Origin of the sequence: Shinella agrisoli (assembly GCF_046557955.1) — a bacterium.
Taxonomy (GTDB): Bacteria; Pseudomonadota; Alphaproteobacteria; order Rhizobiales; family Rhizobiaceae; genus Shinella.
This window is the reverse complement of record NZ_JBJIEP010000006.1, coordinates 278,570-322,470: the sequence shown is the minus strand read 5'-3', so window position 1 is coordinate 322,470 and position 43,901 is coordinate 278,570. Positions and strand designations below refer to the sequence as shown.

At 66.8% G+C, this 43,901-nt stretch carries 41 protein-coding genes and 2 pseudogenes (1 of these 43 cut by a window edge); 22 read left to right on the top strand and 21 right to left on the bottom strand.

Translation table 11 applies throughout. From position 1 onward, the window contains the following. Together ACIIOY_RS08855 and ACIIOY_RS08850 are read left to right on the top strand one after the other, a co-directional pair. Window positions 1–174: pseudogene (locus ACIIOY_RS08855) on the top strand (GntR family transcriptional regulator); the annotation flags it as partial. A gap of 180 nt (window positions 175–354) precedes the next feature. Further along, entirely contained in the window at window positions 355–1,635 is a 1,281-nt protein-coding gene (locus ACIIOY_RS08850; RefSeq protein WP_411034276.1) for an endonuclease/exonuclease/phosphatase family protein, read from the top strand. A gap of 355 nt (window positions 1,636–1,990) precedes the next feature. Here the strand turns inward: ACIIOY_RS08850 and scpB are convergent, their stop codons facing one another. Beyond that, window positions 1,991–2,683 carry an SMC-Scp complex subunit ScpB gene (scpB, locus tag ACIIOY_RS08845; protein ID WP_411034275.1) on the bottom strand — a complete coding sequence of 231 codons (693 nt, stop codon included), beginning with the start codon at window positions 2,681–2,683 and terminating at the stop codon, window positions 1,991–1,993. After that, the gene (locus ACIIOY_RS08840; protein WP_411034274.1) at window positions 2,680–3,633 is read right to left on the bottom strand and encodes a DUF1403 family protein; all 954 of its coding nucleotides are present in this window, start codon (window positions 3,631–3,633) and stop codon (window positions 2,680–2,682) included. The genes scpB and ACIIOY_RS08840 overlap by 4 nt, the downstream gene beginning before the upstream one ends. A 585-nt stretch (window positions 3,634–4,218) precedes the next feature. Here ACIIOY_RS08840 and ACIIOY_RS08835 point away from each other — a divergent pair. Then, window positions 4,219–5,241: an LLM class flavin-dependent oxidoreductase gene (locus ACIIOY_RS08835; RefSeq protein ID WP_411034273.1), complete on the top strand. Its 1,023-nt coding sequence runs from the start codon at window positions 4,219–4,221 to the stop codon at window positions 5,239–5,241. A 108-nt stretch (window positions 5,242–5,349) separates the two neighbouring features. On the opposite strand, the gene repC is transcribed toward ACIIOY_RS08835, so the two are convergent. From repC to repA, 3 genes are all read right to left on the bottom strand, one after another. Continuing rightward, window positions 5,350–6,564 carry a plasmid replication protein RepC gene (repC, locus tag ACIIOY_RS08830; RefSeq protein ID WP_411034272.1) on the bottom strand — a complete coding sequence of 405 codons (1,215 nt, stop codon included), beginning with the start codon at window positions 6,562–6,564 and terminating at the stop codon, window positions 5,350–5,352. A 288-nt stretch (window positions 6,565–6,852) separates the two neighbouring features. Then, a complete protein-coding gene (gene repB, locus ACIIOY_RS08825; RefSeq protein ID WP_411034289.1) occupies window positions 6,853–7,935 on the bottom strand; it encodes a plasmid partitioning protein RepB in 1,083 nt (360 codons plus the stop codon). Then, window positions 7,935–9,188 (bottom strand): plasmid partitioning protein RepA, encoded by a 1,254-nt coding sequence (gene repA / locus ACIIOY_RS08820; protein WP_411034271.1) that lies wholly within the window; start codon window positions 9,186–9,188, stop codon window positions 7,935–7,937. Before repA ends, repB begins: the two co-directional genes overlap by 1 nt. A gap of 375 nt (window positions 9,189–9,563) precedes the next feature. Between repA and ACIIOY_RS08815 the strand changes: the two genes are divergently transcribed. Next, complete coding sequence (locus ACIIOY_RS08815) at window positions 9,564–9,845, top strand: WGR domain-containing protein (protein WP_411034270.1); 282 nt, start codon at window positions 9,564–9,566, stop codon at window positions 9,843–9,845. A gap of 113 nt (window positions 9,846–9,958) precedes the next feature. Here the strand turns inward: ACIIOY_RS08815 and ACIIOY_RS08810 are convergent, their stop codons facing one another. The 3 genes from ACIIOY_RS08810 to ACIIOY_RS08800 form a co-directional block, all read right to left on the bottom strand. Continuing rightward, the gene (locus ACIIOY_RS08810) at window positions 9,959–10,264 is read right to left on the bottom strand and encodes an I78 family peptidase inhibitor (RefSeq protein ID WP_411034269.1); all 306 of its coding nucleotides are present in this window, start codon (window positions 10,262–10,264) and stop codon (window positions 9,959–9,961) included. Window positions 10,265–10,455: 191 nt separating this feature from the next. Further along, window positions 10,456–11,769: a type I glutamate--ammonia ligase gene (locus tag ACIIOY_RS08805; protein WP_411034268.1), complete on the bottom strand. Its 1,314-nt coding sequence runs from the start codon at window positions 11,767–11,769 to the stop codon at window positions 10,456–10,458. Then, on the bottom strand, window positions 11,759–12,655 hold the full coding sequence (locus ACIIOY_RS08800) for a MurR/RpiR family transcriptional regulator (protein WP_411034267.1): 897 nt from the start codon (window positions 12,653–12,655) through the stop codon (window positions 11,759–11,761). Before ACIIOY_RS08800 ends, ACIIOY_RS08805 begins: the two co-directional genes overlap by 11 nt. Window positions 12,656–12,803: 148 nt before the next feature. Here ACIIOY_RS08800 and ACIIOY_RS08795 point away from each other — a divergent pair. From ACIIOY_RS08795 to ACIIOY_RS08745, 11 genes and pseudogenes are all read left to right on the top strand, one after another. Continuing rightward, window positions 12,804–13,617 (top strand): annotated as a pseudogene (locus ACIIOY_RS08795) (N-formylglutamate amidohydrolase); the annotation flags it as partial. Beyond that, window positions 13,610–14,260, top strand: coding sequence for a cysteine hydrolase family protein (locus tag ACIIOY_RS08790; protein WP_411034266.1), 651 nt, complete (start codon window positions 13,610–13,612; stop codon window positions 14,258–14,260). The pseudogene ACIIOY_RS08795 and the gene ACIIOY_RS08790, both read left to right, overlap by 8 nt. A 120-nt stretch (window positions 14,261–14,380) precedes the next feature. Beyond that, a complete protein-coding gene (locus ACIIOY_RS08785; protein WP_411034265.1) occupies window positions 14,381–15,553 on the top strand; it encodes an ABC transporter substrate-binding protein in 1,173 nt (390 codons plus the stop codon). A gap of 51 nt (window positions 15,554–15,604) precedes the next feature. Next, window positions 15,605–16,339 (top strand): ABC transporter ATP-binding protein, encoded by a 735-nt coding sequence (locus ACIIOY_RS08780; protein WP_411034264.1) that lies wholly within the window; start codon window positions 15,605–15,607, stop codon window positions 16,337–16,339. Further along, window positions 16,332–17,039 carry an ABC transporter ATP-binding protein gene (locus ACIIOY_RS08775; RefSeq protein WP_411034263.1) on the top strand — a complete coding sequence of 236 codons (708 nt, stop codon included), beginning with the start codon at window positions 16,332–16,334 and terminating at the stop codon, window positions 17,037–17,039. Before ACIIOY_RS08780 ends, ACIIOY_RS08775 begins: the two co-directional genes overlap by 8 nt. 3 nt (window positions 17,040–17,042) lie before the next feature. Next, entirely contained in the window at window positions 17,043–17,933 is an 891-nt protein-coding gene (locus ACIIOY_RS08770; protein ID WP_411034262.1) for a branched-chain amino acid ABC transporter permease, read from the top strand. An 11-nt stretch (window positions 17,934–17,944) separates the two neighbouring features. Then, window positions 17,945–18,973: a branched-chain amino acid ABC transporter permease gene (locus ACIIOY_RS08765; protein WP_411034261.1), complete on the top strand. Its 1,029-nt coding sequence runs from the start codon at window positions 17,945–17,947 to the stop codon at window positions 18,971–18,973. Beyond that, entirely contained in the window at window positions 18,970–19,638 is a 669-nt protein-coding gene (locus ACIIOY_RS08760) for a cysteine hydrolase family protein (protein ID WP_411034260.1), read from the top strand. Before ACIIOY_RS08765 ends, ACIIOY_RS08760 begins: the two co-directional genes overlap by 4 nt. Window positions 19,639–19,651: 13 nt before the next feature. Further along, window positions 19,652–20,965: an aspartate aminotransferase family protein gene (locus tag ACIIOY_RS08755; RefSeq protein ID WP_411034259.1), complete on the top strand. Its 1,314-nt coding sequence runs from the start codon at window positions 19,652–19,654 to the stop codon at window positions 20,963–20,965. 132 nt (window positions 20,966–21,097) lie between these two features. Further along, window positions 21,098–21,322: a hypothetical protein gene (locus tag ACIIOY_RS08750; RefSeq protein WP_411034258.1), complete on the top strand. Its 225-nt coding sequence runs from the start codon at window positions 21,098–21,100 to the stop codon at window positions 21,320–21,322. 35 nt (window positions 21,323–21,357) lie between these two features. After that, window positions 21,358–21,564: a hypothetical protein gene (locus ACIIOY_RS08745; protein WP_411034257.1), complete on the top strand. Its 207-nt coding sequence runs from the start codon at window positions 21,358–21,360 to the stop codon at window positions 21,562–21,564. A gap of 232 nt (window positions 21,565–21,796) precedes the next feature. Here the strand turns inward: ACIIOY_RS08745 and ACIIOY_RS08740 are convergent, their stop codons facing one another. Together ACIIOY_RS08740 and ACIIOY_RS08735 are read right to left on the bottom strand one after the other, a co-directional pair. After that, window positions 21,797–23,188 carry a nucleobase:cation symporter-2 family protein gene (locus ACIIOY_RS08740; protein ID WP_411034256.1) on the bottom strand — a complete coding sequence of 464 codons (1,392 nt, stop codon included), beginning with the start codon at window positions 23,186–23,188 and terminating at the stop codon, window positions 21,797–21,799. Between the two features lie 45 nt (window positions 23,189–23,233). Then, window positions 23,234–23,734: a nucleoside deaminase gene (locus ACIIOY_RS08735; RefSeq protein ID WP_411034255.1), complete on the bottom strand. Its 501-nt coding sequence runs from the start codon at window positions 23,732–23,734 to the stop codon at window positions 23,234–23,236. Window positions 23,735–23,852: 118 nt separating this feature from the next. Between ACIIOY_RS08735 and ACIIOY_RS08730 the strand changes: the two genes are divergently transcribed. From ACIIOY_RS08730 to ACIIOY_RS08700, 7 genes are all read left to right on the top strand, one after another. Beyond that, window positions 23,853–24,782 (top strand): LysR family transcriptional regulator, encoded by a 930-nt coding sequence (locus ACIIOY_RS08730; protein WP_411034254.1) that lies wholly within the window; start codon window positions 23,853–23,855, stop codon window positions 24,780–24,782. Between the two features lie 216 nt (window positions 24,783–24,998). Next, a complete protein-coding gene (locus ACIIOY_RS08725; protein ID WP_411034253.1) occupies window positions 24,999–25,928 on the top strand; it encodes an ArsR/SmtB family transcription factor in 930 nt (309 codons plus the stop codon). Between the two features lie 139 nt (window positions 25,929–26,067). Then, window positions 26,068–27,579: an arabinosylfuranosidase ArfA gene (arfA, locus tag ACIIOY_RS08720; RefSeq protein WP_411034252.1), complete on the top strand. Its 1,512-nt coding sequence runs from the start codon at window positions 26,068–26,070 to the stop codon at window positions 27,577–27,579. A gap of 9 nt (window positions 27,580–27,588) precedes the next feature. After that, complete coding sequence (locus tag ACIIOY_RS08715; protein ID WP_411034251.1) at window positions 27,589–28,659, top strand: ABC transporter ATP-binding protein; 1,071 nt, start codon at window positions 27,589–27,591, stop codon at window positions 28,657–28,659. Window positions 28,660–28,730: 71 nt separating this feature from the next. Then, window positions 28,731–29,999 (top strand): extracellular solute-binding protein, encoded by a 1,269-nt coding sequence (locus ACIIOY_RS08710; protein WP_411034250.1) that lies wholly within the window; start codon window positions 28,731–28,733, stop codon window positions 29,997–29,999. Window positions 30,000–30,067: 68 nt separating this feature from the next. Continuing rightward, window positions 30,068–30,946 carry a carbohydrate ABC transporter permease gene (locus ACIIOY_RS08705; RefSeq protein ID WP_411034288.1) on the top strand — a complete coding sequence of 293 codons (879 nt, stop codon included), beginning with the start codon at window positions 30,068–30,070 and terminating at the stop codon, window positions 30,944–30,946. Then, window positions 30,943–31,773, top strand: coding sequence for a carbohydrate ABC transporter permease (locus tag ACIIOY_RS08700; protein ID WP_411034249.1), 831 nt, complete (start codon window positions 30,943–30,945; stop codon window positions 31,771–31,773). The genes ACIIOY_RS08705 and ACIIOY_RS08700 overlap by 4 nt, the downstream gene beginning before the upstream one ends. A 5-nt stretch (window positions 31,774–31,778) precedes the next feature. On the opposite strand, the gene ACIIOY_RS08695 is transcribed toward ACIIOY_RS08700, so the two are convergent. The 11 genes from ACIIOY_RS08695 to urtC form a co-directional block, all read right to left on the bottom strand. Further along, window positions 31,779–32,285, bottom strand: coding sequence for an RES family NAD+ phosphorylase (locus ACIIOY_RS08695; protein ID WP_411034248.1), 507 nt, complete (start codon window positions 32,283–32,285; stop codon window positions 31,779–31,781). Beyond that, complete coding sequence (gene parS / locus ACIIOY_RS08690) at window positions 32,282–32,767, bottom strand: type II RES/Xre toxin-antitoxin system antitoxin (RefSeq protein WP_411034247.1); 486 nt, start codon at window positions 32,765–32,767, stop codon at window positions 32,282–32,284. The genes ACIIOY_RS08695 and parS overlap by 4 nt, the downstream gene beginning before the upstream one ends. 298 nt (window positions 32,768–33,065) lie before the next feature. Further along, window positions 33,066–35,723 carry a nitrate reductase gene (locus tag ACIIOY_RS08685; protein WP_411034246.1) on the bottom strand — a complete coding sequence of 886 codons (2,658 nt, stop codon included), beginning with the start codon at window positions 35,721–35,723 and terminating at the stop codon, window positions 33,066–33,068. A gap of 1 nt (window position 35,724) precedes the next feature. Then, entirely contained in the window at window positions 35,725–36,060 is a 336-nt protein-coding gene (gene nirD / locus ACIIOY_RS08680) for a nitrite reductase small subunit NirD (RefSeq protein ID WP_411034245.1), read from the bottom strand. Window positions 36,061–36,064: 4 nt separating this feature from the next. Continuing rightward, a complete protein-coding gene (gene nirB, locus ACIIOY_RS08675) occupies window positions 36,065–38,515 on the bottom strand; it encodes a nitrite reductase large subunit NirB (protein ID WP_411034244.1) in 2,451 nt (816 codons plus the stop codon). A gap of 14 nt (window positions 38,516–38,529) precedes the next feature. Continuing rightward, window positions 38,530–39,762, bottom strand: coding sequence for an MFS transporter (locus ACIIOY_RS08670; RefSeq protein WP_411034243.1), 1,233 nt, complete (start codon window positions 39,760–39,762; stop codon window positions 38,530–38,532). 355 nt (window positions 39,763–40,117) lie between these two features. Further along, window positions 40,118–41,329, bottom strand: coding sequence for a CmpA/NrtA family ABC transporter substrate-binding protein (locus ACIIOY_RS08665; RefSeq protein ID WP_411034242.1), 1,212 nt, complete (start codon window positions 41,327–41,329; stop codon window positions 40,118–40,120). Continuing rightward, complete coding sequence (locus tag ACIIOY_RS08660; RefSeq protein WP_411034241.1) at window positions 41,326–41,928, bottom strand: ANTAR domain-containing response regulator; 603 nt, start codon at window positions 41,926–41,928, stop codon at window positions 41,326–41,328. Before ACIIOY_RS08660 ends, ACIIOY_RS08665 begins: the two co-directional genes overlap by 4 nt. Before the next feature lie 142 nt (window positions 41,929–42,070). Continuing rightward, window positions 42,071–42,766 (bottom strand): urea ABC transporter ATP-binding subunit UrtE, encoded by a 696-nt coding sequence (gene urtE / locus ACIIOY_RS08655; protein WP_411034240.1) that lies wholly within the window; start codon window positions 42,764–42,766, stop codon window positions 42,071–42,073. 226 nt (window positions 42,767–42,992) lie between these two features. Continuing rightward, window positions 42,993–43,757 (bottom strand): urea ABC transporter ATP-binding protein UrtD, encoded by a 765-nt coding sequence (gene urtD, locus ACIIOY_RS08650; protein WP_411034239.1) that lies wholly within the window; start codon window positions 43,755–43,757, stop codon window positions 42,993–42,995. Between the two features lie 5 nt (window positions 43,758–43,762). Next, window positions 43,763–43,901 carry the end of an urea ABC transporter permease subunit UrtC gene (gene urtC / locus ACIIOY_RS08645; protein ID WP_411034238.1) on the bottom strand. It continues 1,022 nt past the right edge of the window, so 139 of the gene's 1,161 nt are visible here — the last part of the coding sequence; its start codon lies beyond the right edge, outside the window — the gene reads right to left on this strand; its stop codon occupies window positions 43,763–43,765.

Genomic DNA, 43,901 nt, shown 5'->3' with positions numbered 1-43,901 from the left:
CTCCTGACCGACGAGCACGAACTGATGCTGGAGGCGATCCGGGCGAAGGACGTCGAGCTCGCCGACGAGCTGGCCCACGCCCACACACGGCAGTTCCAGGACAATTTCATCGCCTTCCTGCGCGAGAACTATACGACCGAGGTGTCCTTCGGTCGTCTCGCCGCAGCCCAATAGCTAGGTCTCTCCCCACCCCAACAGGCACTGGAGCCGCCGATGGATTCGAAGTAACGTGATCTACTCTGGGTGGAGGGCAGCACGATGGATTTCACGCCTCTTCGACACTGGCCATTCTTCAAGGAGAACCCGGCGGTCGCGCTCCGGACCGTTGACCGCCTTCAGGCAATTGACCGTTGGTTGCGCACCCCGAAGGATGAAGGCGGGGCGGGCGTTCCCTCGAAGGATTCCGACACCACGCTGCTGCTGGCGACGTGGAATCTTCGCGACTTCGGCAGAAAGGGCGCGCGGGGCCATGGAGAGCGAACGCTGGAGGCGCTCTACTATATCGCCGCCTTCATCTCCGCCTTCGACCTCGTCGCCGTGCAGGAGGTCAACGACGACCTCGATCTTTTCAACACGTTGAAACGGATCCTCGGACGGGACTGGGATTTCATTGCGACCGACACGTCGCCGGGCAAGCCGGGAAACGACGAGCGCATGGTCTTCCTCTTCGACACGCGGAAGGTGCGGTTCCGTTCCATCGCCGGGGAGATCACACTTCTCGAGGACGAACTCATCCGGCTGAATGAGCAGAGGGCGGAGATACCCCCTGGCGGCAAGCTCATCCTTGCCGACGGAACCGAGAGCGACATCCCGCCCGGCGCCGTGCTCAAGCTGCCCGACGGCTCGAAGATCCTGAGTGGACAGCAATTCGTGCGCACGCCGTTCCTCGTCTCCTTCCAGGCGGGATGGTTCAAGTTCAACCTCTGCACCGTGCACATGCTCTACGGTGAGGGACGGGCGGGACTGGAGCAGCGCACCAGGGAGATCGCGCAGATCGCCCGCGTCTTCCAGAGCCGGGCGGCGGCCGAGCGCCGGCGGAACAAGGAGAAGAAGCGCGACGAGGATGCCAACGAAGCCTATATCGTGCTCGGCGACTTCAACATCGAGAAGGTCGGTCATGCAACGATGAACGCCCTGCTCGATAACGGTTTCGCTATGGCGGAGGAACTGCAGAACGCTCCCACCAACATGTTTCAGACGAAGCACTATGACCAGATCGCGGTGCTCAAGGGGCATGGCGTGGTGCGCCAGAGGAAGGGCCTGGCAGGTGTGCTGGATGTCTTCCAGGTCGTGTTCCGCGCATCATCCGACGACGTTGCGGTGCTGAAGCCCAGGGACCGCGCCAAGCTGCCGCTCGCCGGCGCCTCCGACTTCGACGCGTATTTCGATCAGATGGGCGAGAGCGCGATGCGCGACAGGCACGACAAGCGGCGCAGCTTCGACAACGGCGTATCGGTGAATGCCGGCGATCCGCGCACCCGCGAACAGGCCCGCGAGTGGTATGCGAGCGCATGGCGCACCTATCAGATGTCCGATCATCTGCCCATGTGGACAGCGCTGGAGATCGATTTCAGGACGGAATATCTGAAGAAGACCGAGCAGGAAGCGCTGGCCCGCCTCGGACCGCAAGCATAAGCCCCAAATACCGGAACCGCAGGAGCGGAGGCGAGCATTCAGCTTCGCTTGTTGCGGCCAGCGACGAGTTCGACATGCGGGAACGCCTTCTCCAGCAGCCGGCGCAGGCCGAGGTTGACCTGGTCGAACTCGATGCCGATGCGCGAGACCTTCTGGGCGCCGCCTATGCGATGCTCTCCGCCAGAACATCCACGAAGGTCCGGACGATGGAACCGTCCCTGTCGAGCCTGGGATTGAAGATCGTCACATCGATGCCGACCGCCCTGCCACTGCCGATGCCCGTACGCAGCGTTGTCGCCAGTTCGTCCCAACTCAGCCCGACCAGGACGATACCGAAGCCCCCTCTGCGGGGACCCTACGCCTCGCCTCCATCGGCTTCGTCCGCCGAGGCGTCCTCCTGCACGCCCTTTCGGCTGAGGAGGCCCGCGTCCTCCAGCGCCTCGATGTCCGGCAGGTCGCGCAGGGTCTTCAGGCCGAAGGCGGTGAGGAACAGCTTTGTCGTGACATAGGTATAGGGCGCGCCGGGGGTCGGGCTGCGGGGGCCGGAGGCGAGGAAGCCGGCGGCCCGCAGCGCGGCGATGGTGTCGCGGCCGACCTCCCTGCCGAAAATCTTCGACAGCTCCCCGCGGGTGACCGGCTGGAAGTAGGCGACGGCCGCCAGCACCATGGCCTCGAAGTCGGACAGCGCCGCCCCCGGGCCGCGCACCGGGGCTTGCGACGCGCGGATGGCGGACGCATAGGCCGGGCGGCTTCTATGCTGCCAGCCGCCGGCAACGGCGACGATCCCGTAGGGTCTATCACGTAGTTCCTCGATGAGGTCGTCGATCAGCAGATCGATGCTGCAGTCCTTGCCGACCACCCGCGCCAGTACCTCGCGGCCGACCGGCTCGGCCGCGGCGAAGATGACCGCCTCGACGCGCAGCATCCATTCGCGCCAGCGCAAGGCCGGCGGCAGGTCCGCCAACTCCCGATCCAACAAGCGTTCGCTTGCGTCCTTTGTCCGAGACGTTCGTGTTCTGCCGCCTGCGTCCGGTTCAGCCATTGTCATAGTCCATAGATCCGGAACGAACTGCGCCCTGACAGTTCGCGCACGGCGCCAAAGCTCTCCAGCCGTTCGAACAGGCGGGTCGCCGCCCAGCGCGACAGGTTGCTGCCCGGAGCGGAGGCCGGCACGGCGTCCGCGGCGAGCAGTTTTTCGATGACGGCCCCTGCCCCCTTGGTGCGCACCTTCGGCGCGGCGGCAAGCAGCGTGTCGGCGCGCCGGGCGATCGCGCCGGCGGCGCTGAGGGCCGTGCCCGTCCCCTCGGTGAGGGCAAGGCAGACGGCACGCGGGAAGGCGGGATCGCCGGGGCGCACGCGGCCGCGCCCGCCGGGCGTCTTGAAGGCCGGGCCGTAGCGCTCGGCCATCAGCAGCGGAACGGGACGATGCCATTTCAGCCTGGCCGCGATCAGCATATCGGCGAGCATCCAGGCGAGCGGTTCGCCGTCCGGCCGCTCGGCATGGATCGCCGTCACCAGCGCGGCGGCGGCAAACGGGACGGGGCGGGCGGACTGGAGCGCATCGTCGGCGTGATCGGCCGCCGCGGCGAGCCGGTCGTCCCATGCAAGGCCGAGACGATCGGCGAGCTCGGCCACGGCCTTCGCGGAGAAGGCGGGTTTTCGCGTAGAAACCCTTTCGAAGGCGGAAAACACCCGGCCGGCCGGTCCCGGATCGCCGCCAGCGGCAGTGAGCAAAAGCGCGTCGCGCAGCGCCGCCTCGTCCTCGCTGCGCCCCAGCAGCCGGACCGCCACGGCGGCGCATTTGAGGGCCTGGCGCGCGCGCCAGCAGCCGGCCCAGATCGGCGCGGCGCGAACGAGATCGTCGAGCGATTTCAAAGCGACGCCGGCGGCAAACGCCGCATCGGCCGCATCCGCCGCGCCGCCGCGCGGCACGGCCCAGCCGGGCAGGGCGGCCGTGAACGTCTGGGCGGAACCGGGCGAGGCGACAGGCGAATCCATGGTGGCCAGCCTATAGCAGATGTGCGGTTTTATCCACGCTTTTCCGCGCCAACCGCACCGCATGTCCACGGCATGAAACGACCGATAAGATTGCCTTATCGGATGTTCTGCTCTTTATGGAGAGAACGTCCGCTTTCGCCGCGCAGGAGCGCGAAAACCACGCCCGGCAAGGCGCTGCGCCGCCATACGGGCAAGCCCGGGGGATGGGCCGTTTGCCGGAAGCGCGATGCACGGGCGTCACGCGACCGGCCGGAATCCCGGTCCCCAACGCGCTATGCCGGCACAAAGCCAGTCTGCGGGGAAAAGCTTGATGTTTCCCTTACGGCTGCCGCCGGAAATACAAGGCTCATGCCCATCGCCGCCGCGGCATCAACGCCCCCTCCCCTTCCGGCACACCGGCAGGGTTCCCCCCCATGCCCCGTGCCTATGGCGAAGCGGCGGGGCACCCTGCGCTCTTTCTCCGCAATTTCAAGCGCAATCGGTGAACGCAGCGTTCTTGCAGGCGGCCTTTTCAAGTCCGGCGCGATTGCCCATGTTGCGGGCAACATTCCCTTGCAACGGACGCACGGCGTCAAGGCAGACATCATGAAGAAAATCGGTTTCCTTTCCTTCGGCCACTGGACCCCCTCCCCGCAATCCGGCACCCGCTCGGCGGGCGATGCGCTGCTCCAGTCGATCGACCTTGCCGTCGCGGCCGAAGAGCTCGGCGCGGACGGCGCCTATTTCCGCGTGCATCATTTCGCCCGGCAGCTCGCCTCGCCCTTTCCGCTCCTCGCCGCCGTCGGCGCCCGGACGAAGAGCATCGAGATCGGGACGGCGGTCATCGACATGCGCTACGAGAACCCGCTCTACATGGCCGAGGACGCCGGCGCGGCGGACCTCATCTCCGGCGGGCGCCTCCAGCTCGGCATCAGCCGCGGCTCGCCCGAGCAGGTCATCGACGGCTGGCGCTATTTCGGCTACCAGCCGCAGGAGGGCACCAGCGACGCCGACATGGGGCGCCGCCATGCGGAAGTCTTCCTCGACGTGCTGAAGGGCGAAGGTTTTGCCCGTCCGAACCCGCGGCCGATGTTCCCCAACCCGCCGGGCCTCCTGCGCCTCGAGCCCCATTCCGAGGGGCTCCGCGAGCGGGTCTGGTGGGGCGCGGGGTCGAACGCCACCGCCGTCTGGGCGGCAAAGCTCGGCATGAACCTGCAAAGCTCCACCCTGAAGGACGACGAGACGGGCGAGCCGTTCCACATCCAGCAGGCGGCGCAGATCCGCGCCTATCGGGAGGCCTGGAAGGAGGCCGGCCACGGCCGCACCCCGCGCGTCTCGGTCAGCCGCAGCATCTTCGCCCTCGTCGACGACCGCGACCGGGCCTATTTCGGCCGCGGCGGCAAGGAGGAGGATTCGATCGGTTTCATCGACGACAAGACACGCGCGATCTTCGGCCGCTCCTATGCCGACGAGCCGGACAGGCTCATCGAGCAGCTGGCGCGGGACGAGGCGGTCAGGGAAGCCGACACGCTGCTCCTCACCGTGCCGAACCAGCTCGGCGTCGAATACAACGCCCATGTCATCGAGGCCATCCTCAAGCATGTCGCCCCGGCCCTCGGCTGGCGCTGAGGCGAAGGCCCTCGCCTCCCGCCCGGGGCCAAGCTTTGCCGGGCAGCCGTCGGCCGCTTGCCCGGCGCGCCGCAGGCCATGGCAACGGCGGCCGCATGGGAGCAGGCCTCACGCCTGCGCCCGTTCCAGCGCCTGGAGCATCGGGTAGATGCTGAAGGCGGCGCGGCCGGCCTTCTCCGTGAGGTTCCGCAGGTAGCCGCCGGGCGAGCGGATGGCCTCGCCGCGCTCCAGCATGGCGGCGATCACCACCGCAGCGGCCTGGCTGCCCATCGCCGCCTTCGCCTTGCGCCAGGCATCGGGCGAGATGCCGAGCATGGAGCGCGCAAGCTCCGCCGCCGCCAGGAGATCGGCCCAGGAACGGATGCCGTCCTTCGCGTAATCGGCGATCTGCGGGCAGATCCGCACCAGCCGGCCGAGGCTGAGGGCCATCTTCTGCTCCGGCGCCCTCCCTTCGGCATCTGCCGCCTCGCCCTTATGACTTTCCCGGCCGTATGGTTCAAAGGGTTGGTCTGGTTTTGAATTCTGAATATGCTGCTCGTCTTGAAGGTCATTGGCGCTCATTTCCTGTTCCGAAAGGCTTGAGAGATAAGCGTTTTCCACATCGGCGCGCAGGCGCAGCAGCTCGTCCCGCCGTGCCGCGAGGATATTGGCGGCCGTGCGGCGGCCGAGGCCGAAGACGAGCGCGGCAAGCCGGTCGGAAAAGCCGAGCCAGTCCCCCGCCCTCTCCTCCTCCAGCGCGCAGGCGACGATCTTGGCGATATCGCGCTGGTGCAGCGTCACCTCGCTGCGCAGCGCGCGGATCGCCCTGTCCTCGGCCCGCGCGGCCTCCGCCGCCTCGAATATCTCGCCGGCACGCAGCGCCAGCGGCGCAAGATCGAAGCCGAAAGCCTCCTCCAGCACGCCGTTGTCGTCCCGCCGGCAATAGCGCTTGCCGTTGGCGCTGTCGCGGCGGAAGATCATGCCGGCCTCCACGAGCGCCGCCAGGTGCCGCCGGATCGTCGCCGGCGCCATGCCGCGGGCACGCACGGAAAGCTCGCGATTGGAGGGAAAGACGATGATCGGCGCCGTGCCGTCGAGCTCGCGCGCCGTGGTGAAGGAAACGAGGGCCTCCAGCACCGAGATCGTGCGGTCGCCGATGCCGTAGGCCTGGCGGGCCTCCGTCAGCGCGCGCATCAGCTGCCATTTGTCGGCGCGGCCGCTGTCGTTGCCACCGTCGCCGGCGCGCAGCTTCTCCTGCCGCTCGGCCGCCTCGCGCTGCCGCAGGAACAGGCGCGCACTCATCCGTCCGCCGCCGAAAGGCGTCGTTGCAATATGCTCCATCATGTCGGGTCCCCTTTCCGAGGCAAGGAGGTCCCGTCAACGCCCTCCATCCGGCCCGCCGCTTCTGCACGGCATGCCTTTTGGCAGACGAAGTTCTCCGTTTCGCGCGGCGCAGGCGCCGCCGACCCTTGACTTTGACTGTCGGAAGTGATTCTCTCGAATTGCTACATAGAAGAGGGCTTCCGAAATGGTGACGTTTTGGGGGCCTTTTTTCTTGTCTCCGCGCTTCCTTTCGCTGGTTTCTCTGGTGTTCGCCGGCCGCTCACGCGGCCGAATCGGGTCGATTTGCGGTCAGGTCTTCCCCGCTTCCGCCTCGCTTCGGGCCGCAAGGAAGGCCGCGTAATCGTCCTTCATGCGCGCCGTGAGCGCCTCGATGAAGGCCGGGTCGGCATCCGGCGTGAAGGCGATGCGCACCGCCCTGCCCTTGCGCTCCACCCGGGCGAAGACCGCGCCGTCCGGCCGCGCGATGTCCTCCACCCCGGGCGCGGCCTTCGGCGTGCGGCGCATCAGCCGGTCGAAGAGCAGCTGGAAGCGCTCGTCGCTCGGCGCCGTGCGGAAGCGCTCGGAGGCCACTTCGTCCTCCGCCTTCTCGATTTCCGCGCCGTTGCCGTTCTGGAAGAGCGCGCCGAGCGCCATCCAGCGCTCCCGGCCGGCCTTCGGCGCCGGGCCGATGTCGCGCACGAAGCGGAAGGGCACGGCCTCGGCCACCTGCAGGAGGCGCGACAGCTCGCTCTTCTGCACGGCCAGCGCATCGCAGACGAGCTTGCGCTCGAAGCCGCGGCCGACCAGCGTGTGCGCGAAGAGCGCGCGCTCGATGAAGCTCAGGTTGCGCCGCTCGGCATTCTCCTTGCCCTGCGCCAGCACCAGCTCGTCGTCGCTGAGCGGCTTGACGATCGCCTTGACCGGCTGGCCGAGGCGGCGGGCGGCCTTCAGGCGGCGGTGGCCGTAGGCGACCTGGTAGCGCTCGCCCTCGCCCGGCCCTTGGCCTGCAGCCGGGCGCACGAGGATCGGCACCTGCTGGCCGCTCTCGCGGATGCTTTCGACGAGCGCGAGGAAATCCGGATCGTCCCGTTCCTCGTCGCTGAGGCGGTCGCTGACGAAGGAGGCGTCGATCCTGTCGGTATCGAGCGCGACGACGCGCTCGCCCTCCTGGAGCGCCTGGCGCAGCACGCGCGCCTCCTCGGCCTCGCGGGTGATCGAGGACAGCGTCAGGCCCATGGCCTTGACGGCGCCGGAGGAGGCCCGGCCCGGCCCGGCCGGAGGATCGCCGGCGGACGGCATCGATTTCGTCTCCGGCGCGGCCTGCGGGCCGGCGGGCAGGATGTCGCCGCCGAAGAGCGCCTTGATCGAGTTCTTGCGGTCGCGGCTGGCCATCATGTGCGTCCCCATGCGGTATGGATGAGCTGTTCGATCTCGCTGTTGACGGCCTCCAGCGAATCCATCGCCCGGTCGTAGGTGCCGCGCGAGAAGTTCTCGCGGCCGACCTCGTAGAGCGTCTGCTTGGTGAGGCCCGCATCCGAGACGGCGGTGGATTTCAGCATGGGCGCGGTCAGCACGCGATTGCCGAAGAGCGAGCGGAGAAAGCCGACGATCTGCGCCTGCGGGCCGTCATGCGGCTCGTAGCGGGTGACGAGGTAGCGCAGGAAATCGAAGTTGAGCTGGCCGCCCGCCTCGCGCACGACGCCGAGCAGGTCGGAGGTCATGAACAGGAACTGGCTCATCGAGGCGACGTCGAGCATCTGCGGATGCACGGTGACGATGACCGAGGTGGAGGCGCAGAGCGCCGAGAGCGTCAGGTAGCCGAGCTGCGGCGGGCAATCGACGACGACGACGTCGTAATCGTCGGCGACGGAGGCGAGGGCGCTCTGGACGCGGGTGAAGAACAGGCCGTGCGGGTCGCCCGGCCGGCGCTCGGAGAGCGCGCGCGGCGTCGCATGCTCGAATTCCTGGAGCTCGAGATTGCCCGGCACGAGATCGAGATTGTGGAAATAGGTCTTGCGCACGATGGCGGAGAGCGGGCGGGCCTCGTCGTCGTAGCGGATCGCGCCGTAGATCGTGTCGTTGCCGACGAGGTCCAGTTCCGGCTGGTAGCCGAAGAGCGCCGAGAGCGAGGCCTGCGGATCGAGGTCGATCGCCAGCACCCGGTGGCCGGTCATGGCGAGGTGCTGGGCGAGGTGGACGGAGGAGGTGGTCTTGCCGGAGCCGCCCTTGAAGTTGGTGACGGAGATCACCTGCAGGTGCTCGCCGCGCGCCGGGTCGCGCCATTTCACATAGGAGCGGGCCTTGGCGTCGTTGCCCTTGGCGCGCGCCTGTTCGGCGAGGTGATGGCGCAGCGCATCGATGTCGGCGAGCGAGTACATGCGCCGCCCGCCGGGGCCGGTCGCCAGTTCGGGCCCCTCGCCCGCAAGCGAGATCTGCCGCAGGTAACCGTCCGAGACGCCGATCAGCCGCGCGGCCTCGCCCGAGGTGAAGCTGCGCAGCGTCTTCTGCGAGGTCGGCGGAAACAGCCGGTCGCGCATGGCCTTCAGCTGCACGGAAAGGGCCTGCGCATCCTCCGCGATGGTCTCGTCCGCCGGACGAAGGCTCGGCGCCTCTTCTACCATTGTTGTCTCCGACGGCAGGGCCATCCAAGGGTCTCCGTTCATTTCCGGCCCGCCTGCGCTTCATGCCCCGGCAGACCGTCTCGCCCATTATCGGCCGATTCTCCTTCCCGGGGATATGCGGGGACGAAAAAATCTACAGACGGTTCGGGCAGTAACGGCGATTTCTGCAATCTTCGCCTCATTCCGTAAGGACGGTGAGGCAAGCTCCGAGTCGCGTCAAGCCCTTTCTTGCCGGGAAAACGCCTGTGCACAGGCGGCCGGGAGCCGGGAAGCGGGGCTTTGCCGCTCCAACGGTAACCGCGCCGGGCGCGGCCGGCGCCGCCCTGTTGACAGCTGTCAACATCCCCGCGACCCATCAGCGGCGTGAATCGATGCGCGCCGTCCGATTCAGGAAAGTCGTTGGACAGGATTCGCCCGGCCAACGACACTCCTCCCATGGAACAGGACAGGTCAAGCCATTTCGTCCGCCGCGACCCGGCGCGCAACATGAACCGCTTCTACCGGCTGACGGTGACGCGCGACCTCTTCGGCACGGTCCTGCTCGTGCGCGAATGGGGCCGCATCGGCGTCTATTGCCGCACGCGCTGCGAGGAGAAGGGAAGCGGCGGCGAAGCCATGCGCGACGCGGCCCGTCTCGCCGCACGCAAACGGCGGCGCGGATACGTTCCGGCCGGCGGGTGAGGGAAGGGGGCGTTGACAGCTGTCAACCCGCGCTCCGAAGACGGGGGAAGGCGCAGCGTGCGGGAAGGGCAGGGGGCCTCGGCCGAGGCCGTCCTGCCGGATGCGGCCGCCGGTCAGCCGCACATGGCGCGGGTGATCCTGCCGGTGGCCGCGTCGGTCTCGATGGTCACGCGCTCCTGCCGGAAATCCATGGTCACCGGATCGCCGGGCTTGATCTGGCGGACGATCGTGGCGCCCGTCAACCGCATGGCGTCGGCGTCGGAAATCCGGTCCCTGCCGACGAGGGCGTCGGCGGCCTCGCGCTTGCAGGTGCCGGGCGCGGCGGCGGCTGCTTCCGGCTCGGCCTGCTTCTGGCAGCCGGCGGCGGGGAGGGCGAGAAGGCAGGCTGCGAGCGCAGCGGCGTGGCGAATACGAAGCAAGGCATGTCCTTTCCTGCAAAAGCGCCAGGAACCAGCCGATTGCGGCGGCAGCGGGGCAGGGGGCCGGGCGGATGGACGGAGCCCGGCGTCTGCGAACCCGAGAGGTGAGGCGAGGGGGCCGGCCATCTGGCGCGGGCAGCCGCGTGCGAACGATCCCTCCCGGGCAGGGGCGCGCCGGCTTTCCCGGGGCGCTAGTAGACGTTTTCGTAGGCCGCGCAGATTTCCGTCTGGGTCTTGCCGGCGAGGTGGGCGATTTCGCCCTCCTTGTGCTTGACGTAGACGTCCGCGAACCCATCGGGGAACCAGCCGCAGACCGTCGCATTCTCCCTGAAGCGCTGGAGGGCCGCCTCGAGCGTCTGCGGCAGGCGGACATAGCCGCGCGCGGCAAGCGCCGCTGCGCCCAGCAGCGACAGGTCTTCCTGCGTCGCCTCCGGCACCGCCAGCCCCTCCTCGATGCCCTGCACGCCGGCATGGACGATCGCGGCGAGCGCAAGGTGCGGGTTGGCGGCCCCGTCGGCGGCGCGGAACTCGAAGTTGAACTGGGCGGCGCGGGCGACGTCGCTGATGTCGGAGACCGGGCAGATGCGCACGGAGGCCTCCCGGTCGCGCAAACCGAGATTGTTGAAGGCGGCGCTCCAGCGATGCGGGGTGAGCCGCAGGTAGGACACGACGCTCGGCGCGGTGATGGCGATGATCGAGTCGAGATATTTCAGGATGCCGGCGACGAACTTTCCCGCGACGTCGGAAAGCTCATGCTTGCCGTCGGGATCGTGGGTGAGGGGGTTGCCCGCCGAATCCAGCATGCTCATGTGGATGTGCACGCCGTTGCCGACGCCGGCCGGGTCGCGGATCGGCGTGAAGGTCGGCTCGTAGCCGAGCTCCCGGGCGACGAGGCCGACGAGCTCGCGGGTGATCAGCGAATGGTCGGCGATGGTGACGCCCTTCTGCGGCCCCATCGTCACCTCGAACTGGCCTGCGCCGAATTCCTTCAGGATCGTGTCGGGCGTGACGCCCGCCGTGCGCATCGCCGCGACGACCGCCTCGCAGAAATGCCGCTCCTCCTGGAAGCCGCCGAGCGTGAAGGCCTTGCCGACCTCGGTGACGCGGTGCTTGATCTGGAACTCGTGCTCGAAAGCGCCGTAGAGCGTGACACCCGCCACCCTTTGCAGGCGTTCGAGCGCGGCTTCGAGGATCGACCGCGTGCAGAACTCCCACGGCCGTCCGTCGGTATAGCGGATATTGCCGATGACGAAATTCTCGTTCGGCGCGCCCTCCTCGCTTTCGATGCTGACGCTCGTCGCCGGATCGGGAAGGAGCACGAGGTCGCCGAGCGAGCCGAAGGGGCTCTCGGCGATGGCGTCGAAGCAGGTGATCTGCACGTTCGTCGGCGTCCAGCCGACGCCGCGCTTCAGACGCTTGTCCATCTGCGCCAGCGGAAAGGCCTTGCCGCGCACCTTGCCCGAAAGGTCGCCGCAGCACACGACCATCATTTCCTCACGTTTCATCGGCGTCCCCGTTCGTCTGATCGTAGCCCGGCATCGAGAAGCGGATGCCGTCCCAGTCGTTGATGCGTTTCTGCGTCGCCTCCCAGTCGGCCTCCGAGACGCGCACGATCAGCGCCTCGACGAGCGCCATGGCGGCGGCCACCGTGTCCCACGCCGTGCCGGCATCGATCGGCAGCGCGACGATGTGGTCGGCGCTGCGCGCGGCCGGCGACATCCACTTGTCGGTGACGACGACGATCGTCGCCCCGCGCTTTTCGGCGATCGTCTCGGCAAGGCGCGCGAGGCTGAGCTGGTAGCGCCGGAAATCGAACAGCAGCACGACATCCTTGCGGCGCATGCGCAGCACATGCTCCGGCCACATTTCCGGGTTGTCGGCCATGTGGTAGATGCCGCTGCGGATCTGGCGCAGGTGGATCGACAGGAACGCGGCGACATTGTCGCTGACGCGCCCGCCGAGCAGGAAGACGTTGCGCGCGGGATCGGCGAGCAGGTCGGCGAGGATGTCGAACTGCGCCTGCGAGACCGCCGCCGTCATCTCCTGCATGACGGCCGAGAGGCGCGCGACATATTCCGACAGGAACTCCGAATGGCCGACCGGCTTCTGGCTCGACTTCAGGTCGAGCGGCGAGCGCTGCCCCTCCTTCAGCTCGGCGATCAGCTGGCGCTGCAGCTCCTGGAAGCCGCCGCAGCCGATCTTGCTGACGAAGCGGGTGATGGAGGGCGCGCTGACGCCGGTCTTGGCCGCCAGCTCCTGGATGCTTTCAAGGCCCGTGAAGGGATAGTCCGCAAGGATGGCATTGGCGATCTTGCGCTCGCTGGCGGTCAGCTGCGCTGCGGCGTCGCGTATCCTCGTGCGGATCGTCGTCGACGATTTCCCGTCGTTCATCGGCGTCTGTTCCCCTCATCGGCACGGATATTCGCGCCATGAAAAAAATTAGTCAAACAGAAAAACATGATTGACTATGATCGAAAAATTTCTTTGACTGCCTGGCATGGAAACCCGTCCTTGCGGGCTCATGACGGATCCCCGCCCCATGCTCAGGTTCGCAGGCCGCGACACGACCAGATTGCTGCAGACGGGCGACCCGGAGCCGGTGGAATGGGTCAACGCCGCCGGCGCCTCGTCCATCTTCCTGACCTGCGAGCATGCCGGCCGCGCCGTGCCGGCCGCGCTCGGCGATCTCGGCATTCCCGCGGACGAGATGGACCGCCACATCGCCTATGACGTCGGCGCGGAGGGCGTCGCCCGCGGCCTTGCCGAACGCCTCGACGCCGCGCTCGTCCTGCAGCGCTACAGCCGCCTCGTCATCGATTGCAACCGTCCCTTCGAGGCGAAGGACTGCGTCGTCTCGCAGAGCGACGGCACGGTGGTGCCGGCGAATGCCGATGTCGGCGACCTCGATCGCCGCAGCCGCTATGTGGAGATCCACCAGCCCCTGCACGAGGCGATCGCCGCCGCGCTCGACCGGCGCCAGGCAGGCGGAAAGCCGCCTCTGCTCGTCTCGGTGCACAGCTTCACGCCGGTCATGCGCGCGACGGGCGCCGTCAGGGATTTCGAGCTCGGCCTGCTCTACAATCGCGACGCCCGCCTTGCCGAGCGGCTTGCGGAAACGTTCCGCGCCGCCAATCCCGGCGTCACCGTCAAGCTCAACGCGCCCTACCACGTCGACGATATCTCCGACTACACGATCCCGGTGCACGGCGAACGGCGCGGCATTCCGCATGTGCTTCTGGAAGTGCGCAACGACCTCATCAACGATGCCCGCGGGCAGGAGGAATGGGCCGGGCGGCTTGCCGGTCCCCTCCGCCTTGCGGCAGCCAGCCTCGAAGGAAACGCCTGATGGCCGCCGACCATCCGACCACCCGCGACGTGCCGCTCGACCCGGCCGCCTCCGCCATCCTCTTCATCGACGTGCAGAACTTTTCCGTGCGCCGCGAGGGCGGCGAGTTCAAGGACGTTCCGGATGCCGAGATCGCGGGGAAGTACGGCTATTATTTCAAGCGCATCCACGAGGTGGCGATCCCGAACATGCAGCGCCTGCTTGCCGGCTTCCGCAAGGCCGGCATCGAGGTGCTGCACACGACGATCGAAAGCCTCACCAGGGACGGCCGCGACCGCAGCCTCGACTACAAGATCACCGGCTTCAACGTGCCGAAGGGCTCCTGGGACGGCAAGGTGATCGACGAGCTGGAGCCGCTGGAGGACGAGATCGTCTTCCCGAAGAGCTCGTCGAGCGTCTTCGTCTCCACCCATATCGACTATGTCCTGCGCAATCTCGGCGTAAGACAACTCGTGCTGTGCGGCCTTCTGACCGACCAGTGCGTGGAATCGGCCGTCCGCGACGCCTGCGACCTCAACTACCTCGTGACGCTCGTGCCGGATGCCTGCGGCACCTATTCGCAGGAGCGCCACGACACGTCGCTGGGCGCGATCAAGGGCTATTGCCGGCAGGTCTCGACCGACGCGCTGCTGAAGGAAATCGGGCAGTAGGAAATACTGCCCACACGAAAGACGGGACGAGGAGCATCCGGAAAGCGGGCCGCAGAACAAGACAAAAGGCCGGACCGCGCGACACTTCACTGCCGAAAGGCATCAAAAAGGGGAACGACCATGATGAAGACTTCCAAACTGCTTCTGGCGGCTGCGGGCCTGGCGCTCGCCGCCTCCACGGCGCTTGCCGACGACGAGAAGATCGTGATCGGCGGCGCACTCTCGATGACGGGCATCCAGGCTCCGCTCGACACGCCCGGCTACAACGGCGCGCAGGTCGCCGTGAAGTATCTCAACGACAACGGCGGCGTGCTCGGCAAGCAGGTCGAGTTCATCAACATCGACGGCAAGTCCGATCCGGTGACGGTGGGCAACGTCGCCGTCGAGCTGATCGACAAGGGCGCCCAGGTCATCGTCGCGCCCTGCGACTTCGACTTCGGCTCGCCGGCGAGCCGCGAGGCGCAGTCGGCCGGCCTCGTCGGCATCTCGACCTGCGCCTCCGACCCGCTCTACTCCTCCTGGTCGCTCGGCGACAAGCAGTTCACGCTCTCCATGTGGAACACCACGATGGGCGCGACCGCGGCCGACTTCGCCGTCAAGGAGAAGGGCTGGAAGACGGCCTATGTCGTCACCGACCAGTTCATCGCCTACACCAAGTCGCTGTCGAAATATTTCGTCGAGCAGTTCAAGACGAACGGCGGCGAGATCCTGCTGGAGGACACCTACACGAACGGCGACAACAACTTCTCCGCCCAGCTTTCGCGCCTCCAGGCGCTCGGCAAGAAGCCGGACGTGATCTTCGTCTCCTCCTACGGCCAGGACATCGGCATGATCATCCGCGCGCTGCGCGAGGTCGGCTACGATGCGCCCGTCCTCGGCGGCGATGCCTATGACGATCCGGCGATGCACGAAACGCTCGGCGAGAAGTTCGGCAACAACGTCTATTTCGTCACGCATACCTGGATGGGCCCGGAAGCGCATCCGGATATGGCGAAGTTCATCGAGCTCTACACCGCCATGCACGGCAAGGCGCCGGACACCTCGTTCGTGTCGACCGGCTGGGACACGATCATGCTGATCGCCGAGGGCATCAAGGCGGCCGGCACGGCGGAAGGCGGCGCGCTCGCCAAGGCGCTCGAGGACGGCCAGTTCAAGCTTCTGACCGGCGACCTCGACTACGGCGCGGCGGAGGAAGGCCATGTGCCGAACAAGGCCGCCGCCGTGATCGAGCTCAAGGGCGGCAAGCCGGGCTTCGTCGGCTGGCGCAAGCCGGAATCCCTGCCCAAGCCCTGATCGGACATCCCGGGCCGGCTAGAAGGCCGGCCCTCTACCTTCGGAAAAGCCATGTCTGAAACGCGTCTTGCGGTAAATGACGTGTCGGTGGAATTCACCGGCCTCCGCGCCCTCGACCACGTGTCGCTCTCCGTCCTGACCGGCGAGATCGTCGGCCTCATCGGGCCGAACGGTTCCGGCAAGACGACGCTCATCAATGCCATAACCGGCCAGGTGAAGCTTGCGACCGGCACCATCACCGCCGGCGACACCACGCTGTCGGGCCTTGCCCCGCGCGCGATCGCGCTTGCGGGCGTCAGCCGCTCCTTCCAGATCGTGCGCCTCTTCAACACGATGACGGTGCTGGAAAACGTCGAGGCCGCGGCGCTCGCAAAGGGCGCGTCGCGCGCCGCCGCCACGGAGCGCGCCAACGGCCTGCTTGCCGAGCTCGGCCTTTCCGCGAAGGCGGACGAGCTCGGCGAAAGCCTCAGCTACGGCGACAAGCGGCGCGTCGAGATCGCCCGCGCGCTCGCCGCCGAGCCGCGCTTCCTGCTGCTCGACGAGCCGGCCGCCGGCATGAACGACGCGGAGACGGAAACCCTGCTCCATACCCTTTCCGAGCTGCCCGGCAAGCGCGGCCTCGGCCTTCTCATCATCGACCACGACATGGGCCTCATCATGCGCCTGTGCCAGCGGCTGCACGTGCTCGCCTCCGGCCGCACCATCGCGGAAGGGGACGCGGCCCATGTCCGCAGCCACCCGGCCGTCATCGAGGCCTATCTCGGCAAGGGGGCGGCCCATGCTTGACGTCCGCGACCTCTCCGTCAGCTACGGCACGATCCGCGCCGTGCGCGGCGTCAGCTTCACCGTCGGCAGGGGCGAGCTGGTGAGCCTGCTCGGCGCCAACGGTGCCGGCAAGTCCTCGACCATCAAATGCATCGCCGGCGCGCTGAAGGCGGCAGGTGGCTCGATCACGCTCGAAGGCAGGGACATCACGGCGGCCAGCCCCGAGCAGGTCATCCGCGCCGGCCTTGCCACCGTGCCGGAGACCCGCGACGTCTTCCCGGACCTGACCGTCGCCGAGAACCTCATGCTCGGCGCCTACATCCACCGCCGCGACCAGGCCGGCAACCGCGAGAACCTCGAAAGGCTGCACGCGCTCTTCCCGCGCCTTGCCGAACGCTCCGGCCAGCCGGCCGGCACGCTTTCGGGCGGCGAGCAGCAGATGCTCGTCATCGCCCGCGCGCTGATGGCGCGGCCGCGCGTCCTCCTCCTCGACGAGCCCTCGCTCGGCCTTGCGCCCGCCATCGTCGAGCGCATCTTCGAGATGATCGAAACGCTGAAGACATCGGGCCTCACCATCCTGCTCGTCGAGCAGAACGTGAATCAGGCGCTTGCCGTCGCCGACCGCGCCTATGTCATGCGCCTCGGCGCGATCGTCGCATCGGGAACGGCGGACGAGATCCGCTCGACCAGCGATCTCAGCGCGCATTATCTGGGAGGCTGATCCATGGCTTTTGCGATCCAGTTCGTCATCGACGTGCTCAGCCTCGGCGGAGCCTATGCCCTCATGGCGCTCGGCCTCGTCATCATCTACGGCATCCTGCGCCTCGTGAACTTCGCCTATGGCGAGCTCATCATGGTCGCCGGCTATACGATGTACCTCGCCAGCGGGTCGGGCCTGCCGTGGCTCGTCATGGCCGTCCTTGCCGTCGCCATGGCGATCGTCTTCGGCATCCTCACCGACTATGCCGCCTTCCGGCCGGTGCGCGCCAAGTCGGTGACGGCGGTGCTGATCACCTCCTTCGCCTTCTCGAACCTCCTTCAGAACGCGGCGCTGCTCTTCATCTCGCCGCGCCCGCGCAACGTGCCGCTGCCGGAGGTCTTCTCGCAGACCGTCTCGATCGGCGGGGCGATCACGCCGGTGCGCAACCTCATCACCATCGCCGCCTCCATCGTGCTGCTCGCCGCCGTCGCCTTCCTGATGCGCAGGACCACGCTCGGCATCGCCATGCGCGCGGCCGCCACGAACTTCACCATGGCGCGCATGCTGGGCGTGCCGGCGAACCTCATCATCTCCTCGGCCTTCGCGCTGTCCGGCTTCCTTGCCGGCGTCGTCGGCATCCTGTGGATCGGGCGCATCGGCACCGTCGTGCCGGGCGTCGGCCTCGAACCGCTGCTCGTCGCCTTCATCGCCACCGTCATCGGCGGCATGCGCAGCCTTCCCGGCGCGGTCGTCGGCGGCTTCCTCTTGGCGCTGATCGACACGACGCTCAACTACACCCTGTCGCAGGACCTCCTGAAGTTCCGCGACGCCTTCACCTTCAGCCTCGTCATCCTGATCCTGCTCTGGCGTCCGCAAGGCCTCGTCAAGGGCCCGGCGAGCGGGCAGCGGACTTGAGGAGCGGACCCATGAAGCATTCCTATCTCACCGCCCTCATCCTCATCGCCGTCGTCGCCGCCATCGCCGTCGGCAGCCAGCTCATCGGCATCCGCCTCTACGACCGCATCGCCACCAACCTGCTGATCTCGCTGGTGCTCGTCGTCGGCCTGCAGACCTTCATGGGCAATTCGGGCCTCCTGTCCTTCGCCCATATCGGCTTCATGGGGCTCGGGGCCTATACCTCCGCCGTGCTGACCATCCCGGCGCAGATGAAGGGCATGGCGCTGCCGGACCTCTACGAATTCATGAAGGTCATCGAAATCTCGCCGCTGCTTGCCATGCTGGCAGCCGGCGTGCTGGCGGCGGCGGTGGCGGCCGTCGTCGCCTATCCGCTCATGCGGCTTTCGGATGCGGCGGCCGTCATCACCTCCTTCGCGCTGCTCGTCGTGCTCTACACGGTCATGAACAACTGGAGCGCCTTCACCAACGGTCCGCGCACGCTCTTCGGCCTGCCGAAGACCACGGACATGCCGCTTGCCGCCGCCGTCGCCGCCATCGTGATCGTCGTGGCGCTGCTCTTCAAGGAATCGCGCACCGGCAAGCTGCTGCGCGCCTCGCGCGAGGACGAGGTCGCCGCCGCCGCGCTCGGCGCCGATATCCCGCGCCTGCGCTGGCGGGCCTTCATCCTCGCCGCCTTCATCGCCGGCGTCGGCGGGGCGCTCTGGGGCCACTTCATCACCTCCTTCGCGCCGAAGGCCTTCTATCTCAAGGAGACCTTCCTCATCATCACCATGCTGGTGATCGGCGGGGCCAACACGGTGACGGGCGCCGTCGCCGGCACCATCCTCGTCACCTTCGCCTACGAGGGCCTGCGCGGCACGGAAGGCGCGCTGAACGCCACCGCCATCGGCGCCGGCCAGGTCGTCGGCCTCACCGAGATCGTGCTGGCGCTCGCCATGATCGCCGTCATGGTCGTCAAGCCCGGCGGCCTCTTCCCGAACCGGGAGATCGGCCACATCCTCACCCGCGCCCGCCGCAAGAAGGAGACAGCGACATGAACTGGAAAACCGCCTACCGTTCCTTCTATTACGCCAACGCGCAAGAGCCGGACGACATCGCGCTCGACCCGGCAACGACGGCGCTGCTCGTCATCGACATCCAGAACACCTATCTCGACCCGAAGGACACGCCGGAAGAGACCGCCCGCTGGCAGCCCTTCTACGAGCGCATGCGGGGGACGGTGATCCCGAACACGGCGCGGCTGATCGAGGAATGCCGCAGGCGCAAGGTGGAGGTCATCTTCGCGCGCATCGCCTGCCTGAAGCCGGACGGGCGCGACCGCTCGCTGAGCCAGAAGAAGCCCGGCTTCAACTACCTGCTGCTGCCGAAGGACCTGCCCGAGGGCCAGGTCGTGGCGGAACTCGAGCCGCGTGCCGACGAGATCGTCATCACCAAGACGACCGACAGCGCGCTGACCGGCACGAACCTGCGCCTCATCCTGCACAATATGGGCATCCGGGACGTCATCTGCTGCGGCATCTTCACCGACCAGTGCGTCTCCTCGACGGTGCGCAGCCTCGCGGACGAAAGCTTCGGCGTGGTCGTGGTCGACGATTGTGGCGCGGCGGCGACGGACGAGCTGCACCGGCGGGAACTGGAGATCATCAACATGATCTACTGCCATGTCGTCTCGCTCGACGAGGTCCTGACCTTCTTCAAGTAACGAGGATGGAACCATGCCCGGCCTCTACACGCGCGAAAGCCGATCGGTCTCGAAAATGGCGCATCTGCGGTTCTTTCCGCAGGCGGTCGTCGGCGGAAGCGGGGCGTATCTCACCGGCGACGACGGGCGAAGGCTTCTCGATTTCGCCGCCTCCTGGGGCGCGGCGAGCCTCGGCCATTCGCATCCCGCCATCCGCGAGGCGGTGGACCGCGCGCTTTGCGACCAGGCGGGCGCGAGCTACCTCTCCACCGCCAACGAGCCCACGGTGCTGCTTGCCGAGAAGCTGCTTTCCCTCGTGCCGGAGCGCGCCCGCGGGCGCGTCTGGTTCGGCCATTCCGGCTCGGACGCCAACGAGACGGTCGCCCGCATGGTGGTCGCGGCCACCGGCCGGCCGCGCATCCTCGCCTTTTCCGGGGCCTATCACGGCGGCACCGTCGGCTCGATGGCCGTTTCCGGCCATCCGGCGCAGCAGGGCAGCCGGGCGGCCGGGCTGACGCTCGTCCCCTATCCGGACAGCCACGCCGCCGGCAGCCCCGAGGCCGCGAGGGACGCCGCCCTTGCCCATCTCGAAAGGCTCCTTGCGACCGAGGTCCCGCCGCAGGAGGTCGCCGCCTTCTTCATCGAGCCGATCCAGTCCGACGGCGGCATGCTGGTGCCTCCGGACGGGTATTTCAAGGCGGTGGAAGCGCTCTGCCGCAGGCACGGCATCCTCCTCGTCTGCGACGAGGTGAAGGTCGGCCTCGGGCGCACCGGCCGGTTCAACGCCTTCGAGCATTCCGGCATCGAGCCCGACATCGTCGTCTTCGGCAAGGGCCTTGGCGGCGGCCTGCCGATCTCCGCGGTGGCCGGCCCCGAGGCGATCATGAACCACGCCGTCGCCTTCTCGCTGCAAACCGTGCACGGCAACCCCGTCTGCGCCGCCGCCGCGCTCGCCGTCCTGCAGACGATCGAGCAGGACCGCCTCGTCGCCAATGCGGAAAGAAGCGGACAGGTGTTGCGCGATGCGCTCGGCCGCCTCGCGGCGCGCCATGCCCTCGTCGGCGACGTGCGCGGCCGGGGCCTTGCCCTCGGCGTCGAGCTGGTGGCGGATCGCTCCAGCCGCAGGCCGGCCGCGCGCCAGACGGCGTTGACGGTCTACCGCGCCTTCGAGCTCGGCCTCGTGCTCTATTACGTCGGCGTGAGTTCCAACGTGCTGGAGTTCACGCCTCCCCTGACACTGACCGAGGCGGAAGCCCAGGCAGGCGTCGCGATCGTCGACCAGGCACTGGCCGATGTCGCAGCGGGGCGGGTGGACGAAACCCTCCTTGCGGATTTCGCCGGCTGGTAGGCCGAGCCTGCCGAAAAGCACCGCATTCGCCGTCTTCCTGTGAAACCCGATGGCAACTGCGGCGTTCAGGCGTTGTGGCGATCCAAATTCGGACGGCTCACACGACGCTGGCAGAAGAAAGGTCCATTGACGATGAGAAATGAGCCCCCCTCCGGGATCGACGAGTTGCACGCCATCGTCGATCAGAAGCTGACCACCCTTGTCCGCGAACTGGAAGAGGCGGGATGGAACGCGGAGGACATCGCCTTTGCGATCGACGGCGTCCTGCGCCGGAAGTGGCTCGACCAGGCAGAGGCGCTGCGGCGGACGCGGGCGGCGGTTCCGGAAGATTTCGTTTCGGACGGGAACGAGGGTTAGCCCGGGTGCCGACACAGTATAGCAGGGAGAAGCCGATGCCAGCCACATTCCAGGTCATCGCCTTGAGTTCGCTCGATCCGGACGGAACCGATACCCGCAACGAGCCCGACCTGCTTTATCCCGAGGCGCTGAAGACCGCGCAAGAATTCAAGGCGCAGGGAAAGGCCTTTCGCGTCATCATGAAGGGCGGGCATTCGCCGCAGCAGCTCCAGGCCTTCCTCGATCTCGGCGCGCTCGTGTAGTCCCACGTCCCCTTCCGTCACATCTTGCCCATGAGGACCGGGCGACCGCAACCGGCACCTCGCCGCATAGCCAGGGGCGCCGCCTGCGGAAGACGACGATTTCGAGCATCGCGCAAAGAATGCCCATCGAGGCATCGCGGGTGGAACGGTCGTCCGGCCGTGGCCCGGAAGGCCGGGACCTTCCGGCCACGGCCTTCCGGCAGGCGTCACTTTGGCCCCGGGGGAGGGGGCCCTAGTGTGCCATGACAACTTGTCCCTGCGCGCGCAGCCCGTTGAGGGCGGCGTTCATGGCAATGGCGGTGACCGCGCCCATGATCACCGGGGAATGAAAGACCACCTGCGACCATTCCGGCATGAACTGGAAGAAGTCCGGCTTGACGATGGTGATCATCGCCATGGCCACGCTCAGACCCACCACCATGAAATTGTTGAAGGTCGTGTCGAAATCGATCTTCTGCAGGGTCTTCATGCCTACGACGACGAGCGTGCCGAACATCACGAACCCGGCGCCGCCGACCACGGGCTTGGGCAGCGAGGCGATAGCCGTTGCCAGGACCGGCGACAGGCCGAGCACGATGAGGAAGCCGCCCGCCAGCGCCACGGTCCAGCGGCTACGCACGCCCGTGATGTTCACCAGCGCCACATTCTCGGAAAAGGCCGTGTAGGGGAACGAGTTCAGCATGCCGCCGAGCATCGTCGACAGGCCGTCGGCCCGAAGCAGGTCGGCGATGGTGCGCTCCGTTGCGGGCCGGCCGACCATATCGCCGACGACGATCGTGTCGCCCACGGATTCCACCCAGGTAATGGCGACAACGAGGCACATGGTCAGGATCGGCACGAGATGGAAGGTCGGCATGCCGAAATGGAAGGGCGTGACCACCGCGAGCGGCGCCGCATCCCTGACCGCGCTGAAATCGAGCATGCCCAGGACGGCGGCGAAAGCGACGCCGACGATGAGGCCCAGGAAGACCGAGATGTTCTTCACGAAGCCGCGGCCGAACACGTTCAGCAGGACGATGACGGCAAGCACGAGGAAGGCAAGGCCGATATAGGCCGGCTTGCCCGCGTCGGGCACGAAGCCGCCCGCGGCATACTGGATCGCGACCGGTAGCAGGCTGAGCCCCATGACCGTCAGCACCGCACCGACGACGACGGGCGGGAAGGCCCTGACGATGTAGCGGCCGAGCGGGGCCATGAAGATGGCGAAGAGCCCCGCGGCGATGACCGCGCCGTAGACCGCCTGCAGGCCGGCATTCGGCCCGTCCGCCAGGATCGCCGGGTTGCTGCCGATGGCGATGACCGGCGAGATCGCAGCGAAGGTGATGCCCTGCATCAGGGGCATGCGCACGCCGAAGCGCCAGAAGCCGACGGTCTGGATCAGCGTCGCGAGGCCGCAGGTGATGAGGTCGGCCTGGATCAGGTAGGCGATCTGGGCCTGGGTGAGGTTGAGGGCGCTGCCGATGATGAAGGGAACGGCGATGGCGCCGGTATACATGACGAGCACGTGCTGGAGCGCGAGCACCGCCATGCGGGCGGGCGGCAGGATTTCATCGACGGGATGGACATGCCGTGCGGTCTGGTTGGCGCCGGCCGCAGCCGCGCCATGGTGCGCTTGTTGGGACATGGTCTGAACTCCGGAAAGGGGAAGGGAAAGGGCGACTTGCGGTTCTCACCAGAAGCCTTCATGCGCTTTCGCAATCTCCCCTTCGAGTGCGGGCACGGGGCCAACGACCTCCACCTTGCGCTGCCCGGCGTCGAAAATGTGCCCGCAGGGCATGTCCATGGTCAGGTTTTCCGGGTTGTCGCCGGTCAGTTCCGCAAGACGCTTCTCCGTCATACCGTAGACGAGGCGGCCGATGCCGGCCCAGTAGGTGCCGCCGGCGCACATGCAGCATGGCTCCACCGAGGTGACGAGCGTGCATTCGGCCAGGAATTCCGGCGCATAGGCCTTGGCGGCCGCACGCGCGACATTCATCTCCGCATGGCCGACGCCCTTGTCGTCCTTGAACGTGTTGCCCGAGGTGAGGAGCACGGCTCCATCCGGTCCCGCCAGCAGCGCGCCGAAAGGATGGTTGCCGGCCGCCCGGCTTTCTTCCGCGATCTTCATCGTCTCGCGCAGATTGCGCAGGTCTATGTCCGTCGCCTGTTCCTTGTTCTGTCTGTCGAGCATTCTTCACTCCTCCTGAAAGCCTGGAACTCCCGGGGTCAGAGTGCGCCAGAAGGGGGCTTGCGCCAATTAGAATGAATTGCGCATAGTGTGCGAAAAAACTGAACGGGGGAGGCGGGCCGTGTCGGCGTTCTCGCGGGAATTTTTCACTTTCGTCGAAGTGGCGCGCGAGCACTCCATCCGCCGCGCGGCGGAGAAGCTCAACCTCTCCGCTTCCGCCCTCAGCCGACAGATGCAGATCCTCGAACAGACGTTTGGCGCGCGTTTGTTCGTGCGCACGCCGCAGGGCGTGCAACTGACGGAGCAGGGGCAAGTGCTGCTGGCGCAGGCCGAGCGTTGGCTTGACGACGAAAGCGCGTTGCGCGCCGCCCTGCAGCAGGCGGGCGGCAACGTGGCCGGAACGCTGCGCCTCGGCGTCATGGAATGCCTGGTGCCCTATATCCTGCCCGGGCTGGAGGCGGGGACGGGGCCGTCCACGCTGAAGGTCTCGGTGGGGGACACCGGCACGCTGGTCGCCCAACTCTGCCGCAACGAGATCGACGCGCTCCTTGCCTTCAACGTGCCGCGCCTGCCGGAGCTTCGGGTCTATGACGAACGGAGCTACGACCTCGGCGTGGTCTATGCACCCGCACTTGCGCCGTCGGGCAAACCGCCGTTCCGCATCGAGAACTGCCTCGGCCGGCCGCTCTGCCTGCCCGATACCAGCCTTTCAGTCTGGCCGCGGCTGGATGCGGAGGTCTACCGCATTCATGCGGAACCGCACATCGCGCTCAGGAGCAACTCCATTGCCCTCATCATGGAATATGTAGCGGCGGGCAGGGGCATCAGCTTCCTGACCTGGCTGGATGCCGCGGCGGGCGTGGCCGAGGGGCGCTTTCTCTTCGCAAAACTGGAAAGCCGCCGCCTTTCGGAAAAACTCTATCTCTGCGCTGCCGCCAATGCCCCTTTGGGACCATTCCAGGCGGCGCATACGCGCGCGCTCTTCGCACGCGTTCCCGTTTCGCAGCAGCCTGGCCAGTTCAACAGCTTCGAGCCGCAGCCCGGCTCATGATGCCGCCGGCGGGACGGACCGCCTGGCGGGCGGGCCGGCGAATATGGATTGACGGCGGCGTGAACAGCGTGGTGCCCACCGCCATGGGCGATCGTTCACGGCCGCGGCCGCCCGCGTTCGATTTCTTCCAAGCCCGTCGAAAAGGCGCGGGATTGGGATGTATATTAATCAAGAAATCCGATACAAATGGGGCACCGTTTCGTTCCAGGCATGCCCATGACGCACAAATTCCTTGTAATCGATCCCGAAAAAGACCTCGCGGCGCTCAAGGGCGTATTGTCGCTTCCCCGCATCAAGCTATTGAAGGAATTATCCAAACGGCCCGGAATGAATGTCAACGACCTGGCGCAGGTGTCGGGCCTGCCGCAATCGTCCGTTTCATCCCATCTTCAGGTTCTCGAAAAGGCCGGGCTCATCCGCTCCGACGTGCAGAAGGCCCGCAAGGGCAACCAGAAGATCTGTTTCGCCGTCTACGACGAGCTCATCGTCACCTTCCACCCGAGCAGCCAGGCGCTGTCGCCCAACCTCATCGAAGTCTCGATGCCCCTTGGCCTTTACACCAACAGTGCGGTCACCGGCCCCTGCGGCATCTGCTCGACGGAGGGCATCATCGGCCTTCTCGACGTGCCGGAGACCTTCATGGATCCCGAACGGATGAAAGCAAGCCTGCTCTGGTTTACCAGCGGGTTTATCGAATACCAGTTCCCGAACAACGCCAAGCTGCGCGGCGACAATATCGAAACCATTGAAATCGTTATGGAAGTAAGCTCCGAGGTTCCCGGTACCCTCGCCAATTGGCCGTCCGATATCGTGCTTTCCGTCAACGGCAGGGAAATCGGCGTGTGGACGTCACCGGGCGATTTCGGCGACCGGCGGGGCACCTATACGCCCGACTGGTGGAAGCTGAAAGGGTCACAGTACGGCATGCTGAAGACCTGGTCGATAGGGCCGGGGGGAACCTTCGTCGATGGCCACAAGATTTCCGATATAAAAGCCGAAGACCTCGACCTGGACCTGCATCGATCCATTCGCCTGCGGGTCGAGGTCAAGGCGGAGGGCAAGCACCCGGGCGGCATCAACATCTTTGGGCGCGGTTTTGGCAACTATGATCAGGATATAATTCTTCGTTTGAAAACAAAGAGATAAATAGTATTATTTTTATGCCGCATCCACCCGTGCTTCGCAGCGCAGCACATTCACCCCCTTGACAGGACGGCGTTCTCCCAAAACTATATCGGGTAATACGATTTATATCGTAAGACTTGAATGCTTGGGAGGAGCCAATATGAAGGCACGCGTGGCCGTCCATCGGGATTTCAAGATCAGCGACATCGACGAGCGGCTCTATTCCGCCTTCATCGAGCACATGGGACGCGCCATCTACGGCGGCATCTACGAGCCCGGCCATCCGCAGGCGGACGAGAGGGGCTTTCGCAAGGACGTGCTCAGGTTCGTGAAGGACCTGAAGATCCCGGCGATACGCTATCCCGGCGGCAACTTCGTGTCCGCCTATCGGTGGGAGGACGGCATCGGCCCGCGGGACAAGCGCCCTGTGCGCCTCGACCTTGCCTGGCGCTCGAAGGAGACCAACCAGATCGGCATCAACGAATTTGCCGACTGGGCCGGCATGGCCGGCATCGAGATGATGCTCGCGGTCAACCTCGGCTCGCGCGGGCTGGACGATGCCCGCAACTTCCTCGAATACGTCAATTTTCCCGGCGGCACCGCCTGGAGCGACCTGCGCCGCTCGCACGGCCGCGAGGACGGCTACGGCGTGAGGATGTGGTGCCTCGGCAACGAGATGGACGGCCCCTGGCAGATCGGCCACAAGGTGGCAACCGAATACGGGCGTCTTGCCAACGAGACGGCCAAGGCCTTCAAGGGCTTCGACAAGTCGATCGAGACGATCGTCTGCGGCAGCTCCAACGACGGCATGCCGACCTATCCCGAATGGGAGCGCGAGGTCCTGGAGGAATGCTACGAGAACGTCGACTATATCTCGCTGCACAAATATTTCGGCAACAAGAGCAAGGACACCCTCAACTACTTCGGCAAGATCGAGGAGACCGGACGCTACATCCAGACGATCGCCGGGGTGATCGACTACGTCAAGACCAAGAAGCGGGCGAAGAACGACATCCATATCTGCTTCGACGAATGGAATGTCTGGTATCACATCCGCGATGAGGACAGCCATCGCTGGCGCACGTGGGACTGGCCGGAGGCGCCGGCCCTCCTGGAGGAGACCTACAACTTCGAGGACGCGCTCTTCGTCGCCGGCCTGCTGAACGAGTTCATCCGCCGCTCCGACCGCGTGCGCATCGCCTGCATCGCCCAGCTCGTCAACGTGATCGCGCCGATCCGCGCCGAGAAGAACGGCCCGGCCTGGCGCCAGACGATCTACCATCCCTACCGCTTCGCCTCGATCTACGGGCGCGGGGAGGCGCTGAGGGTCGCCGTCGACGGCCCGACCTACGACTGCAACGTGGCCGACGACGTGCCCTTCCTCGACGTTGCCGCCGTATATGACCGGGGGGAGGGGCTGCTCACCCTCTTCATCGTCAACCGTCACCTCAAGGAGGCGGCGGAACTCGATGTCGGCCTCACGGGTTTTTCGGACCTCACGCTCGTCGAGCACCACGCGATGGAAGGCTACGAGCTCAACGACACCAACGGACCCGACCGGCCCGATCACGTCGTTCCGAGGAAGGGCTCGGGCGTCGGCGTGGAGGACGGCAAGCTGAAGGGCTCCCTGGCGGCGCTTTCCTATCACGTGCTGCGCCTGAAGGTTGGTTGAGGCGACGCCATGGGAATCACCTTGCGCAATGTCAGCAAGAATTTCGGGCCGGTCGGGGTCATCCACGACGTCAGCATGGATATTCCGACGGGTGACTTCGCGGTCTTCGTCGGTCCGTCCGGCTGCGGGAAGTCGACGCTCCTGCGGATGATCGCGGGCCTGGAGGACACCTCCGGCGGCACGATCTCGATCGAGGGGCGCGACGTCACCGATGTCGAGCCCGCCAAGCGCGGGGTCGCGATGGTCTTCCAGTCCTATGCGCTCTACCCGCACCTGACGGTCTACGAGAACATGGCCTTCTCGCTGAGGCTGAAGAAGACGCCGAAGCCGAAGATCGACGAAATGGTGCACCAGGCGGCCCGCATCCTGCATCTGGAGGAACAGCTGAAGAAGCGACCGTCGGAACTGTCCGGCGGCCAGCGCCAGCGCGTGGCCATCGGCCGCGCCATCGTGCGCCAGCCCAAGGTCTTCCTGTTCGACGAGCCGCTGTCGAATCTCGATGCGGAACTGCGCGTGCAGATGCGCATCGAGCTCGCCCGGCTGCACAAGCAGATCGGCGCCACCATGATCTACGTGACCCACGACCAGGTCGAGGCGATGACGCTCGCCGACCACATCTTCGTGCTGAAGGGCGGCAGGCTGCAACAGGCCGGCCGGCCGTTGCGGCTCTACGACGATCCCGACAACCAGTTCGTCGGCGGGTTCATCGGATCGCCGGCCATGAATTTCCTTGACGGCGTCGTGGCCGGGCGTGCGGGCGACATGCTGCGGATCGCCCTGGAAGGGCTCGGCAAGGAGATCTCCGCGAGGGTTTCCTGCGATGTCGGCGAGGGAACGGGCGTCAAGGTCGGCATCAGGCCCGAGCACCTTTATCCGGCCGACGACGGCTTCCAGGCGACGGTCGAGATGGAGGAGGACCTCGGCGGGGTTTCCTATCTGCACGCCCGCCTCGCCGACGGCAGGGAGATCGTCGTGGAAATGCGCGGGCGGCGCGAGAGCCTGAACGGAAAGACCGTCGCGCTCTCGGCCGACGCCGGTGACGTGCTTGTCTTCGCGAAGAACGGAGGTCGATTGCGCTGACGGTTTCGTGGAGTTGGTTCAACCCGCCGCTGACGGGAGAAGAGCGGCAAGTTCCGATGGAGGAGATTTCGATGCGATACAGAAAGCTTTTTGCGGCGAGCGCGATCGCCCTCATGGCCTTTCCCGCCCTTGCGCAGGAGAATATCACCTGGTGGGATTTCCTGGCCGGTGGCGACGGCGTGCGGATGAAGGCCCTCATCAGCCGGTTCAACGAGGAACATCCGGACATCAGGGTCACCGCCACGACGCTGGAATGGGGCATTCCCTACTATACGAAGATCCGCACGTCGGTGGCCGTCAACCAGGGGCCCGACGTGATGACCTATCACCTCTCGCGCATGCCGCTCGGCCTGGAGGAGGGGGTGCTGGACGAGATCACCGACGAGGACCTCGGCAATGCCGGGCTCAGCAAAAGTGATTTCTTCGAGGAGTCGGTGAAGGCCGCAAGCGGCGACGACGGCAAGCTCCATGCCGTGCCGTTCGACATCCATTCGATCGTGCTCTACTACAACAGGTCCTATCTCGAAGGCTCCCGTTTCCTCGACGCGGATGGCAAGCTCACCGGCATCGAGAGCCTGAAGGACTTCGAGGAGGCGCTGGCCCTTGCCAAGGAAAAGGGCGCCGAGGCGCCCGTCACCTATGCGACCGGGGACGACGGCGGCACCTACCGCGTCTTCTATACGCTCCTGCGCCAGCAGGGGGGCGAGCTGATCGCCGGCAAGCAGGTGCTGCCCGGCGAAAACCTGGAAAAGGCCGCCAAGGCCATAGAGGTCATGACCACATGGGGCACGAACGGCTGGCAGCCCGAACAGGCGGAGTACGAGGCCTCGGTCGCCCTCTTCACCGCGGGCAAGGCCGCGTTCATGCTGAACGGCGTGTGGGAGGTGCCGACCATGGTCGACCTTGGAAAGAAGGGCACGCTCGGCTTCGAATGGGGCGCGGTCCAGGTGCCCAACCTGATGGGCACCCTGACGACCTGGGCGGACTCGCACGCCCTGGCCATTCCGAAGAACAACAGCATGTCGCCGGAAAAGCGCAAGGCCGTCATGACGGTCATCGGCTGGATGGAGAAGAACGCCATCTCGTGGGCCGACGCCGGCCACATTCCGGCCTACAAGCCCGTCGCCGAGAGCGACGAATTCAAGAAGATGGAGCCCAACGCCACCTATTCGGCGCTGGCCGACACCGCTTCCTACGATCCGCGCTCGCCGATTGCCGGGGTGGCCTCGCCCGCCTACGACGCGGCGATCAACGTCATATCGCCCGCCATCCACGGCTATGCCGAGCCCATGGCCGCCGCCGAGCAGGTCAAGACGGACCTCGAGAACGCATTGAAGTGACGGATGGCGGCAGCCGCATCGGCAAGGATGCGGCTGCCGCCCGTCTTTGGGAGGGTTTCGACGTGGCTATGCTCACAAACCGGCGCAAGGAAGTGGCGGTCGCCGCCACTCTGGTGGCGCCTTTCGTGCTCACCTTCGCGCTGGTCTTTCTCTATCCCTCCATCCGGCTCGTCGAGCTGAGCCTGACGAACTCGCCGCTGATCGGCTCCGGGGAATGGGTGGGCCTCGACAATTTCAAGCGGCTGCTGACCGACAAGCTGTTCCTGACCTCGCTGAAGAACAACGGCTATTTCATCCTGCTGACGGTCGTTCCGACGACGGCGCTGGCCCTTGCGATCGCGCTGATGATCACCCGCCTGCGCGGCTCGCTGCAGGCGCTGGCGCTGGCCGTCTTCTTCCTTCCCTACATCCTGCCGGTCTCGGTGGTGACGCAGATCTGGATCTGGATGCTGGATTTCCAGTTCGGTGTGCTGCAGCCCGTCATCGCCTTCTTCTACGGCAAGCCGGTGCCGGTCTTCAAGAATCCCTACTGGGTGATGCCCATGGTGGCGCTGGTGACCATCTGGTGGACGAACGGTTTCAACGTCCTGCTGTTCATCGCCGGCCTGCGCAACATCCCGAAGGACTATTACGAGGCGGCCCAGCTCGACGGCGCCAGCCGGCTTCAGCTCTTCACCCGGGTCACATGGCCGCTGCTCTGGCCGGTCACGGCGCTGGTGCTGACGCTGCAACTCATCCTGCAGCTCAAGATTTTCGATCAGGTCTACCTTTTGAGCAGCGGCGGTCCGTTCAACTCGTCCTACGTGCTGCTGCTGATGGTCTATCGCGAGGCGTTCCAGCTCAACCACGGCGGCTATGCATCGGCCATCGCGCTCGTGCTGTTCGTCGTCATCGCGGTGCTTTCGGTGCTGCAATTCCAGCTTCTGCGTGCAAGGGGCGGCCGATGAGATCCATCCGAAAGATCGAAAACGGGGTCCTGACCGTCGGCACATTCACGGCCGCCGCGCTGTGGATCTTCCCGCTCTACTGGGCCTTCATCACCTCGATCCGCACCGAGGAGCGTGTCGTGTCGAACGAGGCCGGCATCATTCCGGACGAGTTCAACCTCGGCGCCTATGCCGACATCCTCTGGAACTCGAACATCCTCAACTGGTACGTCAATTCCATCGGCACGGCAGCGATCATCACGGTGACCGTGATCGTCTCGGGCATGATGTGCGCCTATGCGATCTCGCAGCTTCGCTTTCCCGGCCGCCGGCTGCTCTACGGCATCGTGCTCGCGAGCTTCATGGTGCCGTCCCAGGCGCTCGTGGTCACCCAGTTCATCCTGATGAACGACCTGGGGCTGATCAACACCTGGGCCGGCATCATCCTGCCGCAGCTCATCGTTCCCGTCGTGATCATCGTCTACAAGCAGTTCTTCGACGCCGTACCGAAGGAGATGCGCGAAGCGGTGGTCCTGGATGGCGGCGGCGACTACACGCTGCTGTTCAAGGTGTACCTGCCGCTCAACTGGGGGATCACCACGGCGCTTGCGATCATCACCTTCATCATGGCCTGGAACCAGTTCCTCTGGCCGTTCCTCGCGGTGACGACCGAAAACAGGATGACCATCCCCGTCGGCATCACCCAGGTCAACGACGCTTTCGGCGTCTTCTATGCGCGACTGATGTCGGTCGCCCTGCTCGGCGCCATGCCGGTCGCGATCGCCTATCTCATCTTCCAGAAGAAGGTGACGGAGGCCGTCATGATCTCCTCAGGCGTCAAGGGGTAGGCGGGCTAGGCTACGGGCGGGTGAAGCCGCGTGTCGAGCGCGAAGGCCTCTTGCAGCTTCAGCGCATAACCGCCCGGCGCGCCGCCCGCCAGAAAGACCAGGTTCCAGCTGTGCATCGAGACCGCACTCGGGATCGCGACGAACCGGTGGCGGCGCAGCAGATCGTCTCCGAAAGCCTGTTGCCCCGCGCCCGGGATGCCCGGCCGCAACCAGTTGGGATTGGGCACGCTCGCCGGATCGACGACATGGACACCGGCGGGCTCGGCGATGGCGGCCGCCGTCATCGTGTGCGCGACCGTGTCGAGCGCCCGGAACCCCTTGTGGACGGCGACCTCTAGGATCGCCGTCGCCGGATCGAGGGAACAGTAGACCGCGCGAACGCCCTTGCTGTTCCAGCGCCCGCCGAACCGATAGGCGCCTTCGCCGCTGTCCCATGTCGCCGCATGGACGGCCCGGTCGAGCCGCCATGCGACGAGCTCGGTCCCGCCGAGCGCAACGGGCAGAAAGCTCATGCATAGACGCCGTATTCGAGGCGGTCGAGATGATCCTCCACCAGCTCGACGCCGGCAGGCGTGCCCAGCAGATCGATCGGACGGCGCTGGTCGAGCCCGACGGCGGGCCGCTCCAGCCATTGCTCGGCTTCCGCCTGCGATCCGAAGACGTCCGTCGCCTTCGCGAGGATCTCGGCGAACTTCCACGTGCGGCCGCTCTGCTCCTGGCTGAGCGGCTTCGAGGGCATGTCCTTCCGCCGCTGCCAGGTCCGCAGGCTCATGCCGACCGCCTTTTCGAGGGACTCGTTCTTGCCGATGACGACGAGATTGCCGACAAGGTGATCGAGCGCCGAAGCGGGCAGGCCGTGCAGAAGCAGCTCATGCGCGTCGAGCGCATTGGTCAGGCGGCGTGCGAGCACCCTGGAGCCACCCAGCAGGGCTTCGATCTTTTGCAGGTCGCCGCCGGCGACCGTTGAGGAAGGGGCTTTCGCTGCGACGGCCATGTCGTTCTCCGCGTCAAGTGTCGCTTCATATATGTCATGTGTCGCATCGCATTTCAAGGACGGACGCATCCGGCCACGCCGTTCATCCGGTCCGTCAGGGGAGCAGGTGCGTTTCATGGCAGCGTCCTTGCGACTGATAACCCATTGGCATCATTCGCAAGTCGCACTTGGAAATAGAATGTACCCTCTACGGCCATTGAATCACATAAGACTTGTTATGGAACCAAAACGCGCCAGGCGTTGATGCGATCGCCACAGGCGGCAAGCAGCGCTGCCTTCCAGGCCGCCGCGTGCGCCTTCACTGCGCGGCGGCGGCGAGGCATGCGTCGACGATGCCCCCGATCTCGGCCCGGCAGGAGCCGCAATTGGTCCCGGCGTTCAGCGCCTTGCCGACGGCCTCGACGCTGCCGCAGCCGCCGCGCACGGCCGCGACGATCTGGTTGACGCCGACGGAAAAGCAGGAGCAGACGGTGGCGCCGGGATCCGGCTTGTCGCTCCCCGGCCGGCCGGCGACGAGCGCGAAGCGCCTGCGCCGGTCGGCGTGATCGGCCACAAGCTGTGCGACCGCCCAGCTGCGCGCGGCCGCCACCGGCTCGCGGGCGAGAAACAGGGCCGCGAGCAGGCGCGGGCCGTCGAAGAAGGCAAGCCGGAGGTCGCCGGTCTGCCGGTCGGCATAGCCGAGCGGCTCGGCGCCATCCGGCACGCCGAAGGCGTGCCGGCACCAGGCGCTCCAGTCTTCGACCGGCCGCTCGAAGGCAAGCTCCGTGCGCCAGCCGCCTTGCGCCTTCGCCAGCGCCCAATAGGCGGCATCGAGGCTCTCCGGCTTCGCCCGCGAGACGGCGAAGCCGTAATGCGCCGCCCTGAACGGGCGGGCGGCGACGGCGACGTTCTTCGAGGCCGGCTGGCCGGAAAACCGGTCGGTGACGGGAGGCACGAGCGCGTCGATGCGGGCCCTTGCCGAGAACTGGCCGCTCCAGTGCATCGGCACGAAGATGCTGCCGCGCGCCTGGCGCTCGGTGACGAGCGCACGCACGATGGCCCTGCCCCGCGGGCTCTCGATTTCGACGAGGCCGGCATTGCCGACGCCGATCTCCATCGCGTCGCGCGGATGAAGCTCGGCGAAGGGCTCGGCCGTATGGGCCGAGAGGCGCGCGCTCCTGCCGGTCCGCGTCATCGTGTGCCACTGGTCGCGGATGCGGCCCGTGTTCAGCGTGAAGGGACAGGCGGCGTCCGTGCGGTCCGTCGCCGCCGGCCGGACCGGGACGAGGCACGCCCGGCCGTCGGCATGGTAGAAGCCGCCGCTTGCGAAGAAGCGGGTCTGCGCAGGCTGCCGCCCCGCCGGCTGCGGCCACTGGAAGGGCGAAAGGGCGTCGTAGGCCTGCGGGTCGAGGCCCGCATAGGCGCCGATATCGAAATCGCGGCTGCCGCCGTTCTCGAAGGCCGAGAGCGCCGCATGCTCGTTGAAGACCTGCGCCTGGGCGTCGTAGCCGAAGGCGTCCGCGAACCCCATGCGCCGGGCGACCTCGGCAAGCTGCCACCAGTCGGCCCGCGCCGCGCCGGGCGCGTCGAGAAAAGGCCGCTGCCGGGAGATGCGCCGCTCGGAATTGGTGACCGTGCCGTCCTTCTCGCCCCAGCCGAGCGAGGGCAGAAGCACATGGGCATGGCGGGCCGTATCCGTCGCCTTCACGACGTCGGAGACGACGACGAAGGGACAGGCGCGGATCGCCGCCTCGACGGCATCGGCATCCGGCATCGAGACGGCCGGGTTCGTCGCCATGATCCAGAGCGCCCTGATGCGCCCCTCCGCCACCGCCCGGAACAGGTCGACCGCCTTGAGCCCCGGCCTTCCGGCAATCTTCGGCGACCGCCAGAAGCGCTGCACGCGGCTGCGATCCTCGGGGCTTTCGATCGCCATGTGGGCGGCGAGCATGTTGGCGAGCCCGCCGACCTCGCGCCCGCCCATGGCGTTCGGCTGGCCGGTCAGCGAGAACGGCCCCATGCCCGGCCGACCGATGCGGCCGGTCGCAAGGTGGCAGTTCAGGATGGCGTTGACCTTGTCCGTGCCCGACGACGACTGGTTGACGCCCTGGCTGTAGCAGGTCACCACCTTCTCCGTCGCAGCGAAGAGGCGGTAGAATTCGCGCAGCTGCATGGCCGGAAGGCCGGTCCGCTCCAGGACATCCGTGAAGGAAACGGCCGAGGCGGCCGTAAAGGCATCGGCAAAGCCGGCCGTGTGGGCGGCGATGTAGTTCCGGTCGAGCGCGCCGGCGGCGGCAAGATGCGAGAACAGGCCGACGAAGAGGGCCACATCCGCATCGGGACGGATCGCCAGGTGAAGATCGGCGATGTCGGCCGTCATCGTGCGGCGCGGGTCGATGACCACCACCTTCATGCCCGGCCGCTTCGCCTTGGCCGCCGCCAGCCGCTGGTAGAGGACCGGGTGGCACCAGGCGAGGTTCGAGCCGGCGAGGATCACGAGGTCCGCAAGCTCCAGGTCCTCGTAGGTGCCCGGCACCGTGTCCGAGCCGAAGGCGCGGCGATGGCCGGCGACGGAGGAGGACATGCAGAGCCGCGAATTGGTGTCGATGTTCGCCGAGCCGATGAAGCCCTTCATTAGCTTGTTGGCGACGTAGTAGTCCTCGGTGAGGAGCTGGCCGGAAACGTAGAAGGCGACCGAATCCGGCCCGTGCCCGGCAATGGCGGCCGAGAACCTTGCCGCGACGAGATCGAGCGCGTCGTCCCACGTCGCCTGCCGCCCGCCGATCTCGGGATGCAGGATGCGGCCGTCGAGGTCGATCGTCTCGGCCAGCGCCGAGCCCTTCGAGCAGAGCCGGCCGTAATTGGCGGGATGGTCCGGGTCGCCCCTGACGGTGACGGCGCCGTCACCGGACACGGTCGCGACGACCCCGCAGCCGACGCCGCAATAGGGGCAGGTTGTCTTGACCTCCTTCTCCATCCTATTCGGCCGCCGCCATCAGGTTTTCGAGCGCGATGAACAGCGCGCCGTCCTCGTTGCGGAGCGCAACGGTCCTCACCGCGCCCTCGTCCGCCCCCAGCGCCTTGCCGCTCTCCAGCGAGATCACCCAGTTGTGCAGCGGGCAGGTCACGGCCCTGCCATGCACGATGCCCTGCGAGAGCGGCCCGCCCCTGTGCGGGCAACGGTCCTCGATGGCGAAGACCTCCCCTTCCGCCGTGCGGAAGACGGCGATCCTGCCTTGCGGGGTCTTCACGCAGCGCGCGCCGCGCAGCGGGATGTCGGCGATGCTGCCGATGGCGATCCAGTTTCCGTCCATGGCCTCACTCCGCTGCCGGGCTGTAGCCGATCGTCGCCATCGGCTTGAACTCGTGCTTGTCCTTGCCGGAGACGCGCTCCGACCAGGGATCGACCTGGGCGAATTTCTGGGAGAAGACGAAGCGGTCGTAATAGGCCTTGCGCCTTTGCGCGTCGTCCATGATCTGGCGGCGGATCTCCTCGAGGCCGACGCGCTTTGCCCATTTGTAGATGCGCTCGAGATAGCGGGCCTGCTCGCGGTACATCTGCGTCAGCGCCACGATATGCTCCAGCGCCTCGTCCTCGCTCTTCACGAGGCCGAGCACCTCCGTGCCCTTGATGTCGAGGCCGGCGGCACCGGCGAAATGGATCTCGAAGCCCGAATCGACGCAGACGACGCCGATGTCCTTGCAGGTCGCCTCCGCGCAGTTCCGCGGACAGCCGGAGACCGCCATCTTCAGCTTGGCCGGCGTCCAGGAGCCCCACATGAACTTCTCGATGCGGATGCCGAGGCCGGTGGAATCCTGCGTGCCGAAGCGGCACCAGTGCGAGCCGACGCAGGTCTTCACCGTGCGCAGGCCCTTGGCATAGGCCTGGCCGGAGATGAAGCCGGCCTTGCCGAGATCGGCCCAGACGGCGGGCAGGTCCTCCTTCTCGATGCCGAGCAGGTCGATGCGCTGGCCGCCCGTCACCTTGACCAGCGGGATCTCGAACTTGTCGACCACGTCGGCGATGGCGCGAAGCTCGCGGGCACTCGTCACCCCGCCCCACATGCGCGGCACGACGGAATAGGTGCCGTCCTTCTGGATGTTGGCGTGCACGCGCTCGTTGATGAAGCGCGACTGGTAGTCGTCGGCATATTCGTCCGGAAAGTCGCAGACGAGGTAGTAGTTGAGCGCCGGCCGGCATTTGGCGCAGCCGCAGGAGGTCTTCCACTCCAGCTCCTGCATGACGGCCGGAATGCTCTTCAGCCCCTTCGCCTTGATGAGACGGCGCACGTCGTCATGGCCGAGATCGGTGCAGCCGCACATCGGCTGGACGGCGGCGGGGTTGTAGGCCTCGCCCAGCGTCAGCGTCATCAGCTGCTCGACGAGGCCGGTGCAGGAGCCGCAGGAGGCGGACGCCTTGGTATGGGCGCGCACGTCGTCGAGCGAGGTCAGGCCCTTTTCCGTGATCGCCCCGACGATCCTTCCCTTGCACACGCCGTTGCAGCCGCAGATCTCCGCATCATCCGGCAAGGCTGCAACGGCCGCCATAGGGTCCAGGGAGGCGCCTCCCTGGTAGGCCTGGCCGAAGATCAGCGTCTCGCGCATCCCGGAGATGTCGGTCCCCTTCTTCTTCAGGTCGTTGAACCAGGCGCCGTCCGACGTCTCGCCGTAGAGCACCGTGCCGACGATGCGGTTCTCCTTCAGCACCAGCCGCTTGTAGACGCCGGCCGCGGCGTCGCGCAGCACGATCTCCTCGCGGTCGTCGCCATCGGCGAAATCGCCGAGCGAGAAGAGCTCGATGCCGGTGACCTTGAGCTTGGTCGGCGTGTCGGAATGCACGAAGGCGGCGGAGCCGTCTCCGGCAAGATGCGCGGCGGCGACGCGGGCCATCTCGTAGAGCGGCGCGACGAGGCCGTAGACCATGCCGCCCACCTCCGCGCATTCGCCGAGCGCCCATATGCTGCCGTCCGAGGTCTGCATGCCGTGATCGACGACGATGCCGCGGTTGACGGCGAGCCCCGCCTGCCTGGCGAGGCCGACATTCGGGCGGATGCCGACGGCCATGACGACGAGCGTCGCCGGGATGACGCGCCCGTCGTCGAGCTCGATGCCCCGGACCTTGACCTCCCCGAGGATGGCCTTCGTATTGGCCTTGCAGAGGATCTTGATGCCGCGGCCTTCCAGCTCCTTTTGCAGGAGGTAGCCCGCGGCGGGGTCGAGCTGGCGGTCCATCAGCGTCGGCATGACATGGAGCACGGTCACGTCCATGCCGCGGCCGGCAAGGCCCGCGGCGGCTTCGAGCCCGAGCAGGCCGCCGCCGATGACCACCGCTTTTTCGCGCGACTGGGCGGCGAGCAGCATGGCCTCGACATCGTCGAGGTCGCGATAGGTGATGACGCCCGGCAGGTCGTTGCCCGGCACGGGCAGGATGAAGGGCACGGAGCCGGTGGCGATCACCAGCCTGTCGTAGCGTTCCGTCACGCCGTGATCGGAGGTGACGGTCTTCGCCTCGCGGTCGATCGCGACGATGCGGTGGCCCTTGTAGAGCGTGATGCCGTGCTTGATGTACCAGCCGTCGCCATGGATGATGATCTGCTCGTAGTCCTTCTCGCCGGAGAGCACCGGCGAGAGCATGATGCGGTCGTAGTTGACCCGCGGCTCGGCGTTGAAGATGGTCACCTCGTAGCGGCCGGGCGCCCGTTCCAGGAGGTGTTCCAGCATGCGCCCCGGCGCCATGCCGTTGCCGATGATGACGAGTTTCTCGGTCATGGTGTTTCCTCCGGTCAGGCGGCGACGGCCGGCATGGCGGGCGCGCGGCGCTCCATCCGGCGGATCGACAGATGCATCCAGAGGAGCGAGACGGCGACGACGGCGAAGAGCAGGATGAAGCAGCTCGACCACAGGCCGGTCGCATCCTTCAGCACGCCGAAGGCGATGGGCAGCACGAAGCCGCCGAGGCCGCCCACCATGCCGACGACGCCGCCCACCGCGCCGATGCTGTCCGGGTAATAGGCCGGGATATGCTTGTAGACTGCCGCCTTGCCGAGGCTCATGACGAAGCCGAGCACGAAGACGACGGCGACGAAGACCGCGGGCGAGATGCCGGACGGCAGCGACAGGAGAAGCGTCGCGGCCGCCGAAACGCCGAACATCCAGTACATGACGGCGCGCGCGCCCTTGCGGTCGGAGAGCACGCCGCCGAAGGCGCGGAAGATGCTGCCGGGGATCGAATAGGCCGCCGCGATCATGCCGGCGGTCGCGATGTCGAAGCCGTAGACGCCGACGAGATAGCGCGGCAGCCAGAGCGACAGCGCCACGAAGCCGCCGAAGGCGAAGAAGTAGTAGAGCGAAAAGCGCCAGACCTGGGCGTTCTTCAGCGGTGCGAATTCCTGCGCGAGGCTGCGCGGCGGCGCCTTGCCGTCCTGGCGGCCGCGGAAGGCCGGGTCGTCGGTGGTCGTGAACCAGAAGGCGAAGGCCGTCATGATCAGCGCCGCGGCCCAGAGCTGCGCGACCGTCTGCCAGCCGGCGGCGACGAGCACGAAGGGGGCGAGGAACTTGGTCAGCGCCGCGCCGACATTGCCCGCCCCGAAGATGCCGAGCACCGTGCCCTGCTTTTCCGGCGGGAAGAAGGGCGAGACATAGGCCACCCCCACGGCGAAGGAGCCGCCGGCCAGCCCCACGCCGAGGCCGGCGAGCAGCATCTGCGGGAAGGTGGCCGCATGGGACAGCAGGAGCGTGGCGAGCGCCGCCGCCAGCATGGTCAGCGTGTAGACGAGGCGGCCGCCATAGCGGGTGGTCCAGACGCCGAGCAGGATGCGCACCAGCGAGCCGGTGAGGATGGGCGTGCCGACGAGAAGGCCGAACTCGGCCTCGCTGAGCCCCAGGTCCTCCTTGATGCGGATGCCGATGATTGCGAAGATCGTCCAGACGGCGAAACAGATGGTGAAGGCGAAGGTGGACATCCACAGGGCGACTGCCGGTTCGCCGGCGGATGGGGGCTGCTTGGTCTCGGACATGGCTTCTCCCTGGCCCGACAAGGTCGTGCCGATCCTTCTTGGGGTTGAAAAACAAAAAGCCGCTGGCCAGGACGCGCGGCACGGATCGTCCGTGTGCGCAATCTCCTGATCAGCGGCTTTGCTGGAGGCGCCCGTCGTTGGACGCCGATATCGTGGCCCGAAGGCCCGCCAGAAGAAAAGCAATCGGCGTGCCAGTTTTGCCAACTATCTGATTTTTCGGGAAATCAGCAATCGGCAAGCCAGTACCGCGCAACAGGACGCACACCGCCCCGGCAGCAACGGAGACATTTTTTGTGCAGTGCGCACAAAATAGGCGCCCGAGCATTTCCGGCAAGCGGCATCGCGGAATGCGGCTCTAGGCGGACTGCGCCGCGATATAGGCGTCCAGGTCGTCCGGGTCGAAGCGGCCGCCGTCGAAGAAGCCGTCGGGGCCGAGCGTCAGCGCGCCGGAAGAGCCCACCGGCGTCTCCGCGGTCAGGGCGCCCTCCACCTTGGCGCTGGCGGACGGCATGGCGATGCCGAGCCCGCCGAGCGCGGCGCGGTAGATGTCCGGGCGGTAGGTCTGCGCGGCGATCCGCCGGTGTTCCGCCGTGTGGGCGACCTGCCGCCAGCGGACCATCTGGGTATAGAACCAGAGGGCGTGGCTCTTCCACGGGAAGGTCGCGGCCTTGGCGTTCGGAACGAAGAAGTCGCCGACGCCCCGCACGGCGCCGCCCCCGACGGGCATGAGGCCGCTCAGCGCCGGCATGAGCAGCTCGGCGTTCTGGCCGACATAGGCAGGCCTTGCCAGAAGCCCTGCGAGCTCCTCGCGGTTCCCCGGGCTTGCGCACCAGACGGATGCCCGGTAGAGCGCCGCGAGCAGCGCGGCCATCGCCTCCGGGTTGGCGTCTGCCCAGCGGGCGTTGACGCCGAGCACCTTTTCCGGGCTCGACCGCCAGATCGCCGCCTTGACGGTGGCAAGGTGCGCGCCGCGCCGGAGGACGCCGAAAGTGTTCCAGGGCTCGCCCGCGCAATAGCCGTCGATGCCGCCTTCGGCTAGCGCATCCCCCATGTCCGGCGGCGGCAGCACGACGATCTCGACGTCGCGGTCCGGATCGACGCCGCTTGCGGCGAGCCAGTAGCGCAGCTCGTAATTGTGGCCCGAATAGGGGTGCACGACGCCGAAGCGCAGCGGCTCGCCCCTCCTGGCGCCCGCGACCCGCGCGAGCGCCGCGCCGTTGCGCCGCGCATCGAGATCGGCCGTCGCGCCCTCTTCCGCCATCGCCCGCCAGAGCGCCGCGGAGACCGTGACGGCATTGCCGCCGAGCCCCAGCGCCATCGGCACGATCATCTCCGGCGCCGGGGCGCTGAGGCCGAGATTGCAGGCGATCGGCATGGGGCCGAGGATATGCGCGACGTCGAAATGGCTGACTGCGAGCCGGTCGCGGATGCTGGCCCACGAGCGCTCGCGCACCAGCGTGAGGTCGATCGACTGCGCCTCGGCAAAGCCCTTTTCCCTGGCGGCGACGAGCAGGGCGCTGTCGAGCAGCGGCACGAAGCCGGCGGTGATGGCGTGTCTCATCGTCATTCCTTCGCTCCCGGATCGAGCAGGCTTGCCGCCGTGACGAGGCTCTGGGCGATCTCGACGATCTTGCGGTTCTGGTTCATCGCCGTGCGGCGCAGAAGCGCATAGGCCTCCTCCTCCGAAAGGCCCCGCGAGCGCATCAGCAGGCCCTTGGCCCGGTCGATCACCTTGCGGTTCTCCAGTTCGCCGCGCGTTTCCTCCAGCTCGCGGCTGAGGCGGGAAAAGGCGTTGAAGCGGCTGATCGCCATCTTCAGGATCGGGCGGACACGCTCCTGCTTGAGCCCGTCGACGATATAGGCGGAAACGCCCGCCTCCACCGCCGCCTCGATGGACGCCTCGTCGGACTTGTCGACGAACATGGCGATGGGCCGCTGCACGGCGCGCGACAGCTGAAAGAGGCTTTCCAGCATGTCGCGGTTGGGATTTTCGAGATCGATGACGATCACATCCGGGTTGAGCTCGGCGATGCGGCGCGCCAGGCCATGCATCTCGCCGATGACGGTGACCTGGTCGTGGCCGGCGTCGCGCAGCCCCTCCTCGATGATGGCCGCCCGGATCCGGTTCTCGTCGATGACCAATACATTCAATCCGCCCGGTCGCATCCCATCACCGCGTCGAAGCCAAGGACATTCGGCAGATGCGTCCGAACGGCGCGGAAATCAAGCCGGATCTGCGCCCGCCCCCGGCGGACGGGCGGGACGGGCCGCGCAAGAGGGCAAGGACGGGGCGGCGCGATCATCCGCGCTACACCGTCAGATGCCGGCGCGCCTCGGGCGTTTCGAGCGTCTCGGCCGCGCCTTCGTGCACGATCTCGCCGCGGTCCATGATGTAGACGTGATCGGCAAGCTCGCGGCAGAAATCGAGATATTGCTCGACGAGCAGGATCGCCATGCCGGTGGAATCGCGCAGGTACCGGATCGCCCGGCCGATATCCTTGATGATCGACGGCTGGATGCCTTCGGTCGGCTCGTCCAGGACGAGGATCCTCGGCCGCGTGACCAGCGCCCGGCCGATCGCGAGCTGCTGCTGCTGGCCGCCGGAAAGGTCGCCGCCGCGCCGACCGAGCATGGTGTGCAGCACCGGAAAGAGGCTGAAGATCTCGTTCGGGATGAAGCGCTCCGAGCGCTTGAGCGGCGCAAAGCCGGTTTCGAGGTTCTCCCGGACGGTGAGCAGGGGGAATATCTCGCGGCCCTGCGGCACATAGCCGATGCCCTCCTTGGCGCGGCCGTAGGGCGCCATGCCGTCGAGCCTGGCGTCATTGAAGGCGACGCTGCCCGAGGAGAGCGGATGCTGGCCGATGATGGCGCGCAGGAGGCTCGACTTGCCGACCCCGTTGCGGCCGAGCACGCAGGTGATCTTGCCCATCTTCGCCGTGAGCGAGATGCCGCGCAAGGCCTGCGCGGCGCCGTAGTGAAGGCTGGCGTTCTCGACGGTCAGCATGAGAAATCTCCGTTCGAGCGGGTAGGCTCACCCCCCTCTGCCCTGCCGGGCATCTCCCCCTCAGGGGGGGAGATCAGCAGGTGGCTAGAACCTTGCTCCAACTCGACGTTCATGGTGGGCGAAACGGCGCCCCATCCAATCTCCCCCCTTGAGGGGGAGATGCCCGGCAGGGCAGAGGGGGGTAGCGAAGCAACCTGCTCCAACGAGAGAAACACCGAATACACCGTCACCTCCCCAGATAGTTCTCGATGACCTTCTGGTCGGCGCTGACGAAGTCGATCGTGCCCTCCGCCAGCACCGAGCCTTCGGCAAGGCAGGTCACCTTCACGCCGAGGTCGCGGATGAAGCCCATGTCGTGCTCGACGACGACCACCGAGCGGGTCTTCGCGATCTCCTTCAAGAGGATCGCCGTTTCCGCCGTCTCCGCGTCCGTCATGCCGGCGACGGGCTCGTCGACCAGCAGCAGCTCCGGTTCCTGCGCCAGGAGCATGCCGATCTCCAGCCATTGCTTCTGGCCGTGGCTGAGGTTGGCCGCAAGGTCGTCCTTGCGGTTCGTGAGCCGCACGGTCGACAGGATCTCCTCGATGCGCGCCCTGTCCCCGGCGGTCAGCCGATAGAAGAGCGTGGAAAAGACGCCGCGGCGGCGGTTGAGCGCCAGTTCCAGGTTGTCCCAGACGGTATGGCTCTCGAAGACCGTCGGCTTCTGGAACTTGCGGCCGATGCCGAGCTGGGCGATCTCCGCCTCGTCCTTCTGCGTCAGGTCGATGGTGCCCTTGAAGAAGACCTCGCCCTCGTCCGGCCGCGTCTTGCCGGTGATGATGTCCATCATCGTCGTCTTGCCGGCGCCGTTCGGGCCGATGATGGCGCGAAGCTCGCCCGGCTCGATGACGAAGGAGAGCGCATTCAGCGCCTTGAAGCCGTCGAAGGAGACGGAGACGCCGTCGAGGTAGAGGATGCTCGTGGGTCTGGCATTGCTTGCGAGCGTGTTCATGCCGGTCACTCCGCCGCCTGGGGTTCCGCCGCGAAGGCGCGCGCGGCTTCCGCCTCCCGCGCCTTGCGGTATTCCTTGCGCCGGTCCAAAAACTGCCGCGCGGTGCCGACGATGCCCTTCGGCAGGAAGAGCGTGACGAGGATG

Excerpts from the sequence above, each read along its gene's own strand:
- scpB (WP_411034275.1), bottom strand. The coding sequence starts at position 2,683 with ATGACAATGGCTGAACCGGACGCAGGCGGCAGAACACGAACGTCTCGG.
- ACIIOY_RS08840 (WP_411034274.1), bottom strand. The coding sequence starts at position 3,633 with ATGGATTCGCCTGTCGCCTCGCCCGGTTCCGCCCAGACGTTCACGGCC.
- ACIIOY_RS08835 (WP_411034273.1), top strand. The coding sequence starts at position 4,219 with ATGAAGAAAATCGGTTTCCTTTCCTTCGGCCACTGGACCCCCTCCCCG.
- repC (WP_411034272.1), bottom strand. The coding sequence starts at position 6,564 with ATGATGGAGCATATTGCAACGACGCCTTTCGGCGGCGGACGGATGAGT.
- repB (WP_411034289.1), bottom strand. The coding sequence starts at position 7,935 with ATGGCCAGCCGCGACCGCAAGAACTCGATCAAGGCGCTCTTCGGCGGC.
- repA (WP_411034271.1), bottom strand. The coding sequence starts at position 9,188 with ATGGCCCTGCCGTCGGAGACAACAATGGTAGAAGAGGCGCCGAGCCTT.
- ACIIOY_RS08805 (WP_411034268.1), bottom strand. The coding sequence starts at position 11,769 with ATGAAACGTGAGGAAATGATGGTCGTGTGCTGCGGCGACCTTTCGGGC.
- ACIIOY_RS08800 (WP_411034267.1), bottom strand. The coding sequence starts at position 12,655 with ATGAACGACGGGAAATCGTCGACGACGATCCGCACGAGGATACGCGAC.
- ACIIOY_RS08790 (WP_411034266.1), top strand. The coding sequence starts at position 13,610 with ATGGCCGCCGACCATCCGACCACCCGCGACGTGCCGCTCGACCCGGCC.
- ACIIOY_RS08785 (WP_411034265.1), top strand. The coding sequence starts at position 14,381 with ATGATGAAGACTTCCAAACTGCTTCTGGCGGCTGCGGGCCTGGCGCTC.
- ACIIOY_RS08780 (WP_411034264.1), top strand. The coding sequence starts at position 15,605 with ATGTCTGAAACGCGTCTTGCGGTAAATGACGTGTCGGTGGAATTCACC.
- ACIIOY_RS08775 (WP_411034263.1), top strand. The coding sequence starts at position 16,332 with ATGCTTGACGTCCGCGACCTCTCCGTCAGCTACGGCACGATCCGCGCC.
- ACIIOY_RS08770 (WP_411034262.1), top strand. The coding sequence starts at position 17,043 with ATGGCTTTTGCGATCCAGTTCGTCATCGACGTGCTCAGCCTCGGCGGA.
- ACIIOY_RS08765 (WP_411034261.1), top strand. The coding sequence starts at position 17,945 with ATGAAGCATTCCTATCTCACCGCCCTCATCCTCATCGCCGTCGTCGCC.
- ACIIOY_RS08760 (WP_411034260.1), top strand. The coding sequence starts at position 18,970 with ATGAACTGGAAAACCGCCTACCGTTCCTTCTATTACGCCAACGCGCAA.
- ACIIOY_RS08755 (WP_411034259.1), top strand. The coding sequence starts at position 19,652 with ATGCCCGGCCTCTACACGCGCGAAAGCCGATCGGTCTCGAAAATGGCG.
- ACIIOY_RS08750 (WP_411034258.1), top strand. The coding sequence starts at position 21,098 with ATGAGAAATGAGCCCCCCTCCGGGATCGACGAGTTGCACGCCATCGTC.
- ACIIOY_RS08745 (WP_411034257.1), top strand. The coding sequence starts at position 21,358 with ATGCCAGCCACATTCCAGGTCATCGCCTTGAGTTCGCTCGATCCGGAC.
- ACIIOY_RS08740 (WP_411034256.1), bottom strand. The coding sequence starts at position 23,188 with ATGTCCCAACAAGCGCACCATGGCGCGGCTGCGGCCGGCGCCAACCAG.
- ACIIOY_RS08735 (WP_411034255.1), bottom strand. The coding sequence starts at position 23,734 with ATGCTCGACAGACAGAACAAGGAACAGGCGACGGACATAGACCTGCGC.
- ACIIOY_RS08725 (WP_411034253.1), top strand. The coding sequence starts at position 24,999 with ATGACGCACAAATTCCTTGTAATCGATCCCGAAAAAGACCTCGCGGCG.
- arfA (WP_411034252.1), top strand. The coding sequence starts at position 26,068 with ATGAAGGCACGCGTGGCCGTCCATCGGGATTTCAAGATCAGCGACATC.
- ACIIOY_RS08715 (WP_411034251.1), top strand. The coding sequence starts at position 27,589 with ATGGGAATCACCTTGCGCAATGTCAGCAAGAATTTCGGGCCGGTCGGG.
- ACIIOY_RS08710 (WP_411034250.1), top strand. The coding sequence starts at position 28,731 with ATGCGATACAGAAAGCTTTTTGCGGCGAGCGCGATCGCCCTCATGGCC.
- ACIIOY_RS08705 (WP_411034288.1), top strand. The coding sequence starts at position 30,068 with ATGCTCACAAACCGGCGCAAGGAAGTGGCGGTCGCCGCCACTCTGGTG.
- ACIIOY_RS08700 (WP_411034249.1), top strand. The coding sequence starts at position 30,943 with ATGAGATCCATCCGAAAGATCGAAAACGGGGTCCTGACCGTCGGCACA.
- ACIIOY_RS08695 (WP_411034248.1), bottom strand. The coding sequence starts at position 32,285 with ATGAGCTTTCTGCCCGTTGCGCTCGGCGGGACCGAGCTCGTCGCATGG.
- parS (WP_411034247.1), bottom strand. The coding sequence starts at position 32,767 with ATGGCCGTCGCAGCGAAAGCCCCTTCCTCAACGGTCGCCGGCGGCGAC.
- ACIIOY_RS08685 (WP_411034246.1), bottom strand. The coding sequence starts at position 35,723 with ATGGAGAAGGAGGTCAAGACAACCTGCCCCTATTGCGGCGTCGGCTGC.
- nirD (WP_411034245.1), bottom strand. The coding sequence starts at position 36,060 with ATGGACGGAAACTGGATCGCCATCGGCAGCATCGCCGACATCCCGCTG.
- nirB (WP_411034244.1), bottom strand. The coding sequence starts at position 38,515 with ATGACCGAGAAACTCGTCATCATCGGCAACGGCATGGCGCCGGGGCGC.
- ACIIOY_RS08670 (WP_411034243.1), bottom strand. The coding sequence starts at position 39,762 with ATGTCCGAGACCAAGCAGCCCCCATCCGCCGGCGAACCGGCAGTCGCC.
- ACIIOY_RS08665 (WP_411034242.1), bottom strand. The coding sequence starts at position 41,329 with ATGACGATGAGACACGCCATCACCGCCGGCTTCGTGCCGCTGCTCGAC.
- ACIIOY_RS08660 (WP_411034241.1), bottom strand. The coding sequence starts at position 41,928 with ATGCGACCGGGCGGATTGAATGTATTGGTCATCGACGAGAACCGGATC.
- urtE (WP_411034240.1), bottom strand. The coding sequence starts at position 42,766 with ATGCTGACCGTCGAGAACGCCAGCCTTCACTACGGCGCCGCGCAGGCC.
- urtD (WP_411034239.1), bottom strand. The coding sequence starts at position 43,757 with ATGAACACGCTCGCAAGCAATGCCAGACCCACGAGCATCCTCTACCTC.